At 62.7% G+C, this 57671-nt stretch carries 49 protein-coding genes; 39 read left to right on the forward strand and 10 right to left on the reverse strand.

The annotated features are described in order from the left end of the window. On the reverse strand, window positions 1-1276 hold a 1276-nt coding region (istA, locus tag ASC78_RS16835; RefSeq protein ID WP_055804343.1), incomplete at its 3' end, for an IS21 family transposase. Window positions 1277-1494: 218 nt separating this feature from the next. Here istA and ASC78_RS16840 point away from each other — a divergent pair. From ASC78_RS16840 to ASC78_RS16870, 8 genes are all read left to right on the forward strand, one after another. Beyond that, window positions 1495-1965 (forward strand): hypothetical protein, encoded by a 471-nt coding sequence (locus ASC78_RS16840; RefSeq protein ID WP_055803478.1) that lies wholly within the window; start codon window positions 1495-1497, stop codon window positions 1963-1965. Window positions 1966-1967: 2 nt separating this feature from the next. After that, window positions 1968-2957, forward strand: a complete 990-nt coding sequence (locus ASC78_RS28385) for a TniQ family protein (protein WP_082517567.1) — start codon at window positions 1968-1970, stop codon at window positions 2955-2957. Next, entirely contained in the window at window positions 2954-4024 is a 1071-nt protein-coding gene (locus ASC78_RS27130) for a TniQ family protein (RefSeq protein ID WP_082517568.1), read from the forward strand. Before ASC78_RS28385 ends, ASC78_RS27130 begins: the two co-directional genes overlap by 4 nt. Before the next feature lie 654 nt (window positions 4025-4678). Further along, on the forward strand, window positions 4679-6421 hold the full coding sequence (locus tag ASC78_RS27135; RefSeq protein WP_162246106.1) for a GNAT family N-acetyltransferase: 1743 nt from the start codon (window positions 4679-4681) through the stop codon (window positions 6419-6421). After that, window positions 6396-7793, forward strand: a complete 1398-nt coding sequence (locus ASC78_RS27140) for an ATP-binding protein (protein WP_082517570.1) — start codon at window positions 6396-6398, stop codon at window positions 7791-7793. Before ASC78_RS27135 ends, ASC78_RS27140 begins: the two co-directional genes overlap by 26 nt. Beyond that, on the forward strand, window positions 7771-8943 hold the full coding sequence (locus ASC78_RS16860) for a hypothetical protein (protein WP_055803491.1): 1173 nt from the start codon (window positions 7771-7773) through the stop codon (window positions 8941-8943). The genes ASC78_RS27140 and ASC78_RS16860 overlap by 23 nt, the downstream gene beginning before the upstream one ends. A 1-nt stretch (window position 8944) precedes the next feature. Then, the gene (locus tag ASC78_RS27500) at window positions 8945-9910 is read left to right on the forward strand and encodes a hypothetical protein (protein WP_157634471.1); all 966 of its coding nucleotides are present in this window, start codon (window positions 8945-8947) and stop codon (window positions 9908-9910) included. Further along, window positions 9907-11055 (forward strand): P-loop NTPase fold protein, encoded by a 1149-nt coding sequence (locus ASC78_RS16870; protein ID WP_157634472.1) that lies wholly within the window; start codon window positions 9907-9909, stop codon window positions 11053-11055. The genes ASC78_RS27500 and ASC78_RS16870 overlap by 4 nt, the downstream gene beginning before the upstream one ends. A 540-nt stretch (window positions 11056-11595) precedes the next feature. On the opposite strand, the gene ASC78_RS16875 is transcribed toward ASC78_RS16870, so the two are convergent. The 3 genes from ASC78_RS16875 to ASC78_RS16885 all read right to left on the reverse strand — a co-directional run bounded on the left by ASC78_RS16875 (window position 11596) and on the right by ASC78_RS16885 (window position 16209). Beyond that, window positions 11596-12339, reverse strand: a complete 744-nt coding sequence (locus ASC78_RS16875; RefSeq protein ID WP_055803499.1) for a DUF4198 domain-containing protein — start codon at window positions 12337-12339, stop codon at window positions 11596-11598. 34 nt (window positions 12340-12373) lie between these two features. Then, the gene (locus ASC78_RS16880; RefSeq protein ID WP_055803502.1) at window positions 12374-14482 is read right to left on the reverse strand and encodes a TonB-dependent siderophore receptor; all 2109 of its coding nucleotides are present in this window, start codon (window positions 14480-14482) and stop codon (window positions 12374-12376) included. Between the two features lie 125 nt (window positions 14483-14607). Continuing rightward, window positions 14608-16209 carry a phospholipase D family protein gene (locus ASC78_RS16885; RefSeq protein WP_055803504.1) on the reverse strand — a complete coding sequence of 534 codons (1602 nt, stop codon included), beginning with the start codon at window positions 16207-16209 and terminating at the stop codon, window positions 14608-14610. Window positions 16210-16383: 174 nt separating this feature from the next. On the opposite strand from ASC78_RS16885, the gene ASC78_RS16890 reads away from it, so the two are divergent. Genes ASC78_RS16890 through ASC78_RS16900 form a run of 3 tightly spaced genes read left to right on the forward strand, consistent with a single transcriptional unit; the run spans window position 16384 to window position 19874 of the window. Continuing rightward, window positions 16384-18486 carry a TonB-dependent siderophore receptor gene (locus ASC78_RS16890; RefSeq protein ID WP_055803507.1) on the forward strand — a complete coding sequence of 701 codons (2103 nt, stop codon included), beginning with the start codon at window positions 16384-16386 and terminating at the stop codon, window positions 18484-18486. Between the two features lie 30 nt (window positions 18487-18516). Then, window positions 18517-19698, forward strand: coding sequence for a PepSY-associated TM helix domain-containing protein (locus ASC78_RS16895; protein WP_055803510.1), 1182 nt, complete (start codon window positions 18517-18519; stop codon window positions 19696-19698). Next, window positions 19695-19874, forward strand: coding sequence for a hypothetical protein (locus ASC78_RS16900; RefSeq protein WP_055803512.1), 180 nt, complete (start codon window positions 19695-19697; stop codon window positions 19872-19874). The genes ASC78_RS16895 and ASC78_RS16900 overlap by 4 nt, the downstream gene beginning before the upstream one ends. 73 nt (window positions 19875-19947) lie before the next feature. Here the strand turns inward: ASC78_RS16900 and metK are convergent, their stop codons facing one another. Further along, entirely contained in the window at window positions 19948-21129 is a 1182-nt protein-coding gene (gene metK / locus ASC78_RS16905; protein WP_055803515.1) for a methionine adenosyltransferase, read from the reverse strand. A 220-nt stretch (window positions 21130-21349) separates the two neighbouring features. On the opposite strand from metK, the gene ASC78_RS16910 reads away from it, so the two are divergent. After that, window positions 21350-22246, forward strand: a complete 897-nt coding sequence (locus ASC78_RS16910) for a lysophospholipid acyltransferase family protein (protein WP_055803519.1) — start codon at window positions 21350-21352, stop codon at window positions 22244-22246. Further along, a complete protein-coding gene (locus ASC78_RS16915) occupies window positions 22243-23127 on the forward strand; it encodes an LpxL/LpxP family acyltransferase (protein WP_055803522.1) in 885 nt (294 codons plus the stop codon). The genes ASC78_RS16910 and ASC78_RS16915 overlap by 4 nt, the downstream gene beginning before the upstream one ends. Window positions 23128-23146: 19 nt before the next feature. Here ASC78_RS16915 and ASC78_RS16920 read toward each other — a convergent pair whose 3' ends face one another. Both ASC78_RS16920 and yihA read right to left on the reverse strand, forming a co-directional pair. Next, window positions 23147-24058 (reverse strand): alpha/beta fold hydrolase, encoded by a 912-nt coding sequence (locus ASC78_RS16920; RefSeq protein ID WP_055803525.1) that lies wholly within the window; start codon window positions 24056-24058, stop codon window positions 23147-23149. Between the two features lie 80 nt (window positions 24059-24138). Further along, a complete protein-coding gene (gene yihA, locus ASC78_RS16925; protein ID WP_055803529.1) occupies window positions 24139-24888 on the reverse strand; it encodes a ribosome biogenesis GTP-binding protein YihA/YsxC in 750 nt (249 codons plus the stop codon). Window positions 24889-24958: 70 nt separating this feature from the next. On the opposite strand from yihA, the gene ASC78_RS16930 reads away from it, so the two are divergent. The 5 genes from ASC78_RS16930 (at window position 24959) to ASC78_RS16950 (ending at window position 31049) form a co-directional block, all read left to right on the forward strand. After that, the gene (locus tag ASC78_RS16930; RefSeq protein WP_055803530.1) at window positions 24959-25627 is read left to right on the forward strand and encodes a c-type cytochrome; all 669 of its coding nucleotides are present in this window, start codon (window positions 24959-24961) and stop codon (window positions 25625-25627) included. A gap of 115 nt (window positions 25628-25742) precedes the next feature. Further along, entirely contained in the window at window positions 25743-27920 is a 2178-nt protein-coding gene (locus ASC78_RS16935) for a cytochrome c biogenesis protein ResB (protein WP_055803533.1), read from the forward strand. Continuing rightward, window positions 27917-29233 carry a c-type cytochrome biogenesis protein CcsB gene (ccsB, locus tag ASC78_RS16940; RefSeq protein WP_055803536.1) on the forward strand — a complete coding sequence of 439 codons (1317 nt, stop codon included), beginning with the start codon at window positions 27917-27919 and terminating at the stop codon, window positions 29231-29233. Before ASC78_RS16935 ends, ccsB begins: the two co-directional genes overlap by 4 nt. Before the next feature lie 117 nt (window positions 29234-29350). After that, entirely contained in the window at window positions 29351-30361 is a 1011-nt protein-coding gene (msrP, locus tag ASC78_RS16945) for a protein-methionine-sulfoxide reductase catalytic subunit MsrP (protein WP_055803539.1), read from the forward strand. Between the two features lie 28 nt (window positions 30362-30389). Beyond that, complete coding sequence (locus ASC78_RS16950) at window positions 30390-31049, forward strand: sulfite oxidase heme-binding subunit YedZ (RefSeq protein ID WP_055803543.1); 660 nt, start codon at window positions 30390-30392, stop codon at window positions 31047-31049. A 12-nt stretch (window positions 31050-31061) separates the two neighbouring features. On the opposite strand, the gene lysA is transcribed toward ASC78_RS16950, so the two are convergent. Both lysA and lptM read right to left on the reverse strand, forming a co-directional pair. Beyond that, entirely contained in the window at window positions 31062-32339 is a 1278-nt protein-coding gene (lysA, locus tag ASC78_RS16955) for a diaminopimelate decarboxylase (protein WP_055803546.1), read from the reverse strand. After that, window positions 32336-32614 (reverse strand): LPS translocon maturation chaperone LptM, encoded by a 279-nt coding sequence (gene lptM, locus ASC78_RS28040; protein WP_082517571.1) that lies wholly within the window; start codon window positions 32612-32614, stop codon window positions 32336-32338. The genes lysA and lptM overlap by 4 nt, the downstream gene beginning before the upstream one ends. 12 nt (window positions 32615-32626) lie before the next feature. Here lptM and cyaY point away from each other — a divergent pair, with 12 nt between their 5' ends. Then, window positions 32627-32959: an iron donor protein CyaY gene (gene cyaY / locus ASC78_RS16960; RefSeq protein ID WP_055803549.1), complete on the forward strand. Its 333-nt coding sequence runs from the start codon at window positions 32627-32629 to the stop codon at window positions 32957-32959. A 15-nt stretch (window positions 32960-32974) separates the two neighbouring features. On the opposite strand, the gene ASC78_RS16965 is transcribed toward cyaY, so the two are convergent. After that, window positions 32975-35383: a penicillin-binding protein 1A gene (locus ASC78_RS16965; protein ID WP_055803553.1), complete on the reverse strand. Its 2409-nt coding sequence runs from the start codon at window positions 35381-35383 to the stop codon at window positions 32975-32977. Window positions 35384-35621: 238 nt separating this feature from the next. Here ASC78_RS16965 and ASC78_RS16970 point away from each other — a divergent pair, with 238 nt between their 5' ends. The 20 genes from ASC78_RS16970 (at window position 35622) to ASC78_RS17065 (ending at window position 57634) form a co-directional block, all read left to right on the forward strand. Continuing rightward, on the forward strand, window positions 35622-36701 hold the full coding sequence (locus tag ASC78_RS16970) for a pilus assembly protein PilM (RefSeq protein ID WP_055803556.1): 1080 nt from the start codon (window positions 35622-35624) through the stop codon (window positions 36699-36701). Next, window positions 36698-37318 carry a PilN domain-containing protein gene (locus ASC78_RS16975; RefSeq protein ID WP_055803558.1) on the forward strand — a complete coding sequence of 207 codons (621 nt, stop codon included), beginning with the start codon at window positions 36698-36700 and terminating at the stop codon, window positions 37316-37318. Before ASC78_RS16970 ends, ASC78_RS16975 begins: the two co-directional genes overlap by 4 nt. A gap of 6 nt (window positions 37319-37324) precedes the next feature. Then, a complete protein-coding gene (locus ASC78_RS16980) occupies window positions 37325-38005 on the forward strand; it encodes a type 4a pilus biogenesis protein PilO (protein ID WP_055803561.1) in 681 nt (226 codons plus the stop codon). After that, on the forward strand, window positions 38002-38547 hold the full coding sequence (locus ASC78_RS16985; protein ID WP_055803564.1) for a pilus assembly protein PilP: 546 nt from the start codon (window positions 38002-38004) through the stop codon (window positions 38545-38547). Before ASC78_RS16980 ends, ASC78_RS16985 begins: the two co-directional genes overlap by 4 nt. Next, window positions 38544-40685: a type IV pilus secretin PilQ gene (gene pilQ, locus ASC78_RS16990; protein WP_055803567.1), complete on the forward strand. Its 2142-nt coding sequence runs from the start codon at window positions 38544-38546 to the stop codon at window positions 40683-40685. The genes ASC78_RS16985 and pilQ overlap by 4 nt, the downstream gene beginning before the upstream one ends. 23 nt (window positions 40686-40708) lie before the next feature. Then, window positions 40709-41257, forward strand: coding sequence for a shikimate kinase (locus ASC78_RS16995; RefSeq protein ID WP_055803570.1), 549 nt, complete (start codon window positions 40709-40711; stop codon window positions 41255-41257). Between the two features lie 33 nt (window positions 41258-41290). After that, window positions 41291-42403 carry a 3-dehydroquinate synthase gene (aroB, locus tag ASC78_RS17000; protein WP_055803573.1) on the forward strand — a complete coding sequence of 371 codons (1113 nt, stop codon included), beginning with the start codon at window positions 41291-41293 and terminating at the stop codon, window positions 42401-42403. 22 nt (window positions 42404-42425) lie between these two features. Next, window positions 42426-43556, forward strand: a complete 1131-nt coding sequence (locus ASC78_RS17005; protein WP_055804346.1) for a deoxyguanosinetriphosphate triphosphohydrolase — start codon at window positions 42426-42428, stop codon at window positions 43554-43556. Between the two features lie 61 nt (window positions 43557-43617). Then, a complete protein-coding gene (locus ASC78_RS17010) occupies window positions 43618-44883 on the forward strand; it encodes an MFS transporter (RefSeq protein ID WP_055803576.1) in 1266 nt (421 codons plus the stop codon). Continuing rightward, a complete protein-coding gene (locus ASC78_RS17015; RefSeq protein WP_055803579.1) occupies window positions 44880-45455 on the forward strand; it encodes a DUF1415 domain-containing protein in 576 nt (191 codons plus the stop codon). The genes ASC78_RS17010 and ASC78_RS17015 overlap by 4 nt, the downstream gene beginning before the upstream one ends. After that, window positions 45452-46336, forward strand: coding sequence for a class I SAM-dependent methyltransferase (locus ASC78_RS17020; protein WP_055803581.1), 885 nt, complete (start codon window positions 45452-45454; stop codon window positions 46334-46336). Before ASC78_RS17015 ends, ASC78_RS17020 begins: the two co-directional genes overlap by 4 nt. Before the next feature lie 33 nt (window positions 46337-46369). Next, a complete protein-coding gene (locus ASC78_RS17025; protein ID WP_055803584.1) occupies window positions 46370-47065 on the forward strand; it encodes a transposase in 696 nt (231 codons plus the stop codon). Between the two features lie 185 nt (window positions 47066-47250). Beyond that, window positions 47251-52017 (forward strand): glutamate synthase-related protein, encoded by a 4767-nt coding sequence (locus tag ASC78_RS17030; protein ID WP_055803587.1) that lies wholly within the window; start codon window positions 47251-47253, stop codon window positions 52015-52017. 37 nt (window positions 52018-52054) lie between these two features. Continuing rightward, window positions 52055-53533 (forward strand): glutamate synthase subunit beta, encoded by a 1479-nt coding sequence (locus tag ASC78_RS17035; protein WP_055803590.1) that lies wholly within the window; start codon window positions 52055-52057, stop codon window positions 53531-53533. A gap of 65 nt (window positions 53534-53598) precedes the next feature. Next, window positions 53599-54456 (forward strand): ABC transporter ATP-binding protein, encoded by an 858-nt coding sequence (locus ASC78_RS17040; protein ID WP_055803593.1) that lies wholly within the window; start codon window positions 53599-53601, stop codon window positions 54454-54456. Continuing rightward, window positions 54453-55235 (forward strand): lipid asymmetry maintenance ABC transporter permease subunit MlaE, encoded by a 783-nt coding sequence (mlaE, locus tag ASC78_RS17045; RefSeq protein WP_055803596.1) that lies wholly within the window; start codon window positions 54453-54455, stop codon window positions 55233-55235. The genes ASC78_RS17040 and mlaE overlap by 4 nt, the downstream gene beginning before the upstream one ends. A gap of 37 nt (window positions 55236-55272) precedes the next feature. Beyond that, window positions 55273-55773, forward strand: coding sequence for an outer membrane lipid asymmetry maintenance protein MlaD (mlaD, locus tag ASC78_RS17050; protein ID WP_055803599.1), 501 nt, complete (start codon window positions 55273-55275; stop codon window positions 55771-55773). A 56-nt stretch (window positions 55774-55829) separates the two neighbouring features. Then, on the forward strand, window positions 55830-56516 hold the full coding sequence (locus ASC78_RS17055; protein ID WP_443082729.1) for an MlaA family lipoprotein: 687 nt from the start codon (window positions 55830-55832) through the stop codon (window positions 56514-56516). Between the two features lie 181 nt (window positions 56517-56697). Next, the gene (locus ASC78_RS17060) at window positions 56698-57357 is read left to right on the forward strand and encodes an MlaC/ttg2D family ABC transporter substrate-binding protein (protein WP_055803605.1); all 660 of its coding nucleotides are present in this window, start codon (window positions 56698-56700) and stop codon (window positions 57355-57357) included. A 4-nt stretch (window positions 57358-57361) separates the two neighbouring features. Next, a complete protein-coding gene (locus ASC78_RS17065; protein WP_055803607.1) occupies window positions 57362-57634 on the forward strand; it encodes an STAS domain-containing protein in 273 nt (90 codons plus the stop codon). Window positions 57635-57671: the final 37 nt, after the last annotated feature.

Below are 57671 nucleotides of genomic sequence, written 5' to 3' on the forward strand. Positions count from 1 at the left end.
CACCGCCGGGCTTCTTGAGCAGCATGGCTTGCAGTCGTTTGAACGGGACCGGCAGCTCTGCGAACGGAGCACCGTTCCTGAGGGCACCTGGCTTCCTTTGCAGTACCGACAGGTAGTGGCGCCAGTCGTAGATGGTCTGTCCCGTCACGTCGTGCCGTCGATCGATGATCCTCTGGTGTTCGCACACCAGTTGGCCTTCGGCCGCCACCACCAATCGGTCGGCGTACACGCGCAAGCTGACCGGCCGGTTGGCAAATGACGCGGGGACGCTGTAGCGTGTCCGGTCAAAGGTCACGAGGCAGGTGGGCGAAACACGCTTGGTGTGCTCCACGAAGCCGTCGAAGGCAGGTGGCGGGGGCATCAGGAAGGGTTTCTCCTCAGCCCAGACATCTGCGACGGTGCCTGGCAGTTGTCCGTGGGCAATCTCCTTCCACAGCGCCTTGCACCGGACCTCGAGCCAGTCGTTGAGCTCGGCCAGGGTCGGGAAGGCCGGAACGGGCTGCCAGAGCCGATGACGGGCGTCGCGCACATTCTTTTCGATCTGGCCCTTCTCCCAACCCGAGGCCGGATTGCAAAACTCGGCCTCGAAGAGGTAGTGACTCACCATCGCGCTGAACCGGACGTTGACGTCCCGATCTTTGCCTGTGCGGACCTTGTCCACAGCCGTCTTCATGTTGTCGTAGATGCCGCGCTTGGGGACTCCGCCCAGTACGCCGAACGCATGGTTGTGCGCGTCGAACAGCATCTCGTGGGTCTGGAGCGGGTAGGCACGCACGCTGAACGCCCGGCTGTGGCTGAGCTTGAAATGCGCCACCTGCAGCTTGGTGCGCTCGCCGGCGATCACGGCCCAGTCCTCGCTCCAGTCGAACTGGAACGCCTCGCCGGGGCCGAACACCAGCGGCACAAACGTGCCGCGGCTTGCAATACGTTGCGCCTCCTGCCGATCGGCTTGCCACTTCCGGTAGAAGGCCGCCACGCGGCCGTAGGAGCCTTCGAAGCCCAATGCGACCAGGTCTGTGTGGATCTGCCGCAGATTGCGCCGCTGTTTCCGCGATTTGGTGGCCTCGATCGCGAGCCAGGTCGCGAGCTTGTCGGCATAGGGATCGAGCTTGCTTGAGCTCGCCCGCTTGGCGTAGCGCGGCGCTTCTTCGCCGGCTCGCAGGTACTTCTTCACGGTGTTGCGAGACAGGCCTGTACGCCTGGCTATCTCGCGGATGGACATCTGCTCGCGCAGGGCCCAGCGTCTGATGACACTCAATGTCGCCACGTCTATCACTCCTAGGATCCCCTGCCTTAAAAATGAGCAGGGTAGAGTTTTACGTGGGTCAGTCTTAGACGGAAATTAGTGCGTTAGCCGGGTCAATTTTCGGTGGCAATCAACANATCCCCTGCCTTAAAAATGAGCAGGGTAGAGTTTTACGTGGGTCAGTCTTAGACGGAAATTAGTGCGTTAGCCGGGTCAATTTTCGGTGGCAATCAACACTCATCGACGAGATGCAGCACATCTGTGAAGGCAACAAAGACATCACGGCAAGAGCGGTGACGGACTGGCTCAAGGTTCGAATGGATGCATACAACGTGCCTGTTATCGGCGCCGGCACGCGAACGTTGGAGCGATTAAGTGTCATCAATCCTCAATTCACCGGGCGTGCTTCGGCCAACTTCTTGATTGCGCCTTTTCAGTTCGGCGAAGCGTGGTTGCAGCTTCTTGGGGCGTTCGCCGCAGCCGTCGGTACGGTCAATCTGGAGATCATCAATGGCCCTATGGCGCGACCGCTGCACGTCGCCACGGCGGGCAACTTGCGAGCGCTTAAGAGGCTGCTGAAGTATGCCGTGATGCATGCCGCCGAACGCGCAGACCGGCGACTAAACGAGGAAGATCTTGCTCGCGGTTTCGACGATGCGAACGGGCACGTCGTGGGAAAATTCCACCCGTTCCGTCCCAACGACAAGGGAGGGATCTGACCATGACCGTAGAGCACCAGCGTTCCCTTCCCGGAATCCTTTTGGCCTCACCACCTTCGCTGCCATCAGAAAGTCGGGCATCTTGGATTCAGCGCGTGTGCGGCGCTCATCAGTATTCGCTGAGGCAACTATGTGCCGTCAGCGGCGTTCGCCCAATCGGAGCGGATTGGGATCGCCCGATACCTCCGGACAAGTGGTCGAGCTTCCTAGATATGGCCTGCGCGGACGAAGGCGTTTGCGCTGGGGCGGTTAGAGGTCTAGGCAGACTGCTGACGGCGATGTCGACGTCGACCAGGGAGCTTCTTCTATACGAGGGGAAAAACCCTCGTTACCGCTGGTGCCCTCAGTGTTGGTCTCACGACATGACACCATACTTGCGATGGAGCTGGCGCGTGCGAGAGGCGACCCATTGCGCAGTTCACTTGACACCGCTGAAGAATCGATGTCCTTGGTGTCAAATGTCCTTGTGTGTTCACAGAGCGCTGCTGGTGACCGGGGGTAGAGCTTCAGGCGTGCCAGATCTTGCCACTTGCGGCTACTGTGAACTCCCGCTGTCGGATCGCGATACCCTAGCACCAAGTAAGTACGACGACGCGATCAATAGCCGACGAAAACTCTCCGGTCAAAGGGCAGCGGGTAGGCGCGAGCCAAGTATCGCGGAATCACAAACACTTCAATATAAATTCGATCAGGTCTTGATTGATGTGTTCGGCAGCAAGCAGGCCGTCGAAATTGATTTGCGCGTTCTGCGCAAGCCGAATGCCTCGGCGCGCGCTTCTCGAAAGCAGAGTAGTGCTGATCAGTCGGGCGGCTCGCCCGCAAACCTAGAAGTTGGTCGACGAACTTGGAGCCGGTCACTTCGTCCTTCCGACCGCACTCGACTGGCGAAGGCGCTCTGGACCATTCGTGCTGAGAAACGTGCCATGCACTTGGAGGCTACTTCGCCGACTTCGACCGCAGAGCGGCCCTCTGAGGGAGGGGAAAGTAGATGAAGCCCATCGAGAACGGAGATGCCCCTGGAGGCGTTCCACGGAAGCAGGTATTGCTTGATACATCCCTAGTCGATGTCAACGAGATGCAGTTCCCTTTCCGTGACAGCGTCATGCCCGGTGAGTCCGGCCAAGGCTACGCGCTTCGCATGGCCGAGGAAAACGGCTTGCGCGGCTTGCCGCAACTGAAGAAGTGGCTGGGGAAAAGCAGATTCTCAGTGCTGGATACTGTGGATGCGCCCATGTTGAGCCGCTGGTTCGGCGCCGACGAACGCTCTCTGTGGTTCGCATTGGGTCAGCTCGCTAGTGGAGGAGGCAATGCGGAGTACTTGTATGCTGGTCAGCAGATTGGCCGTAGCTACTTCCTGAATCGTTCGTACCCTCGGCTGTGCCCCGCTTGCATCCAAGAACATGGATGCTGCCTGATCGCGTGGGACATTTCCTTGGTAACCGCATGCGCAAAACATCAAACCACGTTGACGGAGAAGTGCCCACACTGCTTGCGTGCAACATCGTGGAATCGTCCGGGGCTTCTCGTTTGCAGTTGTGGTTTCGGATGGCAAATGACTGCACTGCAGGAGAAGGCCGCTGCTGTCGAAATACAGTTTGCAGCCTGGGTAAATGATCGCGTCTGCCCGACATCTATGACGGATGAGCCGGCCGGACTCCCGGCGGAAGCACATGACAATATTTCACCGCTAACAAGATTGCTTCAGCCGTTGAGTTTGGACGGAGGGCTTCACATTGCCTACGCTTTGGGGACGGCGGCCGGCTACGATGAGCAGATTCAAAGAGAAGGTCTTAGACAAAGAGCACCACTCAACAAGGCTCGCCAGTTGCTGAAGATGGCCGCTGCACTTGCCGACAAAATGGCTCGGCTCGAGCCCGTGCGGCTCAGGGTTCAGCATCCCAGCGTCGTGGTTCAGTTACTTGCGGAGTCAGCATCGGCGCAAGCCGACCCGGCAGATAGAAGTCTGGCGTACTCCATTCTTTCGGCGGTGCTGCGCCAAAAGGCCAAGAGCACATGGGCGGGAAGAAATCCCCAGCTCTCTCAATTGGTACTGTTCTAAAACGCGGAGGTGGAGCTAGCGATGCAGACGAAACCTCGTATGCGTCGCAAGTGCAGCTTTACACGCTCGGCCGCCTCCTTTCTTCATCGAGCTGAACGGCTTCTACACATCGATGCACAGGACGGGGCTGTGCAATCTCGAGGAGATGAACGGCGCTACGAATGGAGCCACGATGCACGTCTGGTGAACGGAGACCATAGACCCGAAGCCTACGCGGCCCGCCGCGTCACCGCTGGATGCCACGGTGTCTATGTCTTGCCTCTATGTGCGATGTCGACATTGGTTGACGGTGTCAAGCAGGCAAACCGACCGCTCAGAGCGGCGAGAGGGTGTAGAAAATATGGTGCGCTTCAAGCCCGCCGCGGGCGACATGAAGTCTGCTCGCTCCTTTCGTCCTGCACCGGTCTCGCCGTTGTGATCAAGTGCTCCGCGGCGTTGGGCTGATGACGACGGCGGCCTTCGGCCGGCCTGGTCTTTCCACCTTCGCGTCGCCATAATGCGCCCATCCCTAAGAAACCTATGGCTGTCTACACTGTAAAAAGCGCGAGTTCACGCGGTCACAGACGAAATCTCGTCGTTACGAATCCACAAGGGAGGGAGTCTGCACTTCAGTTGCACCGCTTTGCGTTGGTCGGACCGGGGGACCAAGTTGCGATGCAACGGGTCGCCGCGGGCGATCTAGTTTCCCTGGCGAAGACCGGCCGACCTATCGATGTTGTGATTTCTCCGCATTTCGAATCTCATCGTGATCTGAAGCTAGGCGATGAGCGTCTGAAAATTGTTATCACCGAAATCAATAAAGAAGCAGATATTGTCGAGTTTCAAAGACTCGAGCAATTTCACTATAAGGGCGTCAATCTTGACCAAGCGGATGGACAATTTGATGCCCCTCCGAAAGGGGTTGGGGGACGTAGAGCAATCCTTCTAGCTTCGATTGTCAAACAAGGACTAACACGAGCGTTGGGCTACATCGAACTGCAGATGCCGCTTCTAATGTGTAAGCCAAGACACGATGTCTTCTCACATCCATTCGCCCATGCTGAAGCAGACGTTGCGTGGAACACATGGCTGGGAGATGGTCAAAAGTATGTCAATCGAATCGCTCGCATCGCACGGGTTGTAGTTGATCCCGAGTTTCGAGGAATTGGTGCATCGACACTTCTTGTTGAAGCCGCTAAGGAATTTTGTCGGTCTCGTTGGCATGTGTCCGGTCAAAAACCACTTTTCCTGGAAATTTCTGCCGAGATGCTCCGATACGTCGATTTTGTTACTCGCGCCGGATTCCACTACATCGGCGACACGGAGGGAAATCTAGATCGGATTGCTAAAGATCTTCACAGTATCGAGAAGGGTGCTGAGGGGAAGTCCGGAATCATGAGCTTGCAGCGAAAGTACCATTCCGCCTTTGTTGCTTATTGTCAGAAAACAAAAAAAACTTTTGACGAAGCACGAGTTGTACTAAGCGAATTGTTGAAGACTCAAGATCCTCGGTCCGAGATGGCATCAGATGAATGGTTGGCATTCAGGCCAATTATTCGCTTTCCAATTCCTTATTTTGTCGTGGGACTGGATAAATGCGCAGATGATTACCTAAAAGAGGCGATCGCTGCTAGAGGTAGAGGGCCGGCAATCGAGAAAAATCAAGGCGCGCTTCGTATTGCATCCGGGATTAAAGAGGGGCGGATGATTTCCTTTGAGGAGGTTGAAGTCTTTGTCGACTACGAAATTCCTCTAACTCAATACGTTCGGCTCATTATGGATAGCTTCGGGATTGAGGCTCGAAGAGTGCGGTCACGTATTGTAGGGCCGGTTGATATAGCCGCGCAACGTGGCCAGCTACTATTGATAACTGGAGCAAGTGGCGCCGGAAAATCGGTGCTGTTAAACGCACTTTCTGATCAGCCGATGGGAAAAGGCTTGATTCGCAAGCGCTCGAAAAGTAGCGCTAAGCCGAGGACTGCAACGTTATGCCCGCTTCCCGAGGGAATTCCGATATTTCAGTATTTCGCTCAGAAGTACGGCACCAGTCGAGCATTTGCTGCGCTATGTCAGGTCGGATTGAGTGAGGCAATGGTTTTTATTAAACCGTATGAAGTGTTAAGCATGGGGCAACGCTACAGAGCGATGTTTGCTGAACTCACCCTTTCTGATGCGCCGGTCTGGTTAATCGATGAGTTCTGCAGCAATTTGGATCCGATTACCTCAAAAATCCTCGCGATCAGAATAAAACGACTTGCGACGAAGAATGATCGCGTTGTTGTCGTTGCCGCTGCGAATACCGAGCATTTCATCGAGGCGTTATCCCCAGACCAAATATTGCTTGTAAGAAATGGCGCGGTAGTCTCGAAACTCACAAAATCGGAGTATTTGAATGGCTTTTTCAACAAAGGCTTCTGAGGCTTTTGGGCGAGTTATCGAAAGTGCGGCGTTCTCCATTGCAGATCCCGTGGTTAAGTGCCGCTATATTTCAAAAGGAAGTAACCTAATCCTCGGCCGCACTGGGTCGGATCTTTCGGCAGAAAAGTTGATCTTGCTCGGAAAGGTTTTGGAGTCCTGTCCATCGAATAACATGCTTGCTGCTGATGTGTGGCTCGATGTTAGCTTCCCTCACGTCATTTATATTTCCGGAACGCGGGGAAGTGGAAAAAGTTTTGACTTGGGAGTTTTAATCGAAGGAATCTCGAGTTTAGCAACGCCGACGCCAATCCAGCAGAAATTAGAACCTATTACAAGTATCCTACTGGATACGCAAAATCAATTCTGGACGCTGAAGTACGAACCAAAATCTCAAATTCCAGAACATCTAGCGCAGCTTAAGGATCTGCAAGAGTGGCGGATTGCCCCAAACAGCCTCGCAAACGTGGAGCTTTTTTCTCCGAAAGGTGCAAGCAAGCTGATCGGAACAGAGACGGAATTTTCTATTAGACCTCGTGATGTCGAGTTTTCTGAATGGTGCGCATTGCTCGGTCAAGAGGTTTACAGTCCGCAAGGCCATGTTCTTCGAAGCGCTCTTGCGCGGCTTTCTAATACTGATTTTTCAATTGCCGATTTATTGAGGGATATTGGGCGCGATTCAAACTGGCCTGGGATTTCCGAAAATACGCGAAACGCCGTCAAATACAAGCTTGATGACTACGAACATTCGGGTTTGTTTGACGTGGCCGGGCTTGAGATATCGACGTTATTGAAGCCCGGAAAATGCAACGTTTTCATGGTTCGAGAGCTGAGCGATAGTGACAAATCCCTCGTGGCTGCGATCATTGCGAAGGCCCTCTTCAGGACCATGGGAGACTATCACTCGAAGAGGAAGCTGGCTAAGTTTCGGGGTGATGCAGCTTTTAACGAGCAATTGCCAAGTCGAGTGTGGCTGCTTATTGATGAAGCTCATGTGGTCGCAGGCAAAGACACTCAAAGCCCTGCTAGAGACGCCTTGGTGGAATTTGTTAAACGGGGACGCGACGCAGGTCTGTCGCTTGTGCTCGCAACTCAGCAGCCGTCAGCAGTTGATGACCGAATTTTAAGTCAGATTAATTTGTCCTTTAATCACCGATTAACTTTCCAAAACGATGTGGCCTCCGCAATTTCAAGAGTTCCAACTAAAATTGTTTCGTCTATGAGAACCGGTGGAGTCACAATTCCCGATTTTGGTGACATGCTCCGGTATCTTGATTCGGGCGACTGCTTCATAGGTGACCAGTCGACCAGCCGAACTATGCTTGTGAAAATTCGTCCAAGGGTGACAGCACATGGTGGGTATAGTCCAACCTGATGATTACTCGATTTTCATAAGAAAAATCGGGTACTCTGTCGGTCTAGAGCAAACTCTTGATCGCGTAATTGACTTTTGCGAAGTCTATGCGAGCCGGCCTCAGATAAAGCCAGGGGATTGGCTCGAGCTTGTTTTTGATAAATGGGATCTAAAGTCCGCCAACATTGCTGATGTTTTTGGAGCCCTCGGGTTCGTGACGGTTAAATCTGGGGCAGTCTATCCAGGGTTGCTCGGCGAGGCTGGGGCATTATGCGTAAAGCAACTTGACAAGACGGATGAGCGCCGCCGAGCTTTGCAGCGGATTCTTGCACTCGCGGTACTGCTCGCTGATGGTGACATTTTCGTAAATGCATTAATAGCGGGCTTCGAGCCTGAGGCCACGGCGGACTTGTTGGTGAAGATGGTTTCTAACAAGCGCCATCGCCTTTTCGAAATGTTCACCGGTCAGCACGAGAGAGAGGCGATCTCCTCTGTGGTAACTATCGAACGCCAGAGGCAAATGGTTGGTACGAAGAAGCCCGGGATTCATCGCAGCGAACCTTTGGTTGAAGCATCCCGCAAGCTGGGTCTACCTGCGCCGAAAGATGTGTTCAAAATCGATGAACCCAGCCCAACTTATTTGCGACACATGCTCACACCGCGACGCGAATGGGCGCGATCGTTCGGCTTCCTCACTGACCGATCATGTCTCAGCGAACGGGGTTGGAGCTTCTTACGGCACGCAGCCGCGATGGGATTCGTTGCACCTGGCGGCGAATGTGACTTCCTGCCAACGAAAGTTGAGCTTGAGCGGGCGCGCCTCTCACAATTTTCGACCTTGTATCAGCGGTGTCCCGAAACCGCCGATTACGTGCGCTTGATTGGAACAGCGTTTGGAACAGTATGGATGCCGGCGCAAGATCAAACAACGGCGCAAGGGCTCGCTACTCTCACGAGAAAACTTTTCATGGACTACCGTGAGCTTTCGCAGGATCGTCGTTTGTTACGAAATGAGTTACCCTACTTAACGGCCATCGCTGCACATATGGCACTTGCGCCGGCTTCGGAAGAGACGGACTACGCCACGTGGCTCCGCGAAAATGAGTGGGGGGAGCTCGGGGTCAAAGTGAGGTCTTCGCGAACAATCGAGTTAGGGATTATTGTCAACTAGCATGCCCTCCATCTCATTTCATCCCGACTTTTTGACGGATCTACTGTCCGGAGACGCGCAATTACCCGCGCGTGTCTTCAGAAAAATCCTCACCGACGGCGGTGAGTTTCGTGTAGACCGGGACGATCATCCGTATCGCGGGATAGCCGACGGATGGATTCGCGTTGTTAGCCGTGGACGCACCGCTTTCAGAGTGATCTATGTAAAAAGCAAAGATCATGTAATGTTCTATCGGGCGGGCCAACATAAAGTTGAAGACGACCTTGCGTCGCCTAACGCCGCTACGCCCACGATTGCCGTCAAGGGCGGTGTAGAAATTCTCGACCTTACGCGTCCGATGGGGCGTACTCAAGATGCTCGTGAATTGGGCGCAGCCTCAGGTGACGGTGTTGAAAGCTTCGTCGAAATGCCCTCTGCTTCCAAGTTCCTAAAGAACCACGAAAAGCGGCGGCTCTACGATCAAATTGCTGGTCGGCGTTTGATCCCTCACAGAGATGTGATGCTCGTATCGCCGTTTATTTCGCTTGACATACTGTGGTCGACTTCCCCTATAGGAAGAGCCTTAGATGAATGGATTGCAGAGGGATGCACGGTTACTTTGATCACGCGCCCGCCTCTCGAAGAAGATATCGCAGAGTTTACGAAATTGGAGGCGCGCGGATTTTCATTGATTTATGTCGCTCGCCTCCATGCAAAGGCATACTTTTTTAAGGTCGACCAAACCAAAGTAAACACTTATCAAAAACCATCGAACGATTTGGCGCTGCTCGGGTCCGCCAATCTGACGAACTCGGGGTTTCATCCAAAAGGAGAGTTGGATAAAAATTTCCAACTAGAGTTAAGTTATGAACTTATCGATGAAAAAGAGCGCCAGGAGTTCGAGGACTTTATAACGTATCTCGCTTTGGTCGGCACGGGGCATGACGTCCTCAAGAATAATTATGCAAGCAAAGGATCTTTAAGATGAATCCCGAAAATTTCTATCCGCTGTGCAATCTGAAAGAAAATCCATTTAGAACTAATCCCGTTCTTGAAGACGATCCTCGTGTGAAGATTTGGTGTGGCTACGAGCGACAAAAGAAACAAATGAGCAAGATGATCGAGCGCGTTCGCGCAGATCATGTAGGCCTGACCAGCTTCATCTTGCTCTATGGAACTTATGGAACAGGAAAATCGCACGCGTTACTATGGGCGCGCCAGCAGGTTATCGACTCCAGAGCAGGGGCGGCATATTTTATTCCTACACTGAAGAAGAATAAGGGAAAACTTTCCTTTGCAGCAGCATTTGTTGAAGATCTAGTCGAGCGCGGGCCCTTGATCACTGATCTGAAGAATTTCCATGGATTCATAGAGTCTCGAATTCTAGAAGTTAAGACCTCCCAAGGCATTGATAGTAATGACGCGGCTATAGATGTACTAGTGCAGTCTAGGGAGGCGTCCGACTTCCTAAAAGGCTTGATGCCTTGTCAAGACGCTCGGCAGATCGAAGCTTTTTTGAATGCAAAGACGCTATCGGACTATCAGGCCGTGATGCTTTTTTCTCGAATCACGAATTTGTTAACTAATGAGTTTTCTACTCCTGCCGGTAAGAAGCGTTTCAGACAGGCTGTATACCTTTTCATTGATGAACTGGATGATCTGACACGGCAGCCTGCCAAAGAAGTGCTGGAAACCAATGATATCCTCCGCCACTTATATGACTCGTGCCCAAACGCGTTTGGTTTAGTTTGCGCCATTTCGGCTGAACAAACTACTCTGTCGCAGTCATTCACTGACTACATTTTGACGCGCGTGACGCGCCTAGTGCACTTTGATTTGTTGGACCGTGATACCGCCATAGCGTTCGTGAATGCGATTTTTGATGCTCCTGGTAATCGCCTCGACGTGAGTGATCCTAGCAAGCTGGGTTCGTTTCCCTTCGATGCCGATGCTGTGACTTTGGTAATTTCACAGCTGCGTGAGATTACCCCTCGGAAGGTTGTTAATACTATGCAAGAGGTTCTTGAGGAATGCCGCTTAGCGGACGCTGACCCTTCGAAAAGGCCGATTTCAACAGACGATCTTGATGATATGGATATCTTAGAGTCAGTATTTGGGGACGGCACCAGCTAACTGGTAACTGTTTCCGAGCCGTTGGCAGCAATCGTATTGCTATTGCTTAAATCACCCGTCCGGGTAAGTCTTTGAGATGAGTCTGAATTTGTCGATCTTGCTAGCACGAGGCGCGATAGTCGACCACCCTAGTGTGTTGGAACTGCGTCAAGGTAGGGTCGATGTCTTATTGGCTTCTCCAGCCGGTCCTAAGTCCAGCGCTTTTTTCAAGGTGCAAGCCGAAGTGATTCTCAGCTCTCGCCGACGCTTGCGGCGCGAGATGCGGCACTCATCGCTGCCGCCCATAGCCGCTGTCGTTGGAAGCCGGCGGGGCTCTCCTGTGTCTCTTGAGAACATGAGAGACATGTCAGCGGACTCAAACTTAGATGTTTGGTGGCGCGAAACCGGCGAAATTGAATGTCTAGTGGCGCGCTAGATGAAAGATCAATGGCGCAGCTTCCGAGGCGGCCTTATTAATCAACCACTTACACTGTTTCGGTTTGAATCTGCAGTGTCGTTCTGCAGCAGTTGTTACAGCTGGCCAGCCGGCCGGCCGCCCGCCTATTCCGGCGCGTGTGCGAGCACGAAGGAAAGCGATGCCAGGTGCTCCACCTTGTCGGTCTTGACCGGATCTTCAGGCGGTGTGGCCAGCAGCGCGGTGACCACGTTCAGTCCCTGGTTGCGCACCTTGATGACCACGGTGCCGTCGGCGCCGCTTTCCAAGGGCTTGGCGTCGGGATCGTTGACGAAATCATTCAGCACCAGGGCGCCCGCCACGGGCTTTCCCTTGTAGAGCACGCGCAAGCGCAGGTCTTGCCCGAGCTTTTCGGGCAGCATGGCATCGACCGGGACGATCTGCAGCGTGTGCCCGGGCAGCGGCGGCAAGGCGCCGCGGAGCGGGCTGCGCAGATGCACCGCGTATTTGAGGTTGTGGCCGCTGGTGAGCGCACCGGGAACTTCGTTTTTGCCCTTCTTGAGCCATTTGCCTTCCGGCGTTTTGCTCCAGGTGCCGTTGTCGAGCACGGCCGCGACGATGGCGGGTTTCTCCTTCGTGTTCACAAGCAGGAGGCGCCCGCTCACGTCCAGAGCCGTCGGCACCGGGTTCCCGGATGCGTCGTAAGCGGTGACCGCGGAGATCAGAGGCTGCCGCTTGACCATGTCCAGGTCGTCGGCGCCTTCGCCGTAGATCAGTGCGAGTTCGCCGGAGCGCTGGGCGAACCAGATGCCGTGCGCCTGTGCGCCCGCCGAGGAAAGTACGGCTGCCGCGAGAGTGGCCAGGGCGGCGATTCGGTGCAATTTGTTCATTGGGTGTCGAGTCGAAAATTCGAATGCGGGCGCATCAGAGATCCAGCTTCAGGCTGGCCACCACGCTGCGCTTCGCGCCTGGAATCACATACAAATTGCCCCACGAGGCGGTATAGAAGTTCCTGTTGAACAGGTTGTGCACGTCGATCGATACGCGCGCGGTCTTGTTGATTTGCCAGTAGCTCACCAGCTTGACGGTGGTGTAGGCCGGCAGGGCATAGGTGTCTGCGGTGTTGCCCGAGCGGTTGCCGATGTAGTTGATGCCGGCGCCGACGCCGTAGCGGCTGCCATTGGCCAGCGCATCTTCGCGAATGGCAAACAGGCCGGCGCTCGTCCTCGGGATGTTCTGGATGCGTGTGCCGGCTGCCAGCGTCGCGTCCTTCGAGATCCGGGCATCGACGTACGCGAAATTTCCGCTCACCCTCCAATTCTTGTCGATCTGGCCGTAGACGTCCGCCTCGAAGCCGCTGCTCTTGACTTCGCCGGCCGCGACGGAAAAGCCGGGCGTGTCGCTTGCCGTCAGCACGTTCGTCTTCTTGATGTCGAACACGGCCAGGTTGGCGCCCAGGCGCTGGTCCCGTGTCTGCAGCTTCACACCGGCCTCGAGCGCGGTGGAGTACTGCGGATCGAAAGCTTGGCCGTTCTTGTCGGTGCCGCTGTTGCCGCGAAACGACTTGCCGGCCGAGACATACCAGGAGCTCCAGTCGTTCGGCAGATAGGTCAGGCCGGCGCGCGGCGAAACGGCATCGTGCTTCTGGGCGCTGTTGCGATTTACGACGCGGTCCTCGATGCTTTGCCTGTATTGGTCGTAGCGGGCGCCCACCAGCAGCTTCCACTGCGGCGAAAGGCTGATCTGGTCTTGCACGAAAACGGCGCTCGCGCGCTGATGCTCATCCGAACTGGAGGTGAGCGACGTGAGCGGCGGCTGGGGCTTTCCATACACCGGCTGGTAGATATCGATCGGGTAGTTCCCGGAACGAAGGATCTCGGTGTTCATCCACAGCCTGGATGCTTCCACGCCGATCAGCAGCGTGTGGTCCAGAGACCCGGTCGCGAACTTTCCTTCCAGTTCCGCCTGGAAAGAGGTGTCGCGCGACGGCAGCTGGCGCCAGGTCGCGCGGCGGTTCAACGTCCGGTTGTCGCCGGCCAGCGAAGTCGCTTCGGTGTAGTTGCCGGAAAAGGTGCTTTCCTTGTAGCTCGCACCCACGCGCGCACGCCAGTTCTCCGACAGCTGACGGTCCAGCGTGAGCTGATGCGTATTGCTGGTGAGCGTCATGTTGCCGTCGCCGGGCTCGTTGAGCACCCGGTCGCGCGGCAGGGTTCCGAGCACGCCGCGAACGTTGATCAGCCCACGGTCCAGCGGCGTTTTCGAACGCAGGAATTCGGACTCGTAGTTGAGGACCGTCTTGTCGTCGATCACCCAGGTCAGCGCCGGCGCGACCAGGGTGCGCCGGTTGCTCAGCAGGTCGCTGCGGCTGTCGCCTTCTTCCACCGCCAGGTTCAGGCGGTAGGCCACGTTCTGGCTCAGCGGGCCGGTGCTGTCCAGCGTGCTGCGGCGCAGGCCCTGGCTGCCGATGCTGAAGTCGGCCGTGTTGCGGCGCGTGAACTCCGGCTTCTTGGTGACGATGTTGATCGTGCCACCCGGCTCGCTGCTGCCGTAGACGGCCGAGGCCGGGCCTTTGAGGAATTCGAAGCGCTCGACAGTGGCGGTGTCGCGCGGCGGGTTGTAGCCGCGCGAGCCGGGAAACCCGTTGACCAGGAATCCCATGTCGGTACTGCTGAACCCGCGAATACCGAAGTTGTCCCACGTACCGCCGAAATCATTGAGGCGCGTGATCCCGCTCACGAAACCCACCGTGTCGGCCAGACGCGTCGCGCCCAGGTCTTCGATCAGCTGGCTGGAGACGATGCGTACCGATTGCGGCACCTCCCGCAGCGGCGTGCTAGTGCGTGTGGCGCCGCTGCTGCTCGTGGGGTTGTAGCCGCCGGATTCCGGCTCGGCGACCACATGCACTTCGGGAAGCGACGTGCTCGCAGGGTCGGACTGGCCGCCGCCGGTGCCTTGTGCCGTTGAAAGAGAGGAAATGGAAGCGAGGGGGAGCAAGGCGAAGGCGATGCGTGACGACCGAATGCGGAATCCCATTGAAAACTTCGTAGTGCGTTTGATTGGAGTTGTTGAGAATAAATCTCATTCTCTATTGTAGATGCCGCCATGGCCGCGCATGGTCGCGCATCGCCGCAAAGGGCCGCCCTCGGCGGCGCAGCAGGCTAAAGCTGGTCCGTCGGCACGAACCACGAGAACAGCAGCAGCTGCAGGCGTGTGAGCAGGCTGGAGTCGGGTTCGCTGTCGAGCACCTCGTTGTCCACGTCTCCGGTGCCGATCCACTGTACGTTCTTGCCGTCGGGCATGAGCACCACGCGGTAGACGCCTTCGATGTCGTCCAGCTGGTAGGCGTACAGCAGCGCCTGGGCCAGCTCATAGCTGCGCACGCGAACGCCGAACTCGGTGTTCAGCCGCGCCGAGCGGGGATCGAGATTCATCGAGCCGAGCAGCACCCATTCCCGGTCGACGAGGGCCAGTTTGGCATGGAGCCGGCCGCGGGCTTTCTTGAGCAGGGTGCGCAGCTGGCGGTTCCGCTTGAGCTGCTCGGTGCTGACCTCGTAGAGGTTCACGCCCAGCTTGAGCATGTCGACGCGGTAGCGGTTGTAGTTGATGTTGACCAGCGGCTCGTCGCTGTCGGCCAGCGAATTGGTGATGACGCTGATGCGCACGCCGCGCGCCCGGCCCTCCCGCATGCGCGCCATGCCTTCTTCGCCGGGAATGAAGTAGGGCGAGATCACGACGACGTCGGAGCGCGCGCCGGCGGTCATTTCGTGAAAGCGCGCCGCGAGCGATTCGCCAGGGGATGCGAGGGTGCCCAGCGCCTTGTTGGGACTGTCTGCCGCGGCATGGGCGTCGGCGCGCATCCACTTCACCCGGCCGATATCGGCAAGCTGCACGCCGAGCGGCGCGTCGCCTAGCAGGTCGGCGCCGGAAAGTGGAGCGGGCAGGGGTGCATGGAACGGTGAGGTGGCGGTTTCGAACTCGGACTTCAGCGCTTCAGGGGCGTCGCTGGTGCCGGCAATCCGCTGAAGCGGATAGACCACGTCGGTGTTCCAGTAGGTGTCGAAGATGCGCGCCGCTTCTGGGACCACGGGCCCGGCCATGAGCAGCTCGAAATCGATGAAGTTGGCGCCTTCGCTGCGCAGGAAATACTCGTCGGCCAGATTGCGGCCGCCGGCAATTGCCATGGCCCCGTCGGCCACGAAGAGCTTGTTGTGCATGCGGTGGTTGAGGCGGCGGAAGTCGCCGAAGAACTCGAGCCATCGCGTGGCCGAGTGGTCGCGGGCGTTCACGAAAGGGTTGAACAGCCGAACCTCGGCATTCGGTTCCGCGGCCAGGCCGAGCAGCAGGCGGTCCATGCCGGCGGTGTAGAAATCGTCGAGCAGCAGGCGCACCCGCACGCCGCGCCGCGCGGCATCGCGCAGTTCGCGCAGCAGCAGCCGGCCAGTCTTGTCGTTGCCGAGCTGGTAGGTCTGGACGTCGAGCGAAGCCTGCGCCCGCCGCATCAGCTCGATGCGGGCATCGAGCGCAAAAGATGCCTCGACCAGTGGCCGGATGCTGGACAACCCGTCGCTCGCGGCGTCGAGGCTGGCCGCCGCGCGGCCGAGCGTGGTGGCAGGCGAGGTTGCAATCGAGAGCGTCGGCGGCTCGGCCGCGCGCGGAGGAAGGCCGGCACAACCTGCGAGAACCAGGGCAATTCCGGAAATCGCCAGTCGCAGCGCCAAGCCGCGCAACAAGGGAAACGAAGAAGCAATGAGCTTGAGCATGGGCCTGCCGACGCACAAGACGTGCGGCCGGATCGTAGCCGCATTGCGCTGTAGCCACGGCCGGCCTGGTCAGGCTTGAACGCCCCTTCCATGTCCGGGGAAATCGAAACAAATGAGACTTTCTATTTATTAGAATGCGAATCGTTCTTAATAATGTTTCGGAGTGGAGAAGGAATGAAGGGTTTCATGGCGCGGCGCAGGGCCGCATCGGTGCTGGCAGGCTGCTTGGCAATCTATGTGCATCACCAGGTCCTGGCGCAGACCACGGTGCCCGGCGCTTTGCCGGAAGTGAAGGTCGATGCAAACGCCGAGTCCGAAACCGCGACATCGCCCGTGATCGGCTACCGCGCCCGCAATGCCGCGACGGCCACCAAGACCGACACGCCCCTGTCAGAAACCCCCCAGTCCGTTACTGTGGTCACGCGTGATCAGATGGTCGACCAGGGCGCCACCAACGTGCAGGACGCGCTCAACTACGCCGCCGGCGTGCGCTCTGATGCCTATGGCCTCGATTCGCGGACCGACTCCGTGCGCGTGCGCGGCGCCACGCCCGACGTCTACCTCGACGGGCTGCGCCAGGCTTACGGCTACTACACCAGCACCACGCGCACCGAGCCCTACACGCTGGAGCGGCTCGAAGTGCTGCGCGGACCCTCGGGCATGCTGTTCGGCGCAGGCACGGCCGCCGGCGTGGTCAACATGGTGAGCAAGCGGCCGCTGCAGGAGGCGCAGCGCGAAGTGGGCGTGCAGTTCGGCAGCTTCGGCCGCAAGCAGATTCAGGCCGACCTGACCGGGCCGCTGAACGCCGACGGCACCCTGTCGTACCGGCTGATCGCCTTGCAACGCAAGTCGGACACGCAGGTCGACCACGTGCCCGACGACCGCAGCGTCATCGCGCCGTCACTGACGTGGCGGCCGAATGCAGCCACCTCGCTCACCTTGCAGGGCTTGTGGCAGAAGGACAAGAGCGGCAGCAGCTCGCAGTTCCTGCCGTGGGAGGGCACCTTGCTGCCGAACCCGAACGGGCGCGTGCCCACCAGCCGCTTCATCGGTGAGCCGGGCTTCGATTACTACGACAGCGAGCGCAAGACCTTCGGTTGGCAGTTCGAGCACAAGTTCAACGAAAGCTGGACCTTGCGGCAGAACTTCCGCTACGCGCAGAACGAGAACGACAACCGCTACCACTACGGCGCGGCCTTCAGCGGCGCCGAGAGCTGGGACGCCACCGATCCGATCTTCAAGCGCGTGCTCGGCCGCTACTACGACAACTACCTGACGCGCAATCGCACACAGACGCTCGACAACCACGTCGAAGGGCATTTTCAGACCGGTGCGCTCAAGCACACGCTGCTCGTGGGTGCAGACTTTGCGCGCCAGCGCGAGAACGTCTGGGGCGGAACGACGTTCGACACCATCGACGTATACGCGCCTGTGTACAGCCACGTCGACGTGCCCGAGCGCACCGCATTGCCTCGCACCCGCCAGCGCCAGAACGGCTTCTACCTGCAGGACCAGATGAAGCTCGGCAACTGGATCTTCGTGGCCGGCTTGCGCCACGACAAGGCGGTGTCGAGCGCGGCGGGCAGCGAGGCCGAGGAAAGCAGTGCAACGACCAAGCGCTTCGGCCTGATGTACGCATCGCCCTCGGGCTGGTCGCCGTACCTGAGCTACAGCGAGTCGTTCACGCCGCAATCGCCAATCAACGGACGGATCTTCACGCCCCTGCGCGGCGAGCAGTGGGAAGCCGGCATCAAGTACGAGCCGAAGGACCGCGCCTTGGCGTTCAGCGCCGCGGTGTACGACCTCCGCGAGAAGAACCAGATCACCTCGCCGGCGCTGAATGTGTATGCGCAGGCCGGCAAGACCAAGACGCAGGGCGTCGAGCTCGAAGCGAAGGGCTCGATCGGATCGAACCTCGACCTGATCGCCCACTACAACTACACGGACGCCGACGAACAGATCGAAGGCCTGCCCAAGCACCAGGCGAGCGTCTGGGCCAAGTACCGCTTCTCGATCGGCGGGCTCAGCGGCTTCTCGGCCGGCGCCGGCGTGCGCTTCATGAGTTCGTTCCAAGACCTGCAATTTGGTGTCGGCCCGCGTGTGCCGGGCGTGGCACTGGCCGACCTCGTGTTTGCCTACGAAACCGCGCGCTGGCGCTATGCGCTCAACATCAACAACGTGACGGACAAGGTGTACGTGAGCACCTGTCTCTCGCGTGGCGACTGCTGGTACGGCGCGCGCCGCAACGTCGTGGCCAGCGCGACCTACCGCTTCTGATCATTCACTTTCGACGAGGGCACAGACGACATGAACAGCCGAAAGATCAAGACCTGGGCCTGGGTGCACAAGTGGAGCAGCCTCGTGTGCACCGTGTTCATGCTGCTGCTGTGCATCACGGGCTTGCCGCTGATCTTTCATCACGAGATCGGCCATCTGCTGGGCACCGAGGTCGAAGCGCCCAAGATGCCGGCGGACACGCCGCGCGTGAGCCTGGACCGCGTGCTCGAGACGGCGCGTTCGAAGCACCCCGAGCGGGTGGTGCAGTTCGTCTCGCAGCCCGAGGACGACGATGGTCTCTGGCTCGTCACGCTCACGCCCACGCCCGAGCCCACCGAAGATTTCAAGACAGTGGCCATCGACGCGCGCACGGGTGTCGTCCTTGCGCAGCCGAAGTTCGACGAGGGCTTCATGTATGTGATGTTCAAGCTGCACATCGACCTGTTCGCGGGGCTCGCAGGCAAGCTCTTCCTGGGCTTCATGGGCTTGCTGCTGCTCGTGGCCATCGTCTCCGGCGTCGTGCTCTATGCGCCGTTCATGCGCAAGCTCGACTTCGGCACCGTGCGGCGCGAGAAGCGGCCGCGCCTCAAGTGGCTCGACCTGCACAACCTGCTGGGCATCGTCACGCTGGTGTGGCTGTTCGTGGTGGGCTCCACCGGCATGATCAACACCTGGGCCGACCTGATCATAAAGTACTGGCAGTACGACCAGCTCAGCACGCTGCTGGCCCCCTACAAGAACGAACCGACCGTGCCCGTGGCCCAGCGCGCATCGGTGCAGCGGTCGATGGACGTCGCCCTCCAGCAGGCGCCCGACATGAAGCTGTCCTTCATCGCGTTCCCGGGCACTTCGTTCTCGAGCCCACACCACACCACCTTCTTCATGCGCGGCAACGAGCCCTTCACTTCGAAGCTGCTGCAGCCGGTGCTGGTCGACGCCAAGACGGCCCAGGTAACCGCGGCGCCGAAGATGCCTTGGTACCTGACGGCGCTACTGGTGTCGCAGCCGCTGCACTTCGGCGACTACGGCGGCATGCCGATGCAGATCATCTGGGCGCTGCTCGACATCGCGACCATCATCGTGCTGGGCAGCGGGCTTTACCTGTGGCTCAAGCGCGGCAACACCGTGCCTGCGCCGACGCCCGCCGGGCGCGCGCCGCAGCATGGCGGCCAGCAGCCCGACCCGGCCCCTGCCATGAAGGTGCAGGCATGAAGCACCGGCAAGCGTTCCGGCGCATGTGGGGCTGGCCGATCGTGCTCGGCGTGCTGACCGCCGTCGGTCTGGTTTCCGCGCTGTTCAGCGACGGTGGGCTGGGCGACGTGCTGGCCTGGTTTGCGCTGGGCCTGCCGGTCGTCGTGTGCGTCTGGTACGGCTGGCGCAGGACCTGAGCGGCGCTCAGAAGCGCAAATGCCGGCGCGAGGCCGGCATTTGCATTTCAGAAGGGGTAAGAAGCCCCGGGCTTTACAGACCTGCCGCGGCGCGCAGCGCGGCTGCCTGCGTGGTCGCTTCCCAGGTGAACTCGGGCTCTTCGCGGCCGAAGTGGCCGTAGGCCGCGGTTTTCTGGTAGATGGGTCGCAGCAGGTCGAGCATCTGGATGATGCCCTTCGGACGCAGGTCGAAGAACTCGCGCACGAGTTCGGCGATCTTGCTGTCGGGGATCACGCCGGTGCCTTCGGTGTAGACCGTGATGTTCATCGGCTGGGCCACGCCGATCGCGTAGGCAACCTGGATCTGGCACTGGCGCGCCAGGCCGGCGGCCACGATGTTCTTGGCCACGTAGCGCGCGGCGTAGGCGGCCGAGCGGTCGACCTTGGACGGGTCCTTGCCCGAGAACGCGCCGCCGCCGTGCGGGCAGGCGCCGCCGTAGGTGTCGACGATGATCTTGCGGCCCGTGAGGCCGCAATCGCCCTGCGGACCGCCGATGACGAAGCGGCCGGTCGGGTTGATCAGGTAGCGCGTGTCCTTGAGCCATTCCTTGGGCAGCACGGGCTTGATGATCTCCTCGATGATGGCTTCGTTGAACGAGGCCTTCATCTTGGTCGGCGTCTCGCTCTGGTCGGGGCTGTGCTGCGTGGAGAGCACCACGGTGTCGATGCTGTGCGGCTTGCCGTCCACATAGCGCATCGTCACCTGGCTCTTGGCGTCCGGCCGCAGGAAGGGCAGGCGGCCGTCCTTGCGCAGCTGGGCCTGGCGCTCGACGAGTCGGTGCGCGTAATAGATGGGCGCGGGCATCAGCTCGGGCGTTTCGTCGCAGGCGTAGCCGAACATCAGGCCCTGGTCGCCGGCGCCGGTGTTCAGGTGGTCGTCGCTCGCGTGGTCCACGCCCTGGGCAATGTCGTTGGACTGCTTGTCGTAGCAGACCATCACCGCGCAGCCCTTGTAGTCGATGCCGTACTCGGTGTTGTCGTAGCCGATGCGCTTGATGGTGTCGCGCGCCACCTGGATGTAGTCGACGTGCGCGTTGGTGGTGATCTCGCCGGCGAGCACCACGAGGCCGGTGTTGGTCAGCGTCTCGGCGGCCACGCGGCTGCGCGGGTCCTGCTCGAAGATCGCGTCCAGGATGGCGTCCGAGATCTGGTCGGCAACCTTGTCGGGGTGGCCTTCGGAGACGGATTCGGAAGTGAAGAGAAAGTCGTTCGCCATTTTGTTCAAAGCTCCTTGAAGTGACTTGGCGCGTTGCCAACTCTGCGGAGCCCTGGCGAACGCTTTAGCAGATGCCGATGAATCGACGGGGCACAATCGCATTTGCGCTTGTGTTTGTCGCCCTGCAAGTTGTTCCGTAACTCGGCGACAATTTGCATTCTATTCGAGCCGCGCCAAACCCGTGCGCGCGCGTCCTGGTATTCACACTCCCTGTCAGCCCATGGTCACCTTGTTCCGCCTGCTTGCCCGCGTACCGATGCCGTTGATGCATCGGCTCGGCGCGTTGCTGGGTTGGATCGTTTGGTGGTGCGCTCCGGACTACCGCCGCCGCTTCAAGGCCAATGCCGAGAGCGCGGGCGTCAGCCCCGAGCAGTACCGCCCCGCCATCGCTGCCGCCGGCCAGATGGCGGCCGAGCTGCCTTGGCTCTGGCTGCGCCCGCAAGGCGAAAGCGTGCTGCGCCGCGTGGTGCGGTGGGAGGGCGTGGAGGCCTTCGAGGCCGCCATGCGGGCGAAGAGGGGTGTGATCCTGGTGGCGCCGCACCTGGGCAGCTGGGAGATGTGCGGCCAGGCCATCGGCGAACGCTTTCTCGAAACCTACGGCCCCATCACGGCGCTGTTCCGTCCCGCCCGCAAGAAATGGATGGCCGAGCTGATTGCCGCGGGCTCGCGCGACCGGCCCGGCCTGCAAACCCTGCCAACCAACAACACCGGCGTGCGCGGCCTCATCCGCACGCTGCGCAGCGGCGGCTACACCGGTATCCTGCCCGACCAGGTACCGCCGCTGGGGCAGGGCGTGTGGGCTCCGTTTCTCGGCCGGCCGGCTTACACCATGACGCTGCTGCCGCGCCTCGCGCAGCAGACCGGCGCCGCCTGCTTCTTGAGCGTATGCGAAAGGCTGCCGCGCGGTGCGGGCTACGTGATCCGCTTCGAGCCCATCGTGGGCACGCCGCTCACCGATGCGGCCGCGCCCATCGAAGCCGCGGCCGCCGCCATGAACGACGCCATCGGGCGCTTGATTCACAGCCTGCCGGGGCAGTATGTGTGGGACTACGCGCGCTACAAGGAGCCGCGCGGTGAAACCGTGGCAGCCACCCCGAGCGGGGAGCGGGCACGATGAGTTTCGGTTCCCGCCTTGGCATCGGCTTCATGCGCACGATCGCCCCGTTGCCCCTGCCATTGATCCGCGGATTCGGCGCGCTGCTGGGGCGCGTGCTCCACACCGTCGCCGTGCCGCGGCGCCGCGTGGTCGACACCAATCTAGCGGTGTGCTTTCCCCATAAATCCGAAGCCGAACGCCGCCGCATCGCGCGCGAGACCTTCGTCTATGTGGCGCAGTCGTGGCTCGACCGCAGCTGGCTCTGGCATGCGCCCGAAAAGGTGGTGGCCAGCCGGCTCAAGGTGGTGGGCGCGCCCCAGGAGATCGACGAGATCGCCAATGGCGACGAGCCGATGATTCTGTTCGCGCCGCATTTCTACGGCCTCGATGCCGCGGCCACGGCATTGACCATGCATACGCCGCGGCCTTCGGCGACCATCTACACGACCCAGCGCGATCCAATGGTCGACGAGTGGATTCGCGAAGGCCGCACGCGCTTCGGCAACGTGGCGGCGCTCAATCGCGTCGATGGCATCAAACCCGTGCTCGGAGGCCTGCGCAAGGGCGGCCTCCTGTACCTGCTGCCGGACATGGACTTCGGCCGCGACCAGACCATCTTCGTGCCGTTCTATGGTGTGCAGGCCGCGACCGTGCCGTCGCTGTCGCGCTTTGCACGGCTGGGCAAGGCCAAGGTGGTGCCCGTGGTTTCCAGGCTCACGCCCGAGGGCTACGAGATCCAAGTGCTGCCGGCCTGGCAGAACTTTCCCACCGACGACGTCGAAGCCGACACGGCGCTCATGAACCAGCGGCTGCAGGGCTACATCGACACCATGCCGTCGCAGTACTACTGGGTGCACCGCCGCTTCAAGACGCGTCCCGAAGGCGAGGCGCCCATCTACTGAGCCGTCCGCGGAGGGCGCCTCAGTGGCGCTTCAGGAAAGCTTCGATTTCGCGCGCCACCAGCTGCGGCTGCTCGTGCACGATCCAGTGCGTGGCGTTGGGCACCTTCTTGATCTCGAGTTCCGGCACGTACTCTTCCAGGCCTTCGATCAGGCCGGGCAGCAGCGCCGCATCGTCGAGCGCCCAGAAAACGAAAGTCGGCACGTTCACGGTGAGTCTCTCGCGCGGCAGCACCGGGATGCTTTCGATACTCTGGCCGGGCAGCGGCGGCTTCATCGGCGTGACGCGGTAGAGATTGCAGGCACCCGTGAGGCCCGCACTCCAGACTTCGCGGTACTGCTGCTTCACCTCTTCCGTGAGCCAGCCGAAACCTTCGGGTCCGGCCTTCATCAAGGTGAAGAAGGGCCACATGCGCTTGAAGTCGTCGGCCGAGAGCAGGGCCTCCGCATCGGGCCTCGCGAGAAAGTTCATGTAGGCGCTGGCTTGCTGCTGCGCCGGGCTGTTGCGCAGTTCGCGTGTGAAGGTGCCGGGGTGCGGCGAATTGATGATGACCAGCCGTCCGACCTGCTCCGGAAAGGCGTTGGCATAGCCCCAGCCGAAAGCGCCGCCCCAGTCGTGCGCCACCAGCGCAGCCATGGTGCCGTCGGCGCTTTCAGTGGCTGCCAACTGCTGGATGTCCTGAATCAGCAAGTGGGCCTTGTATGCGGCCACGTCGGTCGGCGCGCTCGACTTCTCGAAGCCGCGCAGGTTGGGCGCGACACAGCGGTAGCCGCCGTGCGCCGGGTCGGCAAAATATTCGAGCAGTTCGTCCCAGATGAACGCGGCCTCCGGAAAGCCATGCAGGAACACCATCAGCGGCCGGCCAGGCGTGCCGGTGGCCCGGCAGCTCAGCGTGGTTCCGTTGGGCAGGCTGCGCTGGAACGTCTCGATCATGCTTTTGTCTCCTTCGACTTTCGTCGCTATTGTTTTGATAGTGGATCACGCTGATGAAACGCCGGCGAGCCGGCTTTTCCCTAGGTGTCTTCCGGCGCCGGCGGTTCCGCCTGCGGTGCTTCGGCCTTTGCGTCTCCGGGCGGATGCGCCCAGCGCCAGAGCAGCTCGGCGGCTTCCCCCACACCCTGTTTCTTGAGGGCGGAAAACAGTTTGACCTCGCCGCCGCCGGCTTGCAGTCGCGTAATGGACAGCACCTTGGCGCCATCGCTGCGGGTGAGCTTGTCGGCCTTGGTCAGCAGCACGAGGAACTTGAGCCCCTGCTGCACGCGCGGGCGGATCACGTCGAGCAGGATCTCGTCGAGTTCCGTGAGGCCGTGGCGGGGGTCGCACATCAGCACCACGCCGCGCAGGTTTTCGCGCGTCATCAGGTAGTTGCCCATGACCCGCTGCCAGCGCAGCTTGGCTTCCTTGGGAACCGCGGCATAGCCGTAGCCGGGCAGGTCGGCCAGCACGGCGTCGTCGGCCTTCTGCTTGCCGACGCCGAACAGGTTGATGTGCTGGGTGCGCCCGGGCGTCTTGGAGGCGAAGGCCAGGCGCGTCTGCTGGGTGAGCGTGTTGATCGCGGTCGACTTGCCTGCGTTCGAGCGGCCGACGAAGGCGATCTCGGGCAGATCGAGAGGAGGCAAATGTTCCAGCTGCGGGGCGCTGGTCAGGAAGTGGGCGGTGTGCAGCCAGCCGAGCGCAATGCGCTCGCGCTCGGCGACAAGGGGGTCCACGGCAGGAGTCGCGCGGGAAGGGGGAGCAGCGTGCTTGCGCGACGGGGAGATCATCAATGAGCTTTCGGAACGGGCTGCCATTGTAGAATCGCGCGGTTTTGCGCCAATAAATCGAGCCCCCGATATGAAGTTGTTTGCCAATTTTCTGCTTGCAGCCCTCATGGGTGTCGCAGCCAGCGCGAGCCTTGCGGCTGACGATCATGCCGCCGCACCGGCTGCTGCACCCGCGGCCGCCAAGCCGGCCAAGCCCGATCCCGCCAAGGGCGATGCGGTGTTCAATTCCGCTGCCCAGGCCTGTGCTTCCTGCCACAACGCAGACGGCAACTCGGCCATCGCGGCAAACCCGAAGCTGGCGCAGCAGCATCCCGAATACATCCTCAAGCAGCTGCAAGACTTCAAGTCCGGCAAGCGCAAGAGTCCCATCATGCAGCCCCTGGCCGCGAAGCTGTCCGACGAGGACATGCGCAACATCGCCTGGTTCGTGGGTTCCAAGAAGGTCAAGACCGGCTTCTCCAAGGAGAAGGACCTGGTGGCGCTGGGCGAAAAGATCTACCGCGGCGGCATTGCCGACCGCCAGATTCCGGCCTGCGCCGGCTGCCACAGCCCCAACGGCGCCGGCATGCCCGCACAATACCCGCGCCTGGGCGGCCAGCACGCCGAGTACACCGTGGCACAGCTTGTTGCCTTCCGGGACAACGTGCGCCAAAACAGCGCTCCCATGACCGGCGTTGCGGCCAAGCTCAACGACCGCGAAATCAAGGCTGTTGCAGACTACATCGCCGGCCTGCGCTGACACCACGCCCCTCAGCGTGAACTAACCGCCGATAAAAACCCCAAACAAAGGGCGGGCCGATCCAACTGGATGGCCCGCCCTTTGCTTTTTCCCTATTCCTTTCTTCCCGCCGCCGATGTCTGTCTCCACCCATGGCCTTCGCGTTCATCGCGGACCGCACGCGCTTCGCGCCGCGGTGGAGCTGTTTTCGTCGATGCGGTTCGCGATTGCGCTGCTCACCATCATCTGCATCGCGTCGATCATCGGCACCGTGCTCAAGCAGCACGAGTCGATCAACAACTACATCAACCAGTTCGGGCCGTTCTGGGCCGAACTGTTCCGCGCGGCCAAGCTCGATTCCGTCTACAGCGCCTGGTGGTTCCTGCTGATCCTGCTGTTCCTGGTGATCAGCACTTCGCTTTGCATTGCGCGCAACACGCCGCGCATCTTCGTGGAACTGAAAACCTTCAAGGAAGGCATTCGCGCACAAAGCCTCAAGGCCTTCGGCCAGCGTGCCGAAACCCGGCTCGACGAGGCGCCTGCCGCGGCCGCCAACCGCATCGGCCAGCTGCTGGTGAGCGGCGGCTGGAAGGTCAAGCTGCAGCAGCGCGAAGCCGCGAACGGCCAGGCCGAGGCGGGCTGGATGGTGGCCGCGCGCGCGGGCGGCGCCCACAAGCTCGGCTACATCGCCGCCCATAGCGCCATCGTGCTGGTGTGCATCGGTGGCCTGCTCGACGGCGACCTGGTGGTGCGCGCCCAGACCTGGTTCAACGGCAAGAGCGTGTTCACCGGCGGCGGCATGATTGCCGACGTGCCGCCGCAGCACCGGCTGTCGCCCCGCAATCCGACTTTCCGCGGCAACATATTGGTGCCCGAAGGCGCTCAGGGCAGCGTCGCCATCCTTCAGCAAAGCGACGGTGTGCTGCTGCAGGAGCTGCCGTTCTCGATCGAGCTCAAGAAATTCATCGTCGACTACTACTCGACCGGCATGCCCAAGCTCTTTGCGAGCGAGGTGGTGCTGCATGACCGCGAAACGGGCGCGCAGGTGCCGGCGCGCATCGAGGTCAACCACCCGGCAAGCTACAAGGGCGTGGAAATCTACCAGTCGAGCTTCGACGACGGCGGCTCCAAGGTGAAACTCAAGGCCGTGCCGATGGCGGCCGCCGCCAAGCCCTTCGACGTCGAGGGCGTCATCGGCGGGCCGAGCACCGAAATCACCAACGGCAAGGAAAAGCTCACGCTCGAATACGCCGCGCTGCGCGTCATCAACGTCGAGAACTTTGCCGACGGCGGCGCCATGGGCAGCGGCGCCGACGTGCGCAAGGTCGACCTGCGCCACGACCTCGAATCGCGGCTGGGCGCCGCCAACAAAACCAGCAAGCCGAAGGTGCTCCGCAACATCGGCCCGAGCATCGGCTACAAGCTGCGCGATGCCGCGGGCCAGGCGCGCGAGTATCAAAACTACATGGTGCCGGTCGACACCGGCGACGGCCAGCCGGTGTTCCTGCTTGGCATGCGCGAGAAGCCCGAGGAACCGTTCCGCTACCTGCGCGTGCCGGCCGACGACCAGGGCTCCATGGACAGCTTCGTTCGCATGCGCACAGCGCTGGCCGATGCCGATATCCGCACCCGGGCCGTCGAGCGCTACATTGCCAAGGCGGTGGATCCGAAGCGGCCCGAAATGGCCGAGCAGTTGCGCGTGTCGGCGGCGCGCGCACTGGCCTTGTTTGCCGGCACCGAACGTGCCAAGGCCGACGCCACCACGATGGGCGGCTGGCAGGCCATTGCGGAGTTCATGGAAGCCAACGTGCCCGAAGCCGAGCGCGAACGTGCGGGCGCCGTGCTGGTGCGCATCCTCAACGACGTGCTGTTCGAGGTGCTCAACCTGAGCCGCGAAGGCGCCGGTATGGCGGCACTGGCTGGCGACCAGAAGTCGCAGGCTTTTCTGACCCAAGCCGTGCTGGCCATCAGCGACGCCTACTTCTACCCGGCGCCGGTCGCCATGATGATGACCGATTTCACCCAGGTGCAGGCCAGCGTCTTCCAGGTGGCGCGCGCGCCCGGCAAGAACGTGGTCTATCTGGGCTGCCTGTTGCTGATCGTCGGCATTTTTGCCATGCTGTACGTGCGCGAGCGCCGGCTCTGGGTGTGGCTTGCACCCAGTGGCCAGAGCGACGGGCGCGACGGAGACAACACCACTGCCGCCACGATGGCGTTCTCGGTCAACCGCAAGACGATGGACAGCGATCGCGAGTTCGAGCACCTCAAGTACAAGCTGCTTGCGCTCAAGAAAGAAGGACAGGCCACGCCATGAACACCACCACCCTCACGCTCCACGAAAGCTGGTTTTCCCGCCGCAATCTTTTCGACTGGGTGTTTGCGGCGCTGGTGCTGGCAGGCGGCCTTTTTGCCTTTGCCCGGTATGCGGGCTCGATGGACTCGTACGAGAAGCCGATCCTTGGCGCCGCCATGGTCTCGATCATCGCCATCGGCTGGTTCTGGCGGCCGCTGCGGGTGCTGGCCATCGTGGTCGCCGCGGCCTCACTGCTGGCCATCGTGTCCTACCAGGGCGACCTGGCGCGCGCAGACACGGTGTTCTGGCTCAAGTACTTCCTGTCGAGCCAGTCGGCCATTCTCTGGATGAGCGTGCTGTTCTTCATGAGCACGCTGTTCTACTGGTTCGGTTTCTTCGGCGGCAAGCAGGGCGACACCTTTGACCTGATCGGCTCCCGACTTGCCTGGACCGCCGTTGCCATGGCGCTGATTGGCACCATGGTGCGCTGGTACGAGAGCCATCTGATTGGGCCCGACATCGGCCACATCCCCGTGAGCAACCTGTACGAAGTGTTCGTGCTGTTCTGCTGGCTCACGACGGCCTTCTATCTTTACTTCGAATCGCGCTACGGCACGCGCACGCTCGGCGCATTCGTCATGCTGGTGGTGAGCGCGGCGGTCGGCTTTTTGCTCTGGTACACGCTGGTGCGCAATGCGCACGAGATCCAGCCGCTGGTGCCCGCGCTGCAGAGCTGGTGGATGAAGCTTCACGTGCCGGCCAATTTCATCGGCTACGGCACCTTCGCGCTCGCGGCCATGGTGGCGTTCGCCTACCTCATCAAGGAGCAGGCGCAAGAGACGCGCTGGTACAAGCTCACGCCGATCTGGCTGCTGGGCGTGGCACTGTGCTTCGTGCCGGTGGCATTCCGCCAACGCGTGCAGGAGGCCGGCGGCAGCTACTGGGTGATCTATGCGGGCATTTCCGCCCTCATCGCCGCGGGCATCCTCCTCGGGCGCAAACGCATTGCCGCAAGGCTGCCCGCCAACGAGGTGCTCGACGACGTGATGTACAAGTCGATCACCGTCGGTTTTGCGTTCTTCACCATTGCCACCGTGCTTGGCGCCCTGTGGGCGGCCGATGCATGGGGCGGCTACTGGAGCTGGGACCCGAAGGAAACCTGGGCCCTGATTGTCTGGCTCAATTACGCAGCCTGGCTGCACATGCGGCTGGTCAAGGGACTGCGCGGCACGGTGGCCGCATGGTGGGCGCTGGGCGGCCTGGCCGTGACCACCTTTGCGTTCCTGGGCGTGAACATGTTCCTGAGCGGGCTGCACAGTTACGGCACCTTGTAGCGTGGGCGGCCGTCTTTTCGCGAAGAATTGAAACCACGCGCCGCCATTGCGCGTAACCGAATCAGGGAATTGCACGAACTACCCTGAGCATCACGATTCACGCGAAAGGCCACCACCATGTCGTTCCATTCCCGCCCTGAGGGTCGCAACAGCGGTTTCATTCATCCGCTCTCGAGCGAGATCACGCCGCGCGCCGTCTACGAGGGCCGGCGCGACCTGCTGAAGCTGATGGCCGGTGGCGCGGCGGGCGCTGCGCTGGCGAGTTTTGCCGGCCGGGAGGCCTTTGCCCAGGCCACGGGCCCGCACAAGCTCGCGCTGCTTCCGGGAGCCAAGTCTGCCGTGCCGGGCGCGCAAACCATGGAAAAGCTCACCGAGTACAAGGACGCGACGAGCTACAACAACTTTTACGAGTTCGGCACCGACAAGGGAGATCCGGTCAAGAACGCCGGCACGCTCAAGACCCGTCCATGGACCGTCGAGGTCGAGGGCCTGGTCAAGAAGCCCGGCAAGTACGGCATCGAAGACCTGCTGAAGCTCAGCGCGCAGGAAGAGCGCATCTACCGCCTGCGCTGCGTCGAAGGCTGGTCCATGGTCATTCCGTGGGTGGGCTATTCGCTGGCCGAGCTCATCAAGAGGGTCGAGCCGCAGGGCAACGCCAAGTACGTGGAATTCGTGACCCTGGCCGATCCCAAGACGATGCCTTTCGTGGGTTCGCGCGTGCTCGACTGGCCCTACACCGAAGGCCTGCGCATGGACGAAGCCATGCATCCGCTCACGCTGCTGGCATTCGGCATGTACGGCGAAGTGCTGCCCAACCAGAACGGCGCGCCGGTGCGCCTCGTGGTGCCCTGGAAATACGGCTTCAAGTCGGCCAAGTCGATCGTGAAGATCCGCTTCGTCGAAAAGGAGCCGAGCACGGCCTGGAACAAGGCGGCGGCGCAGGAATACGGCTTCTATTCGAACGTCAACCCGACCGTCGACCATCCGCGCTGGACCCAGGCCACCGAGCGCCGCATCGGCGACGGCGGCGGCCTTTTTGCCAAGCGCACCAAGACGCTGATGTTCAACGGCTATGAAGCCCAGGTCGGCCAGCTCTATGCGGGCATGGACCTGAAGAAGAACTACTGAGCCCGCACCGCCATCCGGTCTTTGCCCCATGAACAAGCTGCTCATGCATCCGGCGGCCAAGCCGGTCATTTTTCTGTTGTGCCTGCTGCCATTCGCGCGGCTCACCTATGGCGCATTCACCGACGGACTGGGCGCCAACCCGGCCGAATTCCTGATTCGCGCCACGGGCGACTGGACCTTGCGCTTCATCTGCATCGTGCTGGCCGTGACGCCGCTACGCGTGATCACCAAGGCCAATGCGCTCGCGCGCTTTCGGCGCATGCTGGGCCTGTTCGCGTACTTCTACGTCGTGGTGCACCTGCTGTGCTACAGCTGGTTCGACATGGGCTTCGAGTGGGCCGACATTGCCAAGGACATTGCCAAGCGGCCGTTCATCCTGGTGGGGTTCTCGGCCTTCGTGCTGCTGACGCCGCTGGCCGCCACCTCGTTCAACCGGGCCATCAAGGCACTGGGTGCCAAGCGCTGGCAGATGCTGCACAAGCTGGTCTACGTGATCTCCGGCCTTGGCTTGCTGCACTTCTTCTGGATGCGCGCGGGCAAGAACGACTTTGCCGAGGTGTTCGTCTATGCCGCGATCATCGCGGTGCTGCTTGGGTGGCGCGTGTGGAACTACGCGAGCAAGCGCAAGCCGAAAGCGTCCGCAGGTGTGCGCGGCGGCAGCGAGAAGCCGCTGCGCAGCGCCGGCTGACCTGCGCGCGCGTCAGCCCTCGACCTGCTCGCTGCGCAACTGGTCTTCCATCGTCTCGCGGCGGCGGATCAGCGTGGCGCGTTGGCCGCTCACCAGCACTTCGGCGGCACGACCGCGCGTGTTGTAGTTGCTGGACATGCTCATGCAGTACGCACCAGCGGACAGCACGGCCAGCAGGTCGCCCGCAACCACGTTGAGCGCACGGTCGCGGCCGATCCAGTCGCCGCTTTCGCAGACCGGTCCGACCACGTCGTAGGTGGTTGCGCTGCCGGCGCGGATGCGCAGCGGCACGATCTTCTGGAACGCCTGGTACATAGCGGGCCGGGGCAGGTCGTTCATTGCCGCATCGACGATGCAGAAATTCTTGTCTTCGCCCGGCTTGGTGTAGAGCACCTCGGTCACGCAAACGCCGGCATTGCCGACCAGTGAACGGCCGGGTTCGATCACGAGCTTGCGCTGGCCGAAACCGCGGGCATCGAGACGCGCGAGCAACTGCTGCCAGAGCGCATCGGCCCTGGGCGGCACTTCGCCGTTGTAGTCGATGCCCAGGCCGCCGCCGAAGTCCAGGTGATGGATCGGCACGCCGGCCGCCTCGATGGCCTCGACCAAATCGAGTATCCGGTCGCACGCATCCAGGTAGGGCGAGGCTTCGGTGATCTGCGAGCCGATGTGGCAGTCGATGCCGACCACCTCGAGCCCCGGCAGCCTGGCGGCATGGCGATAGGCCTCGACCGCACGGTCATGGGCAATGCCGAACTTGTTGCCCTTGAGGCCGGTGGAAATGTAGGGGTGAGTCTTCGGATCAACGTTCGGATTGATGCGGATGCTGATGGGCGCCCGGCGCCCTTCGGCCAAGGCCACTTCATTGAGCACGTCGAGTTCGGCTTCGCTCTCGACGTTGAAGCATGCAATGCCCGCCGCAAGCGCCTGCCGCATTTCGGCGCGAGTCTTGCCCACGCCCGAGAAGATGATCTTGGCCGGATCGGCACCGACCGTCAGGACGCGCGCCAGTTCACCGCCCGACACGATGTCGAAGCCGCAACCGGCCTCGGCAAACACGCGCAGCACGCCCAGCGATGAATTCGCCTTCATCGCGTAGCAGATGAGGGCGTCGCGGCCCTCGAAACCGCGCTGGTAGGCGGCCAGTGCGTCCAGCATCCATTGCTTCGAATAGACGAACAGGGGCGTGCCGTGTTCGCGCGCCAGCGCATCCAGGCTCAGCCCTTCGACGTGGAGCGAGTCGTCGCGGTGCGCGATATGCGGATGTCCGGGGAGAGAAGCGTTCGTCATTGCTTGGGCGCTCCCGTGCCTATGGCCGGCGCCGGTGCACTACTGGCCGCGGCAGGCTTGGGCGCTGCTGCGTCAGCGTTGGAGGTGGTAGCGCGCGACCCGCCCGGCGTGAGCAACTGCGGCAAAGTGGCGCGTTGGGCGGCTGCCGGATCGGTCGGAAGAAAGAGCGGCCCGCGCTGCCCGCAGGCAGCCAAACCGCCCGCTGCCGCAGCGATACAGACCATGAGCGCAGCGCGCCTTGGAGCGCTCACTAGAATTTGACGAACATTCAACATAGCGAAATTGTAATGACCGACTCCGAATACATGGACCGCGCCGAAGCCGCGCTCGCCGCCATCGAGCAAGGCTGCGACCGCATCAACGACGCGACCGATGCCGACATCGACAACCAGCGCGTGGGCGGGATGATCACGATTTCATTCAAGAACGGCAGTCAGCTGATCGTGAATCTGCAGAAGCCCCTGCAGGAGATATGGCTTGCCGCGCGCTCGGGTGGGTATCACTACCGGTACGACGGCAAGGCGTGGGTCGACACCAAGACCGGCGAAGAATTCTTTGGCAACCTGTCGCGCGAAGCGAGCTCGCAGGCCGGGCAGCCGCTGGAGTTTGCGGCCGCCTGACCCGCCGTTTACTTTTCAGTTCCTGAAGAGGTCGAGGATTCGATTGCGTTCTTCCGGCGGCGGTGGCGGGCTCACTGGAACGCCGCTCAAAGACTCCGCCGGCGGCGTGGCTGCGCTCTCCACACCCAGGCTGGAAACGCCGCGGCCGGGTGCGTAATCGTCGTAGTACCACTCGCCGGCCACGCTCACGACGCCCTGCGGAGGCGTGGCTGACAGTTCAGTCACGGGCACGCCCTTGAGCGCGGTCTCCATGTAGTTGATCCAGATCGGCAGGCTAAGGCCGCCGCCGGTCTCGCGGTCACCCAGGTTGCGCGGCGTGTCGTAGCCGATCCACGAGATGGCCGTCATCGTGGGCTGGAAGCCCGCGAACCAAGCGTCCAGCGAGTCGTTGGTGGTGCCTGTCTTGCCGTAGAGGTCCGTGCGCTTCAGCATGGCCTGCGCCTTGGCCGCGGTGCCGGCGCGCGTCACGGATTGCAGCAACGTGTCCATGATGAAGGCGTTGCGCTGGGGGATGGCGCGAATGGTCTCGTTGAGCAGCGGCGGCTGCTTGTCGACCAGCACCTTGTCCTTGTGGTCGGTGATGCGGGTCACGAGATACGGACTCACGCGGTAGCCGCCGTTGGCGAACACCGAGTAGGCGGTGGCCATCTGCATCGGCGTCACGGAGCCGGCGCCCAGTGCCATTGGCAGGTAGGCCGGGTGCTTGTCCTTGTCGAAGCCGAAGTTGGTGATCCAGTCTTGCGCGTAGCGCGTGCCGATCGACTGCAGGATGCGGATCGACACCAGGTTCTTCGACTTCATCAGCGCGGTGCGCATCGACATCGGGCCGTCGTAACCGCCGCCGTAGTTCTTGGGCTCCCAGGGCTGGCCGCCGGTGGTGCCGGCGTCGAAGAAGAGGGGACCGTCGTTGATCACCGTGGACGGCGTGAAGCCCTTTTCGAGCGCGGCCGAGTAGATGAACGGCTTGAAGCTCGAACCCGGCTGGCGCCAGGCCTGCGTGACGTGGTTGAACTTGTTCTTGCCGAAATCGAAGCCGCCCACCAGCGCCTTGATGGCACCGTCGCGCGGGTCCATGGCGACAAAAGCGCCTTCCACCTCGGGCAGCTGGGTGATCTCCCAGGTGTTCTTGGGCGTCTTGACCACGCGGATCACCGCACCGCGGCGGATCTTGATGTTGGGCGGCGCCTTGTCGGAAAGGCCGGACTGCGCGGGCTTGAGGCCCTCGCCGGTGATCTGCACCGGGTCGCCATTGCCGCGTACGGCCGTGATTTCCTTGGCGTTGGCCTTGAGCACCACGGCCGCCATCACGTCGCCGTTGTCCGGGTGGTCGGTCAGTGCGTCGTCCACGGCTTCGTCGAGTTCCGTGGGATCGTTGGGCAGGTCGACGAACTTCTCGGGCCCCCGGTAGATCTGGCGCCGCTCGTAGTCCATGATGCCCTTGCGCAGCGCCTTGTACGCAGCGGCCTGGTCGGCGGCCACCAGCGAGGTGTAGACCTTGAGCCCCCGCGTGTAGGTGCTGTCGCCGTATTGCGCATACATCAGCTGGCGCACGGTTTCGGCCACGTACTCGGCGTGCAGCCGGTTCGGGTCGGCCGCGTCGCGCAGGTGCAATTCTTCTTTCTTGGCTTCAGCCGCTTGCTCGGCGGTAATGAAGCCCGCGTCCTGCATGCGGTCGATCACGTAGAACTGGCGGCCGCGCGCCCGCTGCGGGTTGTTGACCGGGTTGTTCGCGCCCGGTGCCTTCGGAAGGCCCGCCAGCATCGCCGCCTGCGCAATGGAGAGTTCTTGCAGCGGTTTGCCGAAATACGCTTCCGACGCGGCCGCGAAGCCGTAAGCGCGATTGCCCAGGTAAATCTGGTTCAGGTAGATCTCGAAGATCTGGTCCTTGGTGAGCAGGTGCTCCAGCTTGAAGGTGAGCAGCACCTCGTAGATCTTGCGGGTGAGTGTTTTTTCCGAGCTCAGGTAGACGTTGCGCGCCACCTGCATGGTGATGGTCGACGCGCCCTGGCTCTTCACGCGGTTCATATTGGCCAAGCCTGCGCGCACCATGCCCTTGTAGTCGACGCCGCCATGGTCGTAGAAGCGGGTGTCTTCAGCGGCCAACACCGCTTCCTTCACAAGCTTGGGAATTGCCGCGATCGGGGTTAGATTGCGGCGCTCTTCGCCGAATTCTCCAATCAGGATGCCTTCGGCGGAGAACACCCGCAGCGGCAGCTTCGGACGGTAGTCCGACAGTTCCGAGATGTCAGGAAGATTGGGGTAGGCAACCGCGAGGGCAACCGCGATCACGCACAGAACCGCCAAAACGCTGGCTGCGACGATGCCGGCTCCCCAGACCGTGAAGCGCAACAGCCATTTCAGCCAGGCTGGTCGTGCGGGGGGAGAGGTCTTGGCTGGCCCTTTGGGGCGTGAAGTTTCTTGCATGTGGGCCCGGAGAGTCACCGCACATTATAAAAAGCCGCCCCCTTGCCGCGGGACGAACTTAGGTGCATCGTTGCGGCCTAAACCAAAAGTTACTGAATGTGGCGTCAACGTCAGCTTTTGACAACGTTCCCCAGCTTTGCCGGCCCCGGTTGCTTGGTTGCCGCAACGCGTGCTGCTAGCATGCAACCGAACGCACTTTTTTCCAATAGTTACAAATGCAGGGGTAAAGGGACCTAACTTGGCTGCTTTCGGATCATTGTTTCGCCGTCAGAACGCTCCCATGCTCGGCTTGGACGTCAGCTCGTCCAGCGTCAAGCTGGTCGAGCTCGGCCGTGACGCCAGCGGCAAGCTGGTTCTGGAGCGCTGCGCGATCGAACCCCTGGAACGGGGCTGGATCACCGACGGCAACGTCGAGAAGTTCGACGAAGTGGCCGAAGCCGTTCGCCGCGTGGTGCGCAAAAGCGGTACCCGCACGCGCAACGTGGCGCTGGCGCTGCCGCCTTCGGCGGTCATTACCAAGAAGATCATTCTTCCGGGCGGCATGAGCGAGCAGGAGCTCGAAATCCAGGTCGAGTCCGAAGCCAACCAGTACATTCCCTTTTCGCTGGACGAAGTCAGCCTCGACTTTTGCGTGACCGGGCAGAGCACGGCCTCCGCCGGTGACGTCGAAGTGCTGATTGCCGCTTCGCGCAAGGAAAAGGTCCAGGACCGCGAAGGCCTGGCCGAAGCGGCTGGCCTGAAGGCGGTGATCCTTGACGTCGAGTCTTATGCCTCCCGCCTCGCGACCGCCCGCCTGATCGAGCAATTGCCGGGCAAGGGCATCGATGCGGTGGTCGCGCTTTTCGAAGTGGGCGCCTTCACTACCAGCATGCAGGTGCTGCGCAACCAAGAGGTGCTGTATGACCGCGACCAGGCCTTCGGCGGCGCCCAGCTCACCCAGCTGATCGTGCGCCAGTACGGTTTCTCCGCCGAAGAGGCCGAAGCCAAGAAGCGCAGCGGCGACCTGCCCGACGACTACGGCTCGGGTGTCCTGAAGCCTTTCGTGGAAAGCATCGCGCAGGAAATTGCCCGTGCGTTGCAGTTCTTCTTCACCAGCACGCCCCACAACCGCGTGGACTACGTGCTGCTTGCAGGCGGATCGGCCTCGCTGCCGAGCCTGACCAGCGCCGTGACGCGGCAAACCTCGTTCGCCTGCTCGCTCGTGAACCCGTTCGACGGCATGGAACTGGGCCCCAACATCCGCGAGAAGAAGGTGCGGCGTGAAGCGCCTTCCTATCTGACGTCCTGCGGTCTCGCCATGCGGAGGTTCGTGCAGTGATCCTCATCAACTTGCTCCCGCACCGCGAGGCCGCACGAAAGCGGCGTCGCGAGGCGTTCTACGGCACCCTCGGCGCTGCCGCGGTCCTGGGCGTACTGATCGCCGGGCTGGCCTTTCTCTGGTTCGAGGCACAAATCTCGGCCCAGCAATCCAAGAACACTTTCCTCAAGACCGAAATCACCAAGCTCGACGCCGAGATCAAGGAGATCTCGACGCTGCAGCAGGAAATTGCAGCGCTGCGCGCGCGCCAGCAGGCGGTCGAAGATCTTCAGGGCGACCGCAACCTGCCGGTGCACCTGCTCAACGAACTGGTTCGACAGCTGCCCGACGGCGTCTATCTCACCAGCATGAAGCAGGACAACCAGACGGTTACGCTGCAAGGCATGGCGCAGTCGAACGAGCGCGTGTCGGAGCTGCTGCGCAACCTGGGCAACAACAGTCCCTGGCTGGTCAAGCCCGAGCTGGTCGAAATCACTTCGGCAACGGTGAACCTCAGCCCGCGTGATCAGCGCCGGGTGGCAAACTTCACGATGCGCATCGGCCTGAAGCGGCCGACCGACGCGCAGAAAGCCGCGGCTGACAAGGCGCTGGCCGCAGCGCAGCAGGTCAAGGGGTAACGGATCATGGCAAGCAATCGCCCCTCCCAGAAGCTCGACGTCGGCGCCGCACTGCGCGGCCTCGGCGACCAGTTCCGCAACCTGAACATGAACGACCCGGCCAGTTGGCCGCCGGTGCCACGCTACGTGCTGTGCCTGGCGGTGACCGCGCTGGTGCTGGTCGGCCTGTGGTTCGTATGGCTGACCAATTCGAATGACGAGCTCGAGAGCGAGCGCGCCAAGGAAGTCACGCTGCGCGCCGACTACCAGAAGAAAGTGGCCTTGGCCGCCAATCTAGACCTGTTGAAGAAGCAGCGCGAGCAGGTGCAGCAGTACGTGACGCTGCTCGAAAAGCAGCTCCCCAGCAAGGCTGAAATGGATGCATTGCTGTCGGACATCAACCAGGCCGGGCTCGGCCGCAGCCTGCAGTTCGAGCTGTTCCGGCCAGGACAGGTGTCTGTGAAGGACTACTACGCGGAACTGCCGATCGCCGTGCGCGTGACCGGCCGGTACCACGACATCGGCTCCTTTGCGGCCGACGTCGCGAGCCTGTCGCGCATCGTGACGCTGAACAACCTCACGATCGTTCCTCAAAAAGACAAGGACGGCACCCTGACGATGGATGCCACGGCCCGCACTTACCGCTATCTCGATGACGAAGAGCGGGCGGCCCAGAAACGCGCCGCGGCGCCTAAGGCGAAGAAATGAGGACGACCGCGAAACTCCTGTGGCTGGTTGCGGCCGCATTCGGCCTGAGCGCCTGCGCCGACTCCGAGCAGGAAGACCTGCGCCGCTGGATGGTCGAGCAGCGCGCCCAGGTCAAGCCCAACGTGCCGCCGATCACGGAGCCGAAGAAATTCACGCCCCAGGCCTACACCGAAGGGTCGGCATTCGAGCCGTTCAACCTGCTGAAGCTGACCCAGGCGCTGCGCCGGGATTCGAACCAGCCCAGCACGTCCGAACTGATCGCGCCTGAACTGGTGCGCCGCAAGGAGGCGCTCGAAGCTTTCCCGCTCGACGCCATGGCCATGGTGGGCAGCATGAACCGCAATGGCCAGCCCGTGGCGCTGGTCCGGGTCGACAAGCTGCTCTACAAGGTGCGGGTCGGCGAGTACCTGGGACTGAACTACGGGCGCATCACCCGTATCAACGAAACCGAAGTCGCCTTGCGTGAAATCGTGCAAGACGCCGCCGGTGAATGGATCGAACGCGTGGCGACATTGCAGCTGCAAGAGAGTGCGAAGAAATGAATCACAAAAAATCAACGATGGCACAGCGGCTGCGAGCTGCCGGGCTCGGTCTCTTGGCATTCGGCGCGCTCGCGATTGCCCATGCGCAAAACGCCATTGAAGCGGTGACCAGTTCGACGCAATCCGGCGCCGAGGTGATCCGCATCGATCTGGCGCAGCCGCTCACGGCAGTGCCGACCGGTTTTGCGGTGCAGACGCCAGCGCGCATTGCGCTCGATTTCCCCGGGGTGACGAACGCCATCGGCCGTTCTGCCATCGAGGTGAATCAGGGCAACCTGCGTTCCGTCAACGTGGTCCAGGCTGGCGAACGCAGCCGCGTCGTGCTGAACCTCAAGCAGGCCACCTCTTACAAGGCCGAGATCCAGGGCAAGTCGCTGCTGGTGATTCTCGAACCCGTGGCCGGCACGGCGCTGGCGTCATCCACGCCCACCGTCTTTGCGGAAAACCGCAACCGCGACACCCTGCCGCTGCGCGATGTCGACTTCCGCCTGGGTTCGGACAACACGGGCCGCGTGATCGTCGATTTGCCGAACAATCAAGTGGGTGTCGATGTCAAGCAGCAGGGCAAGAACCTCGTCGTGGAGTTCACCAAGTCGACGCTGCCTGAAGGCCTTCGCCGCCGCCTGGACGTGGCCGATTTCAATACGCCGGTCCAACTGATCACTTCGCAACAGTCTGGCGACCGTGTTCGCATGACGATCGAGGCCAAGGGCGACTGGGAGCACAGCGCCTACCAGAGCGAAAACCAGTTCGTGGTCGAAGTCCGCGCCCGCAAGGTGGACCCGGCCAAGCTGACGCAGGGCGTCGGCTACAACGGCGAGAAGCTCTCGCTGAACTTCCAGAACATCGAAATCCGCTCGTTGCTGCAGGTGATCGCCGACTTCACGAACTTCAACATCGTGACTTCCGACTCGGTCACCGGCTCGCTGACGCTGCGCCTGAAGGACGTGCCCTGGGACCAGGCGCTCGACATCATCATGCAGGCGAAGAACCTGGGCATGCGCAAGAATGGCAGCGTGCTGTGGATCGCGCCCAAGGACGAAATCAACGCCAAGGAGAAGCTCGATTTCGAGGCCAAGGCCGCAATCGAGAACCTGGAGCCGGTGCGCACCCAGTCGTTCCAACTCAACTACACCAAGGCGATTGCGATTGCGCAAGGCCTGACCGGGACCGGCGCCTCGGGCGGCGGTGGCGGTGGCGGCTCCGCCACCCGCATCCTGAGCCCGCGCGGCAGTGTGATCGCGGAGGCGCGCACCAACCAGCTGTTCGTGTCGGACATCCCCTCGCGCCTGGCGCAAGTGGCCGACCTGATCCAGAAGCTCGACATCCCGGTCCGTCAGGTGCTGATCGAAGCCCGGATCGTGGAAGCGTCCGACACCTTCGGCAAGTCGCTGGGCGTGCGGCTGGGCGGCGGCATCGCCGGCGAGCGCTTCGCCTCGTCGTCGGGCAACCGCGCCTTCGCCAACCTGGGCATGATGCCGACGGTGAGTTCGGGTACGAGCGGCAACACCGCCACCACCACCTGGACCAACTCCAACTTCATCAACCTGCCCTCTGGCGATGCCGGCGGCACGGGCAACTCTCCAGGCACGTTCGCGATCTCGCTTTTCAATTCGAGCTTCTCGCGCATGCTGAACCTCGAAATCTCGGCGCTCGAAGCCGACGGCAAGGGCAAGCTGGTGTCCAGCCCGCGCGTCATCACCGCCGACCAGACCAAGGCGCTGATCGAGCAGGGTGAAGAAATCCCCTACCAGCAGGCCACGTCCAGCGGTGCAACGTCGATTTCGTTCCGCAAGGCGGTTCTGAAGCTCGAAGTCACTCCGCAGATCACGCCTGAAGGCAACATCATCCTCACGCTGGACGTGAGCAAGGATGCCCGCGGCGTCAATACTTCGGCAGGTCCGGCCATCAACACCAAGCACGTTCAGACCGAAGTGCTGGTCGAGAACGGCGGCACGGTCGTCATCGGTGGTATCTTCGAACTCACCGAAACCAATGACGAATCGCGCGTGCCGGTGCTGGGTGAAGTGCCCTACCTGGGTGCACTGTTCCGCAAGCGCGAACGCGTTGCCAACAAGACCGAAATGCTCGTCTTTATCACTCCGAAGATGATTACCGACCGCAACGCCGCGCGCTGACGCGCGGGCGTAGCAGCCACCGCGTGGCGGTCGCACTCGTCGGGTTGCCCGGCGCCGGCAAATCCGCAGTGGGCCGGCGCTTGGGCGTGCGCCTGGACCTTCCGTTCGTCGACACCGACCACGTCATCGAGCAGCGCATCGGCTGCTCGATTCGCGATTATTTCGACCGCGAAGGTGAAACCGCCTTCCGCGACCTCGAAGAGACGGTCATCGCCGACCTTGCCGCGAATGCCCACGGCGTGCTGGCCACTGGCGGCGGCGCCGTCCTGCGGGAGGCCAATCGCAAGCAGTTGCGGGATCACTTCCACGTGATCTATCTGCGATCCTCCCCCGAAGACCTGTTCCGACGCCTGCGCCACGACGTCAAGCGGCCGCTTCTGCAGGTGGCCGATCCGCTCGGCCGGTTGCGCGAACTGCACGATGCGCGCGATCCGCTCTACCGGGAGACGGCCCACGACGTGGTCGACACGGGGCGCCCGTCAATCGCCATGCTGGTCAACATCATCGTGATGCAGCTCGAGCTTGCCGGCATCGTCGCGCCGGGATCCCGGCCGGAAGAACCCACGGCCTGAGCGGGCCCGGCCGCAGCGCCTAAACTCGCTGCCATGTCATTGCCCGCACCTTCCGCACCGCCCGAACGCGTCGATATCCAGCTCGGCGAGCGCAGCTACCCGATCCTCATCGGAACCGGCTTGCTGGACGATCCCCAGAGCTTTGCCGTGGCACCCGCCGCCGCCACAGCGCTGATCGTCAGCAACACCACCGTGGCGCCGCTCTATGCCAAGGCCTTGCGCGCCGCGTTGGCAGGCCGCTTCCGCACCGTGCACATGCTCGAATTGCCCGACGGCGAGGTGCACAAGAACCTGCAGACGCTGAACCTGATATTCGACGCCCTGCTCGGCCACGGCAGCGACCGAAAGACGGTGCTGTTCGCGCTGGGCGGCGGGGTGGTGGGCGACATGACCGGCTTCGCAGCCGCCAGCTACATGCGCGGCGTGCCATTCGTGCAGGTGCCGACCACGTTGCTGGCCCAGGTCGACTCCTCGGTGGGCGGCAAGACTGCCATCAACCACCCGCTGGGCAAGAACATGATCGGCGCGTTCTACCAGCCGCAGCTGGTGGTGTGCGACCTGGGCACGCTGCAGACACTGCCGCCGCGGGAGCTGAGCGCGGGCCTGGCCGAAGTCATCAAGTACGGCCCCATCTACGACATGACGTTCTTCGACTGGATCGAAGCGAATGTCGATGCGCTGGTGGCGCGCGACCCGGCCGCGCTGGCCCACGCCGTCAAGCGCAGCTGCGAGATCAAGGCGCTGGTCGTCGGAGAGGACGAGCGCGAGACCGGGCTGCGCGCCATCCTCAACTTCGGCCACACCTTCGGCCACGCCATCGAGTCGGGCCTTGGCTACGGCGAATGGCTGCACGGCGAAGCGGTCGGCTGCGGAATGGTCATGGCGGCGCACCTGTCGCAGCGGCTGGGCGGGGTGGACGCAGCGTTCGTCGAGCGGCTCACGCGGCTGATCGACCGCGCCGGCCTGCCCACCGTCGGCCCTGCGCTGGGCGCGGACCGATACCTTGAATTGATGCGGGTCGACAAGAAATCCGAAGCGGGTGAAATTCGCTTCGTGGTGATCGACAAGCCGGGCTCCGCCGCGGTCAGCAGCGCGCCCGATGCCCTCGTTCGCGAAGTGCTCGCGCAGTGCTGCCGCGCGGAATGAGCGCAGCGCCAAGGGTGCGCCCATGAACCTCGCGGCGTATGCCTGCCACCCTGCGCGGTCGCGCGGGAGGCGGCATGCCGAGCCGCCGGCGCCCACGCGCGATGCCTTCCAGCGCGATCGCGACCGAATCGTGCATTCCACGGCCTTTCGGCGGCTGGTCTACAAGACCCAGGTTTTCCTGAACCATGAAGGCGACCTGTTTCGCACGCGGCTCACACATTCACTCGAGGTGGCGCAATTAGGCCGCTCCATCGCGCGGGCGTTGCGCATCAACGAAGACCTGGTCGAAGCGATTGCGCTCGCTCACGATCTCGGCCACACGCCGTTCGGCCACGCGGGACAAGACACCCTCAATGCCTGCATGGAAGCCCATGGCGGCTTCGAGCACAACCTTCAAAGCCTGCGCGTGGTTGACGCCCTGGAACTCCGCTACCCGCAATACGACGGCCTGAACCTCAGCTTCGAAACCCGCGAAGGCATCCTCAAACATTGCTCACGCGCCAATGCGGAGCGCCTGGAAGCCACCGAACCCAACGGCGTGGCGCGGCGCTTCCTGGACCGCACGCAGCCGGGACTCGAAGCGCAGCTGTGCAACCTGGCCGACGCGATCGCCTACAACGCCCACGACATCGACGACGGCGTGCGGTCGGGGCTTATCAGCGTCGAGCAGCTCGGCGAGGTGGATCTGTTCGAGCGCTACCGCCGCGAGGCGCTTGCCGAATATCCCCAACTGGAGGGGCGGCGCGTGCTCTACGAGACGATCCGCCGCATGCTGAGCGCCCAGGTCTATGACGTGATCGATGCCACCCGCTCGGCAATCGAAACGGCCAAGCCAGCCGATGCGGACGGGGTGCGGAACTCGCCGCCGCTCGTTGCGTTCAGCGACGCCATGCAGGCGCAGTCCAACGAGCTCAAGCGCTTTCTGTTCCGCAACCTCTACCGGCATCCGCAGGTCGCGCAGACCACCGACCAGGCGCAGCAGGTGGTGCAGGAGCTGTTCGAGGCCTACCTCGGTCGCTCTTCCGAAATGCCAGTCTCCTATGCCGAGCGCCGCGACCGGCACCGCGCCGTGGCCGACTACATCGCCGGCATGACCGACCGCTTCGCCATGCGCGAGCACGAAAGGCTGACCGGCCGGCGGGGCATCGCATGAGCCCCCGTCCGGCCATTCCGAAGGGGCGCGCACGGCAGCCCGACTGGGCGAAGGCCCTCCAATGAGCGCGACGGTCGTGGCATCCGCGCGCGTTCCCGCCGCTGCGTTTGCCGTGGTGCTGGGCGGCGTCAGCGCAGCGCTTCACCTGGGGAAGCTGCCGCCCGCGGTGCCGGCGCTGCAGGCTTCGCTCGGCATCGGCCTCGTCGAGGCGGGTTTTCTGCTCTCGCTGGTGCAGGTGGCGAGCATGACGCTGGGGCTGGCGGCCGGGCTGGCTGCCGACACCATCGGCTTGCGCCGCAGCATGCTGACGGGACTCGTGGTGTTGACGGCTGCGAGCCTTCTGGGCGGCGGCGTCGGTGCGGGCCTCTTCGGCGATGCACACGCAGTGCAATGGCTGCTGCTCCTGCGCGCCGTCGAAGGCATCGGCTTTCTGCTGGCGGTCATGCCGGGACCGGGGCTGATCCGCGCATTGACTCCGCCGGGCGCCGACAAGGCGGCGCTGGGCGTGTGGGGCGCATACATGCCGCTGGGCGTGGCGCTCGCGCTGCTGCTGGGGCCGGCTTTGATCGCCTGGGGCGGATGGGGCGACTGGTGGTGGGCGCTGTCCGCCGTTTCGGCCGCCGCGGCGCTTTGGGTGTGGTCGGCCGTGCCGGCGGACAGGCTTCGTTCCGTTGCGGCAGGCGGCGGCATGCCGAGCGGATGGGCGTTGCGCCTGCATGCCACTGTCGGCGCGCGCGCGCCTTGGATGGTCGCGTCGAGCTTCGCGGTGTATTCGGCGCAATGGATGGCCGTGATCGGTTTCCTGCCAGCCATCTACGCCGGCGCCGGCGTGCCGGCCGGCTGGAACGCGGTACTCACTGCCATTGCGGCCGCGATGAACATCGTCGGCAACCTCGCGGGCGGCCGGTGGCTGCAGCGCGGCGTTGCGCCGGAGCGCCTGCTGCAGTGGGGTTTCGTGGCCATGGCGCTGGGCGGAGTGGCCGCTTTCGCACAGGTGGGGCAGGGGGGCGATGCGCTCGGCCTGCCGCCAGCGCTGCGCTATGCCGCGGTCTGCGCCTTTTCGCTGGGTGGGGGAGTAGTGCCCGCAACCCTGTTCCTCCTCGGGGTTCGCTTGGCGCCAGGGCCCACCACCGTTTCCACCACGGTCGGGCTCATGCAGCAGGCTTCCTCCCTGGGGCAATTCCTGGCGCCGCCCGCGGTCGCGTGGGTGGCTCACCGTGCCGGCGGCTGGCATTGGACCTGGGCGGCCACGCTGGCATGCTCGCTGGCCGGCATGGCCCTTGCGCGGCGCCTGGGGCGAATACGCCTGGCGGCGGAGGTGGGATGACCGGCGCGGCGACAATCGACGCCATTCAGGCTGAAGCCGATACCCGGCGCTGGCTCGAGCGCGCGGTGATCGGGCTCAACCTGTGCCCGTTCGCCAAGGCGGTGCACGTGAAGGCGCAGATCCACTATGCCGTGTACCTGCCTGCCGACGACGCCGCGCTGATCGAGGCTCTGCTGGAACAGGCCAATGAACTTGCCGCGCTCGATGCCTCCGTGCGCGACACCACCTTGCTGATAGCACCCAACACCTTGGCGGATTTTCTGGACTTCAACGATTTCACGGCGCGCGCCGAACGCAAGCTCGCCCGCGCGGGTTTCGACGGCGTGTTCCAGCTCGCGAGCTTTCATCCGCAGTTTCAATTTGCGGGAACGGAGAGCGGCGACATCGCCAACGCGACCAACCGCGCGCCATACCCCACGCTGCACCTGCTGCGCGAAGACAGCGTGAGCCGTGCGGTCGAGGCGTTTCCAGAGGCCGAAACCATCTTCGAACGCAACATCGAAACGCTCGAAGCGCTGGGGCCGGACGGATGGGCCGCGCTGGGTGTGGGCCCGGGGAGCGCCCGATCATGACGAATTCACAAGCGACCAACGCGGTGAAGACCGCCAAGGCCTCCAAGGCCGAGGCCGAGCTGGCGGAGGTCTTGCGTCCGGGGCAGTCCATCGAACTGCTCAAGGAACTGCACATCCTCACGCGCGAGGGTCGTCTCAACCAGGATTCGCGGCGCAAGCTCAAACAGGTCTACCACCTGTTCCAGTTCATCGAGCAATTGCTGCGCGAACTGCCGGAAGGCGGTGCCGAGGCCACGTTGGCCGACCATGGCGCGGGCAAGTCGTACCTCGGCTTCATCATCTACGACCTGTTCTTCCGGTCGCGCTCAGGCGGCCACGTCTACGGCATCGAGACCCGAAGCGAGCTGGTCGAGAAGTCGCGCGCATTGGCACGGCAGCTGGGCTTCGACCGCATGTCGTTCCTGAACCTCACGGTGGCCGAATCGGCCCAAGCGAGCGAGCTGCCGGAGCGCATCGACGTGGTCACCGCGCTGCACGCCTGCGACACCGCAACCGACGACGCCATCGCCTTCGGGCTCGCGAAGAAGGCGCGCTGCATGGTGCTGGTGCCCTGTTGCCAGGCCGAGGTGGCGGCATGCCTGCGCGAAACCAAGGCGCTGGCCTTGTCGCGAACGCCATTGGCCGAGCTTTGGCGCCATCCGCTGCACACGCGCGAGATCGGCAGCCAGCTCACCAACGTGCTGCGCTGCCTCTACCTCGAGGCCAACGGCTACAGCGTTACCGTCACCGAGCTGGTGGGCTGGGAGCACAGCATGAAGAACGAGCTGATCCTGGCGCGCCACACCGGGCAGCGCAAGGCCGCCGCGGCAGCAAGGCTTGGCGAGCTGCTGTCGCAGTTCGGACTCGACGCGCTGGGCGATACACGGTTTCGCCTGTCCTGAAGTCAGCGAGAGCGCGTTCGTTCGATTCACGCCATGGCCCGTCTGCCTCGCCTCACGCTCGCCGACATGCCGCACCACGTGATCCAGCGTGGAAACAACCGCCAGGTCATTTTTGTGGATCGCGCGGACCACGAGCGGCTGCTCGCCCTTTTGGCGGACGCCGCCACGCGCTTTGGGGTGGCGCTGCATGCCTATGTGCTGATGGACAACCATTTCCATCTGCTGGCAACGCCCAGCACCACTACCGGGCTTCCCCAGTTCATGCAGTCGGTGGGGCGCAGCTATGTGCGCTATTTCAACGACCGCCATGGCCGCAGCGGCACCTTGTGGGAGGGGCGCTACAGGTCGACGCTGATCCAGACCGATCGCTATCTGCTGACCTGCATGGCCTACATCGACCTGAACCCCGTGCGGGCCGGCTTGGTGGCTGATGCGCGCGACTTCCCGTGGTCCAGTTACGGGCACTATGCGGGGCTGCGGCATGACAAGCTGCTGACGCCGCATCCGCTGTACTGGGAATTGGGCAACACGCCCTTCGCGCGCGAAGCGGCTTATACGGAATTGGTGCGCGCCGGCGTGCGGCAGGCCGACCAGGGCGCGCTCACCGAGGCCACTTTGCGGGGGTGGGCGGCCGGCGATGCCAATTTTCTCGCGTCGCTGCAAAAGTCCACCGAACGCCGCGTGGCCAAGACCAAGGCAGGGCGTCCGCCTTCGGCTCCTCGCTCCTGAATACGATGACTGCAGCTTGGCCCTGCCGGCAGGGAAGTGCCTTTCTCATTTTTAATCTGTCCCTAATTTGATCCTGACCAGAAGGCTCGGAATTAAATTGGAATCTGACCCCCAATAAAGTGTTTGGCATTCTTTGTGCATCGCAATATCCTTCTCATCCCTGCGAAAAACTGAAGGAGTGCGCCATGACGACGGCTGCCGAGATCGAACATCTCCAACAACACGGTCTGTATTCCGGTGCCGACGAGCACGATGCCTGCGGCGTCGGCTTCGTGGCGCACATCAAGGGCGAAAAGAGCCATGCCATCGTGCTGCAGGGCCTGAAGATCCTCGAAAACCTGGACCATCGCGGCGCAGTGGGCGCTGACAAGCTGATGGGCGACGGCGCGGGCATCCTGATCCAGCTGCCCGACCATCTGTATCGCGAAGAAATGGCCAAGCAGGGCGTCACGCTGCCGCCGCCCGGCGAATACGGCGTCGGCATGATCTTCCTGCCCAAGGAACACGCGTCCCGCGAAGCCTGCGAGCAGGAAATGGAACGCGCCATCAAGGCCGAAGGCCAGGTGCTGCTGGGCTGGCGCGACGTGCCGGTGAACCGCGACATGCCGATGTCGCCCACCGTCCGCGCCAAGGAGCCGCTGCTGCGCCAGGTGTTCATCGGCCGCGGCAACGACGTGATCGTGCAGGACGCGCTGGAGCGCAAGCTCTACGTGATCCGCAAGACCGCCAGCGCCAACATCCAGCGCTTGAAGCTCAAGCACAGCAAGGAATACTACGTTCCGAGCATGTCGAGCCGCACCGTGGTCTACAAGGGCCTGCTGCTCGCCGACCAGGTCGGTACCTATTACCTCGACCTGCAGGACAAGCGCTGCATCTCGGCCCTGGGCCTCGTGCACCAGCGCTTCTCGACCAACACCTTTCCCGAGTGGCCGTTGGCCCACCCGTACCGCTATGTCGCCCACAACGGCGAAATCAACACGGTCAAGGGCAACTACAACTGGATGAAGGCACGCGAAGGCGTGATGTCGTCGCCCGTGCTGGGCGCCGACCTGCAGAAGCTCTATCCCATCAGCTTTGCCAACCAGTCCGACACCGCCACCTTCGACAACTGCCTCGAGCTCTTGACGATGGCCGGCTACCCCATCAGCCAGGCCGTGATGATGATGATTCCCGAGCCCTGGGAACAGCACGCCACCATGGACCCGCGCCGCCGCGCGTTCTATGAGTACCACGCCGCCATGCTCGAGCCGTGGGACGGCCCGGCCTCCATCGTGTTCACCGACGGCCGCCAGATCGGCGCCACGCTCGACCGTAACGGCCTGCGCCCCTCGCGCTACTGCGTGACCGACGACGACCTGGTCATCATGGCGTCGGAATCGGGCGTGCTGCCAGTGCCCGAGCAAAAGATCGTGCGCAAGTGGCGCCTGCAGCCCGGCAAGATGTTCCTGATCGACCTGGAGCAGGGCCGCATGATCGACGACGAGGAGGTCAAGGCCACCCTCGCCAACAGCAAGCCCTACAAGCAGTGGATCGAAAACCTGCGCATCAAGCTCGACAGCGTCAAGGCCGAGCCGGCCGCATCGACGATCAAGACGCCCGTGAGCCAGGTGGCGCTGCTCGACCGCCAGCAGGCTTTCGGCTACACGCAAGAAGACATCAAGTTCCTGATGAGCCCGATGGCGCAAGCCGGCGAAGAGGGCATCGGCTCCATGGGTAATGACAGCCCGCTGGCCGTGCTCTCCAACAAGAACAAGCCGCTCTACAACTACTTCAAGCAGTTGTTCGCGCAAGTGACCAACCCGCCGATCGACCCGATTCGCGAGGCCATCGTGATGTCACTGGTGTCCTTCATCGGCCCCAAGCCCAACCTGCTGGACATCAACCAGGTCAACCCGCCGATGCGGCTTGAAGTGAGCCAGCCGATCCTCGACTTTGCCGACATGGCGAAGCTGCGCGACATCGGCAAGTACACGCAGGGCAAGTTCAAGAGCTACGTGCTCGACATCACCTACCCGCTCGCATGGGGCGACGAAGGCGTCGAAGCCAAGCTGGCCTCGCTGTGCGCCGAAGCGGTGGACGCCATCAAGGGCGGCCACAACATCCTGATCGTGAGCGACCGCAGCGTGAGCCCCACGCAGGTTGCGATTCCCGCCGTGCTGGCGCTGTCGGCCGTGCACCAGTACCTGGTGCGTGAGGGCCTGCGCACCACGGCCGGCCTGGTGGTGGAAACCGGCTCGGCGCGCGAGGTGCATCACTTCGGCGTGCTGGCGGGCTACGGCGCCGAAGCCGTGCACCCCTATCTCGCCATGGAAACGCTGGCGGCCATGCATGCCGACCTGCCGGGAGACATGAGCGCGGAGAAGGCGGTCTACAACTACGTCAAGGCCATTGGCAAGGGTCTCTCGAAGATCATGTCGAAGATGGGTGTCAGCACCTACATGAGCTATTGCGGCGCCCAGTTGTTCGAAGCCATCGGCCTCAACACCGAGACGGTGAACAAGTACTTCACCGGCACCGCGAGCCGCGTCGAGGGCATCGGCGTGTTCGAGATTGCCGAGGAAGCCATTCGCATGCACAAGGCGGCATTCGGCGACGACCCGATTCTTTCCAACATGCTCGATGCCGGCGGCGAGTACGCCTGGCGCACCCGCGGCGAAGAGCACATGTGGACGCCCGACGCCATCGCCAAGCTGCAGCACAGCACGCGCTCCAACAACTGGAACACGTACAAGGAATACGCGCAGCTCATCAACGACCAGAACCGCCGCCACCTCACGCTGCGCGGCCTGTTCGAGTTCAAGATCGATCCCGCCAAGGCCATCCCGGTCGACGAGGTCGAGTCCGCTGCCGAAATCGTCAAGCGCTTCGCCACCGGTGCGATGTCGCTCGGCTCGATCAGCACCGAGGCGCACGCCACGCTCGCCATTGCCATGAACCGCATCGGCGGCAAGAGCAACACGGGCGAGGGCGGCGAAGATCCGGCGCGTTATCGCAACGAGCTCAAGGGCATCCCGATCAAGCAGGGCGACACGCTCAAGAGCGTGATCGGCGCGGCCAACGTCGAGGTCGACCTGCCGCTCCAAGATGGCGACTCGCTGCGTTCGCGCATCAAGCAGGTGGCTTCGGGCCGCTTCGGCGTCACGGCCGAGTACCTGTTCTCGGCCGACCAGATCCAGATCAAGATGGCGCAGGGCGCCAAGCCGGGCGAGGGCGGCCAGCTGCCCGGCGGCAAGGTCACCGAGTACATCGGCAAGCAGCGTTATGCCGTGCCGGGCGTCGGCCTGATCTCGCCGCCGCCGCACCACGACATCTACTCGATCGAAGACCTGGCGCAGCTGATTCACGACCTGAAGAACGCCGCGCCGCACGCGAGCATCAGCGTCAAGCTGGTGAGCGAAATCGGCGTGGGCACCATCGCGGCCGGCGTGGCCAAGTGCAAGAGCGACCACGTGGTGATCGCGGGCCATGACGGCGGCACGGGCGCATCGCCCTGGTCGTCGATCAAGCACGCCGGCAGCCCGTGGGAAATCGGTCTGGCCGAAACGCAGCAGACGCTGGTGCTCAACCGCCTGCGCAGCCGCATCCGCGTGCAGGCCGACGGCCAGATGAAGACCGGCCGCGACGTTGCCATTGGCGCGCTGCTGGGTGCTGACGAATTCGGCTTTGCCACCGCGCCGCTGGTGGTCGAAGGCTGCATCATGATGCGCAAGTGCCACCTCAACACCTGCCCGGTGGGCGTGGCCACGCAAGACCCGATCCTGCGCAAGAAGTTCTCGGGCAAGCCCGAGCACGTCGTCAACTACTTCTTCTTCGTGGCAGAAGAAGTGCGCCAGATCATGGCCCAGCTCGGCATCCGCAAGTTCGACGATTTGATCGGCCGCGCCGACCTGCTCGACATGCGCAAAGGCATCGAGCATTGGAAGGCTTCCGGCCTGGACTTCAGCCGCCTGTTCGCGCTGCCGATCGTGCCGGCCGACGTGCCGCGTTATCACGTCGAGAACCAGGACCATGGTCTCGAGCGTGCGCTCGACGTCAAGCTGATCGAGAAGTCACGCCCCGCCATCGAACGCGGCGAGAAGGTGCAGTTCATCGAGGTGGCGCGCAACGTCAACCGCTCGGTGGGCGCCATGCTGTCGGGCGCGCTGACCAAGGTGCATCCGCAAGGCCTGCCCGACGACTCGATCCGCATCCAGCTCGAAGGCACGGGCGGCCAGTCGTTCGGCGCCTTCCTGGCGCGCGGCATCACGCTCTACCTGATCGGCGATGCCAACGACTACACCGGCAAGGGCCTCTCCGGCGGCCGCGTGGTGGTGCGCCCGAGCCTCGACTTCCGCGGAGAAGCGGCGCGCAACACCATCGTCGGCAATACGGCGCTTTACGGTGCGACCACCGGCGAGGCGTATCTTTGCGGCGTGGCCGGCGAACGCTTCGCGGTGCGCCTGTCGGGTGCCACGGCCGTCATCGAAGGCACCGGCGACCACGGCTGCGAATACATGACCGGCGGCACGGTTGCGGTGCTCGGCAAGACGGGCCGCAACTTCGCGGCCGGCATGAGCGGCGGCGTGGCTTTCGTCTATGACGAAGACGGCCAGTTCGCCACGCGCTGCAATCTCTCGATGGTGTCGCTCGACAAGGTGCTGACCTCGGCCGAGCAGTTGGCAAGCATGCACCGCAAGATCTGGCACGGCGGCGAAACCGACGAAGCCCAGCTCAAGAAGCTGCTCGAAGAGCACCACCGCTGGACTGGCAGCAAGCGCGCGCGCGAACTGCTCGACAACTGGGCCGTGTCGCGCACCAAGTTCGTCAAGGTGTTCCCGAACGAATACAAGCGCGCGCTCGCCGAGCTGCATGACCGCAAGGTCGAGCTGACCAGCAGCGGCAACAACGCGCACGTCGGCCTGGAACCGCACGCGCTGGCTCCCGCACCGCAGACGTCGCCGGCTTCGGTTTGAGCGCCCACGAGAACGCAGAGAGAAAAAGGACATCACGATGGGAAAGATCACCGGCTTCATGGAGCATGAGCGTGTCGAAGAGGGCTACAAGCCTGCCTCCGAGCGCGTCAAGCACTACAAGGAATTCGTTGTCGGCCTGACGGTCGAGCAGGCCAAGGTGCAGGGCGCACGCTGCATGGATTGCGGCACGCCGTTCTGCAACAGCGGCTGCCCGGTCAACAACATCATTCCGGACTTCAACGACCTTGTGTACCGCGACGACTGGCAGAACGCCTTCGCGGTGCTCGACTCGACCAACAACTTTCCGGAGTTCACCGGCCGCATCTGCCCTGCGCCCTGCGAGGCAGCCTGCGTACTCAATGTGAACGACGACCCGGTCGGCATCAAGTCGCTGGAACACGCAATCATCGATCGCGCCTGGGACGAAGGCTGGGTGGCGCCGCGCGTCGCAAAGCACAAGACCGGCAAGAAGGTGGCCGTGGTGGGTTCGGGCCCCGCCGGCATGGCCGCGGCGCAGCAGCTCGCGCGTGCCGGCCACGACGTGACGCTGTTCGAGAAGAACGACCGCATCGGCGGCCTGCTGCGCTACGGCATCCCCGACTTCAAGATGGAGAAGACGCACATCGACCGCCGCGTCGACCAGATGAAGGCCGAAGGCGTGACCTTCCGCACCGGCGTGATGGTTGGCGCGGCGAAAGATCCGCTGGGCAAGGGCTCCAAGGTGACCAACCTCGCCAAGGAAACCGTCACGCCGGAACAACTGCAGAAAGAGTTCGACGCCGTGGTGCTCACGGGCGGTGCCGAGCAATCGCGCGACCTGCCGGTGCCGGGCCGCGACCTCGACGGCATCCACTTCGCCATGGAGTTCCTGCCGCAGCAGAACCGCGTCAATGCCGGCGACAAGGTCAAGGGCCAGCTGCGCGCGGACGGCAAGCACGTCATCGTCATCGGCGGCGGCGACACGGGTTCGGACTGCGTGGGCACCAGCAACCGTCATGGCGCGGCCAGCGTCACGCAGTTCGAACTGATGCCGCAGCCGCCCGAGGAAGAAAACCGCCCGCTGACCTGGCCCTACTGGCCGATCAAGCTGCGCACCAGCTCCAGCCATGAAGAAGGCTGCGAGCGCGAATTCGCCATCTCCACCAAGGAGTTCATCGGCGAAAAGGGCAAGGTCACCGGCCTCAAGACCGTCCGTGTGGAGTGGAAGGACGGCCGCATGCAGGAAGTGGCCGGCAGCGAGCAGATCCTGAAAGCTGACCTCGTGCTGCTGGCCATGGGCTTCGTGAGCCCCGTAGCGCCTGTGCTGGATGCCTTTGGTGTCGAGAAGGATGCGCGCGGCAACGCCAAGGCCACCGTAGACTTCATCGGCGGCTACGCTACCAATGTGCCCAAGGTGTTTGCCGCAGGTGACATTCGCCGGGGCCAGTCGCTCGTCGTCTGGGCAATTCGCGAAGGTCGCCAGGCTGCGCGGTCGGTGGATGAATTTTTGATGGGATTTAGCGACTTACCGCGCTGATTTTTGTTTCAGTTTTGCGGGGCCCGTTGCGGCCCCGCTATCATTCGCGGAAACCGCATGCCGGGATGCCTGACAAGGCGCCCGGCTTTTTTATTGAGATGGACCCAGCCGCACTGCCACACCCTTTCGTAGAGTTCCGCGACGTTTCGTTCGGCTACGGCGCGCGTGCGATCCTCGACCGGGTGTCGTTTACCGTGCCGCGCGGCAAGGTCACTGCGCTCATGGGCGCCTCTGGCGGCGGCAAGACCACGGTGCTTCGGCTCATCGGCGGACAGCAGCGCGCGCAGCGCGGCGAGGTTCTTTTCGATGGCCGCGACGTCGGCAAACTCGACGCCGCGGGCCTGTATCTGGCACGGCGACGCATGGGCATGCTGTTCCAGTTCGGTGCCTTGTTCACCGACATGAGCGTGTTCGACAACGTCGCCTTTCCGCTGCGCGAGCACACGCAGCTCTCGGAAGCCTTGGTGCGCGACATCGTGCTCATGAAGCTCGACGCAGTCGGTTTGCGCGGCGCGCGTAACCTGATGCCAAGCGAGGTCTCGGGCGGCATGGCACGCCGCGTCGCCTTGGCACGCGCCATTGCGCTGGACCCCGACCTCGTCATGTACGACGAGCCGTTTGCCGGCCTCGACCCCATTTCGCTCGGCACGGCGGCTCGGCTGATTCGTCAGCTGAACGACACGCTTGGGCTGACGAGCATCGTGGTGTCGCACGACCTCGAAGAAACCTTTCGCATCGCCGACCACGTGATCATCCTGGCCAACGGCGGCATCGCCGCGCAGGGCACGCCGAGCGAGGTGCGCGAAAGTGCCGATCCGCTGGTGCATCAGTTCGTCAACGCCTTGCCTGATGGTCCGGTGCATTTCCATTACCCGGGCGTCGGCATCGAAGAAGATTTCGGCAACGAAGGGGGGCAGACATGAGTTGGTTGAAGCCCGCCGACGCCGGATTTGCCGTGCGCAGCAAACTGGCCGACCTCGGTTATGGCGCCAAGCTGTTCCTGCGCCTCATGGTGCGGGGGGCACAAAGCTTGCGTCGCTTCGGGCTGGTACGCGACCAGATCCATTTCCTGGGCAACTACTCGCTCGCCATCATCGCGGTGTCCGGCCTTTTCGTCGGTTTCGTGCTGGGTCTGCAGATGTATTACGCGCTGCAGCGCTACGGTTCTTCCGAGGCTTTGGGCCTGCTGGTCGCCTTGAGCCTGGTGCGGGAACTCGGGCCGGTCGTGGCCGCCTTGCTCTTCACCGGGCGCGCGGGCACGTCCCTGACTGCGGAGATCGGGCTCATGAAGGCCGGCGAGCAGCTCAGCGCCATGGAGATGATGGCGGTCGACCCGGTGCAGCGCATTCTGGCGCCGCGCTTCTGGGCCGGCGTGATCACCATGCCGCTGTTGGCGGCGGTGTTCAGCGCGGTCGGCATCATGGGCGGCTACGTGGTCGGTGTGCTGATGCTGGGTGTGGACCCTGGCGCGTTCTGGGGCCAGATGCAGGGCGGTGTCGACGTGTGGCGCGACGTGGGCAACGGCGTGATCAAGAGCATCGTGTTCGGCTTCACCGTGACCTTCATTGCGCTGTTGCAGGGCTACGTGGCCCAACCGACGCCCGAAGGCGTGTCGCGTGCCACCACGCGCACGGTGGTGATGGCGTCGCTCTCGGTGCTCGGGCTCGACTTCCTGTTGACCGCCATGATGTTCAGTATTTGAAGGAGCTCCGCTCCAATCGTTCTAGAGAGTGCAAACCATGCAACGTTCCAATAGCGACATCTGGGTCGGCCTGTTCGTCCTGATCGGCGGCGCGGCACTGCTGTTCCTCGCGCTGCAGTCGGCCAACCTGCTGAGCCTGAATTTTCAGAAGACCTACAGCGTCACTGCCCGCTTCGACAATATCGGCGGGCTCAAGCCGCAAACTGCGGTCAAGAGTGCGGGCGTAGTGGTCGGACGCGTGGAATCCATCTCGTTTGACGACAAATCCTTTCAGGCCCGCGTCACGCTGGCTTTGCAAAACCGTTACAGTTTTCCCAAGGACAGCTCGCTCAAGATCTTGACCAGTGGTTTGCTCGGCGAGCAGTACATCGGGATCGAGCCGGGTGCCGAGGAGAAGAATTTGCAAGCCGGCGACACCATCACCGCGACCCAATCGGCCGTGGTGCTGGAAAACCTTATCAGCCAGTTCCTCTATAGCAAGGCAGCCGAAGGAAGCAGCAGCACGCCTTCGACGCCGGGAACAGCCAACAAAAAATGAAATCCAGTCTTTTATCGTCCGTTGCTATCAAGAAAGTAGCAAGCTCTACCCGTTGGATGGGTGCTGCAGCCGCTTTTGCGCTGCTTGCAGGTTGCGCAACCGGCCCCCACGCCAATCCAGCCGACCCGTTCGAGCCCTTCAACCGGGGCGTCACGCGCTTCAACGACACGGTCGACGAAGCGGTGCTGGTGCCCGTGGCCACCGCGTACGTGCGCGTGCTGCCTTCCATGGTGCGCACTGGCGTCACCAATTTCTTCGGCAACCTGGGCGACGTCTGGAGCTTTGCCAACAGCGTGGCCCAGCTCAAGCTGCAGAACAGTGCCGAGACCTTCATGCGGGTCAACGTGAACACCTTCTTCGGGCTGGGCGGCCTGCTCGACGTGGCCACCGAAGCCGGCATCGATCGCCACGAGGAAGATTTCGGCCAGACGCTCGGTCGCTGGGGCGTGGGGGCCGGCCCGTACGTCGTGCTGCCTATATTTGGCCCCTCCACCCTGCGCGACACCGCTGCATTGCCGGTCGACCGTGCTGGCGGCGTGGTCTCGAACATGAACGACGTGGCCTGGCGCAATTCGCTGTCGTTCCTGGACGCTGTCGATACGCGCGCGAAATACCTGCGCGCCGGCCGCCTGCTCGACGACGCGGCACTCGACAAATACACCTTCACGCGCGATGCCTACCTCCAGCACCGCCGCAACGATGTGTACGACGGCAATCCGCCTGACGACGAAGGCGGCAAGTAAGGAGCAGAAGAGCGTAGTGGCAAGCTGGGCCGAAAGGCAGTTCCGCTTGCATCCCGTTTCAAGGCTTCACCTGGGCTTCAGGAACCCGGTCGGCCTGGGACTCGTCGAACACGTTCTTTCCAGGAGGTGCGTCGACAATTGGCGTGTCTGCTGCAGATTTCAAAAATTTTAGGGAATTGCCATGAAAAACAACATCTTGCAACGACGCGGCTTTGGCCGCCTGGTTCTGGCCAGCGCGCTTCTTTTTGGCGCTGCCACCGCTTTCGTGCGCCCGGTCCACGCGGCCGACGAAGCGCCTGACGCGCTGGTTAAGCGCTTGTCGACCGATGTGCTCGATACCATCAAGGCCGACACCTCCATCAAGGCGGGCGACATCAGCAAGATCATGGTGCTGGTCGACAGCAAGATCATGCCCAACGTCAATTTCCAGCGCATGACGGCTTCCGCGGTGGGTCCGGCATGGCGCCAGGCCACGCCCGAGCAGCAAAAGCGGCTGCAGGAAGAATTCAAGACCTTGCTGGTTCGCACCTATGCCGGCGCGCTCGACCAGGTGAGCGACCAGACCGTCACGGTTCGTCCGTTCCGCGGTTCGCCCGAAGACACCGAAGTGCTGGTGCGCACCGAGGTCAAGGGCCGCGGCGATCCGGTCCAACTCGATTACCGCCTCGAAAAGACGCCTGGCCAGGGCGGTGGCTGGAAGGTCTACAACCTCAATGTGCTCGGCGTCTGGCTGGTCGACACCTACCGCACGCAGTTCGCGCAGGAAATCAATGCCCGCGGCATCGACGGCCTGATTGCCGCACTGGCCGCGCGCAACAAGGGCAACAACGGCAAGAGCTGACGCCATGCTGGTGCTGCCGACCAAACTCACTCACGACGATGCCCCGGCCTGCATGCGCATGCTGCAGCAGGGGCTGAAGGGACAAGCCGATACGTCCACCGTGGTGGACGCCAGCGCCCTGACGCAATTCGACTCCTCCGCGCTTGCGGTGTTGCTGGAGTGCCGGCGCGAATCGAGCGCGCTCGGTCGCGGCTTTGCGGTCAAGGGGCTTTCCCCGCGGCTGCGCGAACTCGCCGCCCTCTACGGCATCGCGGGACTCTTGCCGGCGGCGCCCTAAGCGCACAGTGCGGCCCGGCAGCGGCCGAGTCAGGTCA

The sequence above is a fragment of the Variovorax sp. Root318D1 genome (assembly GCF_001424835.1).
GTDB lineage: Bacteria > Pseudomonadota > Gammaproteobacteria > Burkholderiales > Burkholderiaceae_C > Variovorax.

Excerpts from the sequence above, each read along its gene's own strand:
- msrP (WP_055803539.1), top strand. The coding sequence starts at position 29,351 with ATGTCGTTCCATTCCCGCCCTGAGGGTCGCAACAGCGGTTTCATTCAT.
- ASC78_RS27140 (WP_082517570.1), top strand. The coding sequence starts at position 6,396 with ATGGCTTTTTCAACAAAGGCTTCTGAGGCTTTTGGGCGAGTTATCGAA.
- mlaE (WP_055803596.1), top strand. The coding sequence starts at position 54,453 with ATGAGTTGGTTGAAGCCCGCCGACGCCGGATTTGCCGTGCGCAGCAAA.
- ASC78_RS27130 (WP_082517568.1), top strand. The coding sequence starts at position 2,954 with ATGAAGCCCATCGAGAACGGAGATGCCCCTGGAGGCGTTCCACGGAAG.
- pilQ (WP_055803567.1), top strand. The coding sequence starts at position 38,544 with ATGAATCACAAAAAATCAACGATGGCACAGCGGCTGCGAGCTGCCGGG.
- ASC78_RS16920 (WP_055803525.1), bottom strand. The coding sequence starts at position 24,058 with ATGATCGAGACGTTCCAGCGCAGCCTGCCCAACGGAACCACGCTGAGC.
- ASC78_RS16915 (WP_055803522.1), top strand. The coding sequence starts at position 22,243 with ATGAGTTTCGGTTCCCGCCTTGGCATCGGCTTCATGCGCACGATCGCC.
- ASC78_RS17060 (WP_055803605.1), top strand. The coding sequence starts at position 56,698 with ATGAAAAACAACATCTTGCAACGACGCGGCTTTGGCCGCCTGGTTCTG.
- ASC78_RS17020 (WP_055803581.1), top strand. The coding sequence starts at position 45,452 with ATGACGAATTCACAAGCGACCAACGCGGTGAAGACCGCCAAGGCCTCC.
- ASC78_RS17055 (WP_443082729.1), top strand. The coding sequence starts at position 55,830 with ATGGGTGCTGCAGCCGCTTTTGCGCTGCTTGCAGGTTGCGCAACCGGC.
- ASC78_RS17005 (WP_055804346.1), top strand. The coding sequence starts at position 42,426 with ATGAACCTCGCGGCGTATGCCTGCCACCCTGCGCGGTCGCGCGGGAGG.
- ASC78_RS16910 (WP_055803519.1), top strand. The coding sequence starts at position 21,350 with ATGGTCACCTTGTTCCGCCTGCTTGCCCGCGTACCGATGCCGTTGATG.
- ASC78_RS16890 (WP_055803507.1), top strand. The coding sequence starts at position 16,384 with ATGAAGGGTTTCATGGCGCGGCGCAGGGCCGCATCGGTGCTGGCAGGC.
- ASC78_RS28385 (WP_082517567.1), top strand. The coding sequence starts at position 1,968 with ATGACCGTAGAGCACCAGCGTTCCCTTCCCGGAATCCTTTTGGCCTCA.
- ASC78_RS16980 (WP_055803561.1), top strand. The coding sequence starts at position 37,325 with ATGGCAAGCAATCGCCCCTCCCAGAAGCTCGACGTCGGCGCCGCACTG.
- ccsB (WP_055803536.1), top strand. The coding sequence starts at position 27,917 with ATGAACACCACCACCCTCACGCTCCACGAAAGCTGGTTTTCCCGCCGC.
- aroB (WP_055803573.1), top strand. The coding sequence starts at position 41,291 with ATGTCATTGCCCGCACCTTCCGCACCGCCCGAACGCGTCGATATCCAG.
- ASC78_RS27500 (WP_157634471.1), top strand. The coding sequence starts at position 8,945 with ATGCCCTCCATCTCATTTCATCCCGACTTTTTGACGGATCTACTGTCC.
- ASC78_RS16880 (WP_055803502.1), bottom strand. The coding sequence starts at position 14,482 with ATGGGATTCCGCATTCGGTCGTCACGCATCGCCTTCGCCTTGCTCCCC.
- ASC78_RS16840 (WP_055803478.1), top strand. The coding sequence starts at position 1,495 with ATGCAGCACATCTGTGAAGGCAACAAAGACATCACGGCAAGAGCGGTG.
- lysA (WP_055803546.1), bottom strand. The coding sequence starts at position 32,339 with ATGACGAACGCTTCTCTCCCCGGACATCCGCATATCGCGCACCGCGAC.
- mlaD (WP_055803599.1), top strand. The coding sequence starts at position 55,273 with ATGCAACGTTCCAATAGCGACATCTGGGTCGGCCTGTTCGTCCTGATC.
- ASC78_RS16965 (WP_055803553.1), bottom strand. The coding sequence starts at position 35,383 with ATGCAAGAAACTTCACGCCCCAAAGGGCCAGCCAAGACCTCTCCCCCC.
- ASC78_RS17025 (WP_055803584.1), top strand. The coding sequence starts at position 46,370 with ATGGCCCGTCTGCCTCGCCTCACGCTCGCCGACATGCCGCACCACGTG.
- ASC78_RS16860 (WP_055803491.1), top strand. The coding sequence starts at position 7,771 with ATGGTGGGTATAGTCCAACCTGATGATTACTCGATTTTCATAAGAAAA.
- yihA (WP_055803529.1), bottom strand. The coding sequence starts at position 24,888 with ATGATCTCCCCGTCGCGCAAGCACGCTGCTCCCCCTTCCCGCGCGACT.
- cyaY (WP_055803549.1), top strand. The coding sequence starts at position 32,627 with ATGACCGACTCCGAATACATGGACCGCGCCGAAGCCGCGCTCGCCGCC.
- ASC78_RS17010 (WP_055803576.1), top strand. The coding sequence starts at position 43,618 with ATGAGCGCGACGGTCGTGGCATCCGCGCGCGTTCCCGCCGCTGCGTTT.
- ASC78_RS16950 (WP_055803543.1), top strand. The coding sequence starts at position 30,390 with ATGAACAAGCTGCTCATGCATCCGGCGGCCAAGCCGGTCATTTTTCTG.
- ASC78_RS16885 (WP_055803504.1), bottom strand. The coding sequence starts at position 16,209 with ATGCTCAAGCTCATTGCTTCTTCGTTTCCCTTGTTGCGCGGCTTGGCG.
- ASC78_RS16900 (WP_055803512.1), top strand. The coding sequence starts at position 19,695 with ATGAAGCACCGGCAAGCGTTCCGGCGCATGTGGGGCTGGCCGATCGTG.
- ASC78_RS16985 (WP_055803564.1), top strand. The coding sequence starts at position 38,002 with ATGAGGACGACCGCGAAACTCCTGTGGCTGGTTGCGGCCGCATTCGGC.
- ASC78_RS17035 (WP_055803590.1), top strand. The coding sequence starts at position 52,055 with ATGGGAAAGATCACCGGCTTCATGGAGCATGAGCGTGTCGAAGAGGGC.
- ASC78_RS17030 (WP_055803587.1), top strand. The coding sequence starts at position 47,251 with ATGACGACGGCTGCCGAGATCGAACATCTCCAACAACACGGTCTGTAT.
- metK (WP_055803515.1), bottom strand. The coding sequence starts at position 21,129 with ATGGCGAACGACTTTCTCTTCACTTCCGAATCCGTCTCCGAAGGCCAC.
- lptM (WP_082517571.1), bottom strand. The coding sequence starts at position 32,614 with ATGTTGAATGTTCGTCAAATTCTAGTGAGCGCTCCAAGGCGCGCTGCG.
- ASC78_RS16935 (WP_055803533.1), top strand. The coding sequence starts at position 25,743 with ATGTCTGTCTCCACCCATGGCCTTCGCGTTCATCGCGGACCGCACGCG.
- ASC78_RS16870 (WP_157634472.1), top strand. The coding sequence starts at position 9,907 with ATGAATCCCGAAAATTTCTATCCGCTGTGCAATCTGAAAGAAAATCCA.
- ASC78_RS16930 (WP_055803530.1), top strand. The coding sequence starts at position 24,959 with ATGAAGTTGTTTGCCAATTTTCTGCTTGCAGCCCTCATGGGTGTCGCA.
- ASC78_RS16875 (WP_055803499.1), bottom strand. The coding sequence starts at position 12,339 with ATGAACAAATTGCACCGAATCGCCGCCCTGGCCACTCTCGCGGCAGCC.
- ASC78_RS17015 (WP_055803579.1), top strand. The coding sequence starts at position 44,880 with ATGACCGGCGCGGCGACAATCGACGCCATTCAGGCTGAAGCCGATACC.
- ASC78_RS17065 (WP_055803607.1), top strand. The coding sequence starts at position 57,362 with ATGCTGGTGCTGCCGACCAAACTCACTCACGACGATGCCCCGGCCTGC.
- ASC78_RS16895 (WP_055803510.1), top strand. The coding sequence starts at position 18,517 with ATGAACAGCCGAAAGATCAAGACCTGGGCCTGGGTGCACAAGTGGAGC.
- ASC78_RS27135 (WP_162246106.1), top strand. The coding sequence starts at position 4,679 with ATGCAACGGGTCGCCGCGGGCGATCTAGTTTCCCTGGCGAAGACCGGC.
- ASC78_RS17040 (WP_055803593.1), top strand. The coding sequence starts at position 53,599 with ATGCCTGACAAGGCGCCCGGCTTTTTTATTGAGATGGACCCAGCCGCA.